Genomic DNA, 55,382 nt, shown 5'->3' on the forward strand with positions numbered 1-55,382 from the left:
CCAGGACGACCATCAATTGCATCCGGACTTGAATGGCACCGCGTGGAACCGGCTAGCCCCGGACGGTCTGCTCGATGCTTGCGCCAAAGGCTATGTGCCGGCGATTCCCGCCGACTTCGATGCGATTCCGGGCCTGCGGGCGGCGCTGGAGGAACTCGAGCCGCTGGACCATGCGCTGTACCGCCATGCCGCGCTGGCCATTGCGCGGCGCATGGAGGAATTGAAACGCAATGCGCGCCAGTTCGGCTTTGCCGACATGCTGGACCGCTTGCAGCAGGCGCTCCAAGGTGACAACGGCGCGGCGCTGCGCCAGCGCATCATCGACCAGTACCCGGTGGCGCTGGTCGATGAATTCCAGGATACCGCGCCGAACCAGTACGCGATCTTCGATTTGCTATACCGGGTCGAGGCCAATGATCCCGCGCTGGGCCTGTTCCTGATCGGCGATCCGAAGCAATCGATCTACGGCTTCCGCGGCGCCGACATCCACAGCTACCTGGCGGCGCGGCTGGCGACCACCGGCCGCCATTACCAGCTGGGCACCAACTTCCGTTCCACGCAAGCGCTGGTGGCGGCGGTCAACCAGGTGTTCATGCATGCGGAAGGCCACGCGCAGGGTTGTGGCCAACCCGGCGGTCATCCGAAGGGCGCGTTCCGCTTCCGGTCCGGGGAGGACAATCCGCTGCCGTTCGAGGCGGTCGGCGCCCATGGCCGCAAGGAACGGCTGGTGGGGGCGGACGGGCCGCTGGCGGCGCTGCTGGTGTCCTGTACTGAAGCCGACGCCATCAAAAAAGACGATTACCGCGCATTCTTTGCGCACCACTGCGCCGAGCACATCGCCGGGCTGCTCAATGATGAACGGGCCGGATTCGATGATGGCGGCAATTTCAGGCGCTTGCAGCCGGCCGACATCGCGGTGCTGGTGCGCGACCGCAAGGAAGCGGCGGCGATCCGCCACGCGCTGGCGCGGCGCCGCATCGCCAGCGTGTATTTGTCCGACAAGGATTCCGTCATCGACAGCGAGGAAGCCGCCGACGTGTTGCGCTGGCTGACGGCGATGGCCAATCCGCTCGACGGCGGCCTGGCGCGCGCCGCCTTTGCCACCCGCACGGCGGGCTTGCCGCTGGCGGAACTGGCGCGCCTGTCCGGCGATGAACTGGCGTGGGAACAGCGGGTCGAGCAATTGAAGACCTTGCACCTGGTGTGGCAGCGCCAGGGCGTGCTGGCCATGCTGCGCCGCTTTATCCATGAACTGGATTTGCCATCGTCGCTGCTGGCGCAGCCTGGCGGCGAACGGCGCCTGACCAACTTGCTGCACCTGGCGGAACTGCTTCAAACCGCCAGCCGCCAGCTCGATGGCGAGCAGGCGCTGATCCGCTGGCTGGCGGAGCAGATCGACATGGGCGGCGACAGCGGCGATGAACGGGTGCTGCGGCTGGAATCGGACGCGGAACTGGTAAAAGTCGTCACCGTCCATAAATCCAAGGGCCTCGAGTATCCGCTGGTGTACCTGCCGTTTGCCGTGACGGCGCGCAAGGCCGATAAACGCAACCGTACTTTCTTTGAATTCACCGATACGGCCGGCACGCGCCATATCGACATGGCCTTGTCCGACGATGCGCTGGCGGCGGTGGAAGAGGCGCGCCTGGCCGAGGACTTGCGCCTGCTGTACGTGGCGCTGACGCGGCCGCGCCATTTCCTATGGCTGGGCGTGGCGGCGTTGGCGGCGCGCAAGGAAGGCGCCAACACGTTGCACGACTCCGCGCTGGGTTATTTGCTGACAGGCGGCGAAGCGTTGCCCGCCGCTGCGCTGGCGCTGCGCTGGGAACAGGTGAAGGGCGATTGCGACGCGATCGCCATCCGGCGGCTGGACCAGGCCGGCGGTCCCGTCACCATGCTGCGGCGCGAAGACTTGCAGGCGCCGCTGGTGCCGGCGCGCCGCTTTGAAGGGGACTTCGAGCGCGACTGGTCGGTCGGCAGCTTTACCTCGCTGACGCGGCGCAATCCGCAAGACATGTCGCAGGGTTACGCGCAATTGCTGGCGGCGGATTTGCTGGCCGATGGCGGGGCGGCGGCAGGCTGGGATGAGCGCGTGCAGCGTCCGGCCGCGTCGGCAGGGGCCGCAGGGGCTGTGCGGCCGGCAGGGCCGGCGGGACTGGCTGGCGTGCCGGTGCCGGGAATGGGCAGCACCGCCAGCGCGGCCAACGTGGCCGGCATGGCGCCAGGCGAAGCGCGCGTGCCGCGCACGGCCTTGCAGGCCAAATTGCTGGAACAGCAGGCGCTGGCCGAGGCCTTGCAGCGCATCGCCGACGACCCGTGGCACCGTTTCCCGCGCGGTTCCGTCCCGGGCAACTTCCTGCACGAGCAGCTCGAGTGGATGGCCCATGAAGGCTTTGCCAGCGTGGACGATCCGCAATTCGATGCGCGCCTGCTGCGGCGCATCGAGCGGGCCGGCTGGGCCAATCGCCAGGACGATGCGCTGGCGTGGCTGCGCGCGGTGGCCGGCACGCCGCTGCCGCCACTGGGGGCGCCGTTGTCGGCGCTGGACGGCGCGTTGCCGGAGCTGGAATTCTGGTTCCCCAGCGAGCGCCTGTCGAGCGGCGCGCTGGACCGCCTGTGCCGCCGCCATATCTTGCCCGGCCTTGCCCGTCCCGCGTTGCCGGAGCGGCGCTTGCACGGCATGCTGAAAGGCTTCATGGACCTGGTGTTCGAGCATGAAGGCCGCTACTGGGTGCTCGACTATAAGTCCAATGCGCTGGGCGGCAACGACAGCGCGTATCACGCCAAGGCGCTGGCGCTGGGCGTGGCGGAACACCGCTATGACATCCAGGGCGCGCTGTACATGCTGGCGCTGCACCGGCTGCTGCGCTCGCGGCTGGGCGACGCCTATGATCCCGCCACCCAACTGGGCGGCGCGGTGTTCTTTTTCCTGCGCGGCATCGGCCATGCGCAAACGCGCGGCTGCTGCCTGCTGGCGCCGGATCCCGGGCTGCTCGATGGCCTCGATGCACTGTTCAATGAGGCCGGCTGATGGCTGTTAATACCATGGAAGTGACGGACAGCGGGCGGCAAAAACTACTGGCGCAAATCGATGCGATGACGGAAGCGGGCCAATTGCGCCGGCTGTCGGGCGCGTTCGCGCGCTTTGTCGCCACGTTAGGCCCCGCGAAACCGCCGCTGCTGCTGGCCTGTGTACTGTTGTCGGAACTGGAGGGGCGCGGCCACAGTTGCCTGATGCTGGCCGACCTGGCGGGCGCCAGTCCGGCGGTGCGTTCCATGCTGGGCTGGAGCGAGGACGATTGGCAGGCGTTGAGGGCAGTCGCCGCGCCGCTGCCGAAAAGCGCGTCGGCCTGGCGTGCGCATTTATACCAGTGCGAGCAGGTGTGGCCCGCCGCCGACCTGGATTTCGGCCAGCCGCTGGTGCTCGATGAGGAGCGGTTGTACTTGCGCCGCTACTGGCGCGACGAAACCAGCGTGGCGCAGTCGGTCCGCGCGCGCGCGCTGCGCCAGCGCGATATCGATGCGCGGCGCGTGCGGCAATGGCTCGATATCCTGTTCCCGCCCGCGGCCAATGGCGAAACCGACTGGCAAAAGGCCGCGTGCGCGGTGGCGGTGCGGGCCGACCTGGGCATCATCACCGGGGGGCCTGGCACCGGTAAAACCTATACCGTGGCGCGGTTGCTGGCGTTGCTGTTTGCCACGGCGGGGTTGGAGCGCATCCCGGCCGTCGCGCTGACGGCGCCTCCCGCGCTGCCGCCGGCCGGCGGCGGCATCCGCATCGCGCTGGCCGCGCCGACCGGCAAGGCCGCCGCGCGCCTGAAGCAATCGATCGACCAGGCGCTGGAAGCCTTATCCGCGCTGGTGCCGGATTTGCAGTTGCCGGAACTGGCGGCGCGCATGGGCGCCGCGCGCACCTTGCACAGCCTGCTGGGCGCGCGGCCCGATACCCGCACCTTCGTGCACCACAAGGGCAATCCGCTCGATGTCGATGTGCTGATTGTCGATGAAGCGTCGATGGTGCACCTGGAAATGATGGCGTCGCTGCTCGATGCGCTGCCGCCCCATGCGCGGCTGGTGCTGCTGGGCGACAAGGATCAATTGGCGTCGGTGGAGGCGGGCGCCGTGCTGGGCGACATGTGCCATGACGCGGAAAGCGGCGGCTACAGCGCGGCGACGGCCGACTACATGCGTGACGCGGCCGGCATTGCGTTGCCGGAATCGTTCGTGCAGGGCGGCGGTCCGCTGGCGCAGCAGACCGTCATGCTGCGCAAGAGCATGCGTTTCGGCGGCCCGATCGGGCAACTGGCGCTGGCGGTCAACGCGGGGGACGTGGCGCGCGTGCGCGCGGTCTTGCGCGAGGACGAGAGCGGCCAGCTGGCCTGGTTCGATCCGGCCCAGCATGCGCAAGTGCTGCAACTGGCGCTGGAGGGACGGCCGCAGGCGGAAGGCGGCTACCAGCGGTATTTGCGCCGCATGGTGCAAGGGCTGGAAGACGGCAGCGCGCTGTCGCAGGACACCGCGCGCCACGAAGCCTGGGTGCGCGACGTGTTGCTGGCGTTTGAATCGTTCCGCATCCTGTGCGCGGTGCGCGAAGGGGAGTGGGGCGTGTCCGGCCTGAACGACGCGATTGCCGCGAAGCTGGAAGCGGCGGGCTTGCTGCGGCGGCGCGGCGAATGGTATGTCGGACGGCCGGTAATGGTGACGCGCAATGATTACGCCACCGGCGTATTCAACGGCGACATCGGCTTGACCTTGCCGGACCCGCTGCGGCCCGGTTCCCTGCGCGTGTATTTCAGCGAAGGCCCGCATATCCGCAGCGTGCTGGCCACGCGCTTGCGCAACGTGGAAACCGCGTTTGCCATGACGGTGCATAAATCGCAGGGCTCGGAATTCGCGCACACGGTGATGGTGCTGCCTGCGTCTGCCAGCGCGGTGCTGGCGCGCGAACTGGTCTACACCGGCATCACGCGGGCCCGTACTCACTTCACGCTGGCCACCCCGGTGGCCGGGGTGCTCGATGAAGCGGTGGCGGTGCGTACGCAGCGCGCCAGCGGGTTGCGGGGGCTGGTGGGGTAAAGACGGGGCGCGCTGGTCCGGCAGCCGCTGATTTACGGTTCTTCGGCCATTTGACGGCACGTCGCATACATCACGTCCTCGTTGGGTGCCCAGATGTTGAGGATGGGCGCGTCACCAATTTTCTTTAACAGCACCCGTGTGGTGGCCTTGTCGTTGGCGATACACGCGTGGTACGCGTAGATATTGTAGTTCCACATGGTGGGGAAGCGTTCGGTCCATTGTTCCAGCCCCTGTTTCATGCGGAACCAGTCGACCCCGGAAGCGGTGTAAAGCTGGTGCTTGTACTGGCCTTGCGCGGCCCCACTGAATAGCCGGGCATAAATTTCCATCCCGTAGCGCCCGGACGACATGCGTGCGGCTTGATTGATAAAGGCTGTTAATTCCCGGTCATTGCCATGCCATTTTGGCTGGAAATAAACCGACGCGTATTGGTAGAGACGGAAATCGTCGGGATTGCGCCGGATGCCGTCTTCCACGACTTTCATGACCAACTCGCGCGGCAAGGCCAGCGCGCGCGCCGCATTGATGAAGGTGGCGTGCCAGCTGGTGCTGACGCCCGCTACGCCCTGGCTTTTATAGAGGGCATCGGCAGCCAGGCTTGCGTATTGCTCATACGATGCCCACGCGCGAGGCGGCACCGTGTTGGCGTAGCCGCCACCGCGGAAATGAAACGCATAACTGAGCAGTGCGCGTGCGTAGAGTACATGCGCCAGCGGAGCATCGGGGTAGGCGGACGTCCATGCCGTGGTTTTGGCGATCAGTTCCTTATATCGGACGTCACTGTCAGGGCCGTCGAAGCCCATCGCTTCACTAATCCCGTCATCGAATAACGTGATCTTGAAAGCACCGCTGGCGGTGCGGCGATCGTCGGTCAAGTAGGACTGGGATTGCCGCTCGAGTTCGCGGAAATTTCCTTCCATGAAGGCGGAAGCGGCCTTGTCGATGATGGCGCGCCGCTGGATTTGTTCAATATCCTGGGCAATGGCAGGAGCGGCGCTGAGAAACAATACCGCTGCGGCGAACAGCGGTTGGATGCGCAAGGCGGGAACAGGCATGCTGGCATGAGGTTATTAATAAAGCAATTACTTTAGCACAGTAACGCGCGTATTAACGGGGGGGGGGGGGGGGCTGGAGGACGGCGGTACGCCGTACCTGGAAACGGCGCGCCAGCGGGGCCTGACGGGCTACGCTTATTCAAGGTCTTCCAGCCGGATGCGGTATTTGCGACGCTCAGGTAAGTCCCAGCCTGGCTGCGGGGTGCGGCAGCGCGGCTCCACTGAGGTGGACTTCTCCGGCAATACTGCCAGCCGCTTGGTGGACGCGGGCGTTGTGGGGGCTGATGCGGTCTGTGATTGTTCCGCCAACAATTGCCGACGCAGGCGGCTGGCCAGTTGCCAGTTCTTGTCCTCCGGCCGTTTGATATACAAGTCACGCCATGCATTGCGCTCGGTGCGGGCAAATGAGCGGGCAAACTGGTTGGGCGTGACCGGACGGCCATCATGGATGATTTGATCGCCGACCACGCGCGCATAATTATGCTCGCCGTAACTCCAGGACTGGATGCAAGTGCCTTCGGGCAGGAATAGCATTTTCCATTGATAGCCACGGGTGCCTGGTTCCACCGGCGCCTTGCCGGTTTGCGCCAGCAGCCAGCTTCGCAACGCATCGGTGGTGGCGCGGTCGACACTGCATTGGTCTTTGCGGGTGTTCAGGTATCCCAGCAATTCGAGCAGCAGGGACTGGGGGACTTCCACGGTCAGTCTGGTAAACATTCTGGGCCTCCTGTCTTTTTTTGTCTGGTACTGTCTCTTTTGACCGTTGTTTTTAAAAAGGCTTCAAAAAGGGGAGAACCCAAACAAGACTGTATTGACAGACAATTTGCCAGAGAGCCGGCGGAGAGGGGCGATCCCTTTGGTATTGCAATGGTTATTTGTAGTCGGCCAAGCTTGATCTGACAATAGCTGCCTGGTGAGTTAGAGTTTCACGTGCGCGCATCCGGCCAGAAATTGCACATGCGCTGCTTAACCCGCCCTATCATTCCAAACATGAAAGTAAGAAAAATGAAACGACCCTCGCTTTCGGCGATTTTTGTAGCCTCGCTGGTGCTGTCGCAACATGCGCAAGGCGCCGATGCCGAAACTGTCAAGGGCCCGCTGACGGCGGATGAAAAAATGCAATGCCGCGCACAACTCGCCGAGTTTAACCAGAGTGTGCGATCCTACAATGCGGAATTGGACACGCTCAAGGCGTTGGAGGCCGAGGTAGATGCATTGAGCGCGGTACTTGAAAAAGAGCAGGTTGCGGTTGATCGCCGCGACAGCACCGCCATGCAGGCGCTCAATGCAAAGATCGGCAAGAACAACGAACTGGTCGCGCGGCATGAGCAGATAAGCGCGTCGCTCAAGGCGATGTTGAGCGAAAACAAGCAACGTGCCGAGCAGTTCAGCGAGGCATGCGAAAACCGCCCCCTTGCAACGTCGCCCTCCCCGAAAACCCAGCCGCCGGATTCAGCGTGTAGTTCGACCACCGGCGCCAAGGACGTGGAGCGCCAGATCGAAGCCACCTTCGCCGACATGCGCGCTCACGAAAAGCAGCGTCAGGCGGAGGTGGACCGCGTTGTCCAGGAGCGGGCTAAAGCGCAATCATGGAACAACGAGAAGCGCGGCAAGATCTGGCTGCAAATTCTTGGCTCACCCAAATTCATGGCCTTCGAGCGCGAGAAGCGGCCTTATATGCAGGAGCTGATGCGCATGTTCGGCAGCAAGCCCAAGAACGGTCAAGAGGAATGCCGGCTCGTGCAACGCATCGCCGCAATGCTGCCGGCCATCAAGGCTATCAACACACGGCAATACGCATTCATGGCGGATGAAATTCGGATGGCGAAGTAGTCGGAGCCAAAAAAGTTCGCAATCCACCCTTTATTTATTTGTACTAGTGCAAACTTGATCCGACACGGACTGTCAGGTGATTTAGAGTTCTCAATGGCCGCTACCGGCAGCCAATAGCGGACGAATAAGTTTCACGGCTGAATATGGAAATCTATTTTAGTGAGCAGATCGACGAATGCGATTTCGATCACATCGTTTATACAGAGGAAGGCGGAGCCGATCCGATGGTTGCTGCGCGGTTTGGAATTATTGATGATGAGGGCTTGAGAACACAGGTGAACGTGCTTGCGAGCGCTGGACCGTCATGCTTTCAAGATGCTCGATGTGTCGGCCACATCGCATATATCGGGTTTGGCCACAGCGTCTTCGTCTTTAATACGAAGACAAGAGAGCTAGCCAAGCATCAGGTCGATGGCTACTTCGGCCATATGTATGATCGTGGTGATTTCGAACACTTGCCGGCGCAGCTCTCAGTCCTTGTTACGTCAGCATCTGAAGCGCTTGCATTCTCTAGACAGGGTGAACTGGCTCACGTGTGGTCAAATCTTGGCGTTGACGGTGTGCTCCTGCATGCGGTGAATGGACTGCAAATCGAGGGCGCGGGCGAGTACGATCCGCCCGGCGGTTGGCGGAAATTTGCTATCGCCATGGATCGTGACACCTTCGCTTACTGCCAGTAGCTGTCACTGAATTTTTGAAGCAGAAAATGAGTATAGATAACACTGAGGCCCGGCTGATTGCTAATGCACTTTACGAGATACGTTTGCTGCTGAGCCCCTATCTAGGGAGTGAAAATGATGCGCCCCGTGATGTGCGTTTAGCGGCGCACCTAGCGCATGCTTTACATAATGAAGCCGGAGCATTAATCGATTCAGAAAAATTTGACGTAGAGGCTGCGCTCCGCAACGTGGCGGCAATCGATAACGCCGTACCGGGGAACGATGGCTGCCGACTGGCTTCAGCGTGGGCCACTCAAAAATGAGGACGGCCGTTCAGGCTGAAATCGGCCAATAGCCATCATTCGACCTCGCGCAACTAGTCCAAGGAACTGGCGGCTTCGGGGCGGATGCCGCAGGTTGTGATAGGGCGTAGTGTGTCAGATCAAGTCTGAACTACTACAATTCAAGCGCCATCGCCGATTCAAGTCGGTCGGTATTTCAGTCTGCTAGCCACCAACTTGCACCACTTGCACGTATTTGCCAATCAGATGGCTATTACATTTAATCCGACCCTATGCCGCAATATCAATGACACTGCAACTCCAGCTGAAATTGATCCCTGTGAGTAGGACATCGGAAAAAATACACCAATCCCACGTCACCCCACATCAGGTTCGCTTCCTCTTCTGAGTCCACCTGTGCGTAAAACTCCATTTCAGTGCCACATTCCCTGCATTTGGGACAAGCTTCTCCCTGAATGTAGCGCGGGTAGCCACCAAGCAACGTCGCGTAGTCATTCAGGCATCCAGCCCTCTCAACCGCCTCATCGTAGGCTTCCCATGGGGCATCAGGTGAGATTTCGCCGCATAAACTGCTGGCTTCACTCGATATCGAGTCCAGCGCTTCCCAGTCTGGCAATACGCGTACCGCGGACGACGTCACCTTGCATGGGACCAGCGCATGTGGATCATCATTGCGGCTGATGGCCACCATCTTTTCCGATGTGGGATTGTCGTAAAGTCTGGTGACCCAAAGACCTGCTTCCTCGTCACCCAAGCCCCAAGGGAAGCACTCGTTGCAGTAATAAAATGCAAAGAGCGCCTTTTCTTTCTCATCCACCGTTTGGTTGATAAAGGTGAGCGGATCTTTGCATTTGGGACATTCCGGCCAGCTTTCCCCCTTTTCGGCATAGGGCTGTCCGCCGAATTTGCTTTCACAGCATGGCTTGACCGCAGCGTCGTCCGCCTTCAGTTCCAGCTTCATTGCATTCTTGATGAGTGGTTTCAGTAGCGCATCCAGTTTTTCTTCACGCATGTTTGCTCCTCGAACGGGACAGCCGGATTAAAAAAGGCGCCTCAACAGGCGCCCCAGTTTCTCGTCATACCACTGCCTCATCGCGCAACAGCGCATACAAGTTCATATCGACATGCTTGCCCCGGACGAAATTGGCGCCGCGCGATACTCCTTCTTTTTGAAAACCGCATTTGATCGCCACCTTTTCCGACGCCAGGTTACGGCTGTCCATGCGGATTTCGATCCGGTTGATCAGGGTGGCGTTGAACAGGTGGCGCACCATCAGGTTGACCGCTTCGGTGACGATGCCGCGGCCCCGGTAGTCATGCGACAGGGTGTAGCCGATTTCGCGCGCATTGAAATACGGGACGCCTTTTGCATGCCAAATCGTCCCGATGATGGCGCTTCCAGGGTGTTCCACGATCACGTAGCGCACCAAGCCATCATTGGCCATGCCATCTTCACGGATCTTGCGCGCCAGGTCGACCGGGGAGTGGATCGCGCTCGGCAGGTACTCGCCACGGATGTCCGGGTCGTTTAACAGCGGCACCAGCGCGGGCAGGTCATCGGGCAGAACATGGCGGATGAGGAAATTGCTTCCTTTGATCATCAGGCAGCCCGGCGTCGCTTGTTGGCCGCCTTGGACGCCGGCGCCTTCTTGCGCAGACTTTGTTTTACCGGTTTCACCGGCTTATCGTCATCGCCGGAAATGTACTTGCGGATCTTCAGCGCATCCATCAGGCGCGCCGAGCTCGCGCCGGCGTTCAGCAGCACCATGGTGGAATACTTGCCGGCCGATTTGATGCGCATGATCAGGCAGCGGCCCGCTTCCTCGGTGTAGCCGGTCTTGGACATGCCGATGTCCCAGCCCTTGGCGCCGACCAGGCGGTTGGTGTTGCGGTATTCGACCTTGCGGCCGTTGATGCTGATGGTGTCCTTGCTGTCGGTCGACATGTCGCGGATGGTATCGTATTTCGACGCGGCGTTGGCCATTTTCACCAGGTCGGCCGCCGTGGAGCGGTTGTGCGGCGACAGGCCGGTCGGTTCTTCGATCACGGTGCTGGCCAGCCCGAGCGACTTGATTTTCACGTCGACGGCGCGTTTGAAACCGGCCTGGCCGCCGGGGAAGGTGCGGGCCAGCGCGGCGGCCGCGCGGTTGTCGGACGACATCAGCGCCAGTTGCAGCACGTCGGCGCGCGAAATCGCGGCGCCGACCGGCACGCGCGACTGGCTGTGCTTCAACATGTCGACATCGGAGCGGTCGATGTTGATGACTTCATTCATGTCCAGCTTGGCGTCAAGCACCACCATGGCCGTCATCAGCTTGGTCAGCGATGCGATCGGCACCTGGGCCGTGGCGTTTTTTTCAAGCAGGATTTTGCCGGTGTCATCTTCGACCACCAGCACATTTTGCGAGCCGAGCGGCAACGCCATAGCGGCGGCGCTCAAGGACATCAGCAGGGCGGCTACTGTTTTCTTGATCATTTGAATATGCAATTGGGAGGGACGGAAAATCGGCGGTGTATTGCATTGCACAATATCTATACGGCAATATTTCCTCAAGTACGAAGATACAGTAATTAGACAAACTCGTCTATGGCGCACACGCAAAAAAGCCCCACAGGCAGGCCTGTGGGGCTTTTTGGGGACGTTTCAGAGGGGAAAGCGCTTACTTGCCGTCGTAGATCTTGTCGAATTCACCGCCATCGTCAAAGTGCTTTTTTTGCAGTGCACGCCAGCCGCCAAACAAGTCATCCACGCTCAGCAGGGTGATCGGTTTGAAGGTGGCGGCGTATTTTTTCGCCACGGCGTCCGAACGGGGGCGCAGGTGGTGCTTGGCGAGGATTTCCTGGCCGGCCTCGCTGTACAGGTAATTCAGGTAGGCGGTGGCGGGCTTGCGCGCGTTGCGCTTGTCGACCACTTTATCGACCACGGCCACCGGCGATTCCGCCAGGATCGAAGTCGGCGGATAGACGATGTCGAACTGGTCGCCGAATTCGCCTTTGACCAGCAGCACTTCGTTTTCAAACGTGACCAGCACGTCGCCGATGTTGCGCTGGGTGAAGGTGGTGGTGGCCGCGCGGCCGCCGGTATCCATCACCGGGACGTTCTTGAAGATCTTGCCGACCAGGTCGCGCGCTTGTGCTTCGTTGCCGCCTTTTTTCAGCACGGAGCCCCAGGCCGCCAGGTACGAGTAGCGGCCGTTGCCCGAGGTTTTCGGGTTGGGGATGATGACCTTGACGTCCGGCTTGGCCAGGTCGGCCCAGTCCTTGATGCCCTTCGGGTTGCCCTTGCGGACCAGGTAAATCACGGTCGAATAAAACGGCGCCGCATTGTTCGGGAACTTGGCTTTCCAGTCCGCCGCCACCAGGCCTCGGTCGGCCAGCAAGTCCACGTCATTGGCCTGGTTCAGTGTCACCACCGACGCTTCCAGGCCATCGGCCACCGAGCGCGCCTGTTTCGACGAGCCGCCGTGCGCCTGGTTGACGGTCACGGTTTCCCCGGTCTTCTTTTTATAATCCGCGATAAAGGCCGGATTGATATCCTTGAACACTTCGCGCATCACGTCATACGACACGTTCAGGATCGCCGTGTCGGCCGCATAGGAAGGGGCGGCAAAGGGCAGGGCGGCGGCCAGCAGGGTGGTCGCGATCAGGGTGCGGCGCTTATTACTTTTCTGTGTCATGGGGACTTTGATCCTGTTGTGAAAGACATATAGGCATGGTCTATAATTCGCGCCGGAAAAGATACGAATTTTTCGTAATATATAAATCACGATTTCGAGTCTAGACAAAACGCACGGCATGCGACACGAGCTTTTTCTGGCTGGTGTATAGTCGCGCTGTGTGCCGGCGGCAAGCCGCTGGCGCCGGGTGATCGGCATTATTTTGTGAGTACACATGAGTCTTGAAATTCGTATTGCTGCATCTGGCGACGCTGCTGCGGCATGCAATGTTTTGCGGCGGTCCATTGCCGAATGCTGTGTCCTCGACCACAACAACGACCCCGCCATCCTGGGCGCGTGGCTCGGCAACAAAACGCCGCAAATGGTGGCCAGCTGGTTCCAGTCGCCCACCAATCATTCGCTGGTCGCGCTGCACGACGATACCGTGGTGGGCGTGGCGCTGCTGACGGGCGCCGGCAAGCTGGCGCTGTGCTACCTGGTGCCCGAAGCGCGCGGCCTGGGGCTGGGCAAGGCGCTGCTGGCGCGCATGGAAGAAATTGCCTGCGGCTGGGGCGTGAAAGCACTGCAATTACACAGTACCGCCACCGGCGCCGGTTTTTTTGAACGCCATGGCTATACCCGCGCCGGCCAGGTGCGCTCGCCGTACGGCGTCGATACCACGTTTTTCTGGAAGCAGCTCGATGGCAGCGAACCGCCTGCGGAGGGCGACGATGCGAAACCCCGCAAGCGCTTCTGTAACTGTAATTCCGCTTAATATTCCGCTTAAATTAACCCGCAATAACCTGAAAGGTCCGCATGCCTGAAATCGCCGTCAGCCGCCAGGATATCTTCCCGACCACGATCTGGTCGTTCGATCTCGGTTATTTGCAACCGTATTTTCCCTTGTGGCTGGACCTGATCCGGCAATTGCGCGCGGCGCAGCCGCAGCCGGCGGGACGCACCATCCGGCGCGGCTGGAACAGCGAAACCACGCTATTGCAGCAGCAAGCCTTTGAGCCGCTGCACGGCGCGGCGCAAACCGTGTTTGGCCAGGTATTGCAGGAAATGCAGTTGCCGGGCGCGATCCGGTTCCGGGTCGAAGGCTGGGTCAACCTGCATGAAGAAGGCGGTTTTAATATGCAGCATATGCATCCGAACCGCTTGTTGTCGGCCGCGTTTTACCTGCAAGTGCCGGAAGGCTCGAATCCCGTGCTGTTCCATGACCCGCGTCCGGCCGTCAAGCTGGGGCAAGTGGCGGGGCGCGGTTTCAATGGCGGCGGCCTCACTGCCGCCCAGCCATCGCTGGGACAAATGCTGGTCTTCCCGAACTGGCTGGAACACCATGTCGAACCCCATCCGGTGGCGGCGCCCCGGATTGCGATCGGCATGAACGCGGTGGCGGCGTAACGTCCGGCACTCAGGCGGCGCACGCGCACGCGGCGCTGTGCCAGCCCTGGGCATGCTGCCCCAGGCTGGCAACATCGATGGCGCGGCCATCGGCAAACATCTTTAATTCCCCCGGTACAAAGCCATGCCACGTTTCATCGCTGGTCAGCGGTTGCGTGGCGATCACCGCCATGCGGTCGTCCGGTCCGTTGTGGCGGCTGAGGTCGATGCTGTGTTCGCAATCGACCAGGCTGGCCTGGGCGAACGGATAGGCGCGCGACACGTAGTGCAAGTGCGTCGAGCAGTGGGCAAACAAGGTCTCGCCGTCCGACAGCAGGAAATTGAAGGTGCCGTGGACCGCGATTTCCGCCGCCAGTTCCGCCACCGCCGCATAGAGCGCGCGCCGGTTCGGCTGCACGCCGAAGCGGCCGGCCAGGCCTGACAGCAAATGGCAAAACGCCCGTTCGCTGTCGGTGTCGCCTTCCACGTCATACAGCCCGGTGTCCGGATAAAACCCTTTTAAATCGCCATTGTGGGCGAACGACCAGGTGCGGCCCCACAAGGTGCGGGTAAAGGGATGGCAGTTTTCCTGGGTGATCCTGCCCTGGGTGGCCTTGCGGATATGCGCGACGACATTGCTGGCCTTGATGCGGCGCTGTTTCATTTGTTCGGCCAGCGGCGACTCGACCGAGGCGCGCTCGTCGCGGAACAGGCGCACGCCGCGCCGGGTGTGGAAGGCGATGCCCCAGCCATCCTTGTGTTCCCCGGTACGGCCGCCCCGTTCGGCAAATCCCGCAAAGGAAAAGCGCAGGTCGGCTGGCTGGTTGCTGTTCATTCCGAGGAGCTGGCACATGGTGACACCGCAAGAAAAAAATAACGATGAGCCCACGATAACGGTGACACGCGGGCGGCGGAACGAATGTTTTGCTATATGCATAGTTGTAATGCGGAATATGCCTCCATATGCAGAAAACGAATACATATGGAATAAACCATTCGTTCGGCGCCCGTAACGGCTGGGATAAGGTGTCGTCATTGCAGCAACCTGGAGCCTAATGACATGAGTTTTCCCGTCCTGAACCAATACCTGTCCCGCCTGTCCCGCGACGGCGCATCCCATACCAGCATCCAGCTCGATGCGCAGGGCCGCGCCCAGGGCCGCTTCTTCAACTGCACCATGACCAGCGCATTCCAGCCGGTGCGTGAATTGCAGCACGGGGCGGCGGTGGCCTATGAAGGGCTGGCGCGCAGCGCGGCCGGTGGCAGCGACGGTTTGTCGCTATGGAAACTGCTGGACAGTGCGGCCAGTGACGATGAATCGGTGGAATTGGACCGGTTGTGCCGCATGCTGCATGCGATCAATTTCTTCCGGCAGGAAGATGCCGCCGGCGCGGCCAGCGCCGACCTGTACCTGAACGTGCACAGCCGCTTGCTGAGCGCCGTGTCCAGCAACCATGGCTATGCGTTCCGCCGCATCCTCGATGCGCTGGAATTGCCGCTGGCGCGCATCGTGCTGTTGCTGCCGCCGGTGACGGCGCAGCAGGGCTGGCTGATCAACTACGTGGCCGACAATTACCGCCGCAATGGCTTCCGCTTTGCCGTGCAGGCTTCCGGGGCGCGCGATGGCGCAGCGCTGCTGGAACGGGTGCGTCCGGATGTGCTGCGGCTCGATGCGCGCGCCGTGGGCGGTTCGATCGATGCCGATGCGGCCACGGTGGCGCTGCTGGAACAGGCAAGGCAAGCCGGGGTCCGCACGGAATTCCGCCGCCTCGATTCGGTCGGTGCGCTGCAGTCGCTGCACCGGATTGCCGAGGCGGCCGGCACGGCGCTGCTGGCCCAGGGCGCTTTGCTCGACGTGCCGCAGCCGGCGCTGGCGCCACCGGTCGTGAACAGCGACGTGCCGGCAAGGGGGGCGGCAACTTAATTTTCTCTTAAGCCAGCCACATCAACTTAATGCGGTTTCTCAACACCCTCCGCTAATCAGCTATAGTTGCAGGGTATTGTTTGATCGGATTGACTTATGGCATCGCGCAGAGACTTCTTACAGACTGGTTTGGGCCTGAGCGCCGCCAGTTTCATCGGTGCGCCGCTGCTGGGCTGCGCCGCGCGCGCGGAACCGGTGCGGCAGGCGAAGGCCGCACCGAAACCAGCACCCGCACTGAAAACCCCGGCCAGGGCGGCCGACAAACCGGCCCAGCTGGCGCAAATGACGCCGGCGCCGGATGACGACCTGGAACCGCCGCCGGACATCTTTGATGCGCAGTCGCTGGACCTGGAATTCTGGGTCAGGCCGCGCACCATCCAGCTGGTGCGGCCGGCCAGCGGTGAAAAAACCAAACTGCTGTATTGGCGGGACGGCGAATTGATTGATTCGGCTTACCAGGAACTGTGCCACCTGCTGCGCGATGTGAATGGCAAGGAAACCGCGCCGATCGACCCGGAATTGCTGAAAACCCTGTGGGGCGCGCAAGCGTTCGTGGCGCGCTACGGCATTGAGAGTCCGGTGGAAATCCTGTCGGGGTACCGGACCAGAAGTTCCAACAACAAATTGATCGAGCAAGGCATTCCCGCCGCGCGCCAGTCGCTGCACATGGAAGGCAAGGCGGCCGATATCCGCATTCCCAACCTGAATGAGGAAGTGCTGGGCGGACTGGTGCGCAGCTTCCGGCAGGGCGGCGTCGGCTTTTATTACCGCTCCGGGCCCCGGGGCGGCTGGATCCATGCGGACACCGGCTTGAAGCGCACCTGGAAAGGGTGATTCCCATCGGCGATTGGTTTACACTGCACTATTCACCGTTTTGATAAGAGTCTATGCAGCAAACTGATCGTCCCCGCTTCCGTCCCGTGCCATGGACGGCGCTGGAAACCCCGGCTGATGTTGAATTGTGGATTGCCGAACACAACCTCGCCCTGCAGGAATTGATTGCACCCCATGAAACCGGCTACGGCGTCTGTTTTACCCTGGCCGAAGGGGGCGACGTGTACCTGCAGACCACGCAGGAAGGCGCCATCCTGCTCGATGTGACGGACGATGCCGAATGGGTGTCGCCGCTGGTCGCGGCGGTGGGCCAGGTCGAGCCGCCGAAAGGATCGATCTGGATCTTGCCGGACGATAAGCTGGTGCAATTGATTATGGGTTTGTCCGGCCTGATCGCCACCTCGATCCTGGTGGTGGGCCACAATTTCGGCCGCGGGCAGCGCACCCGCTACTAACGATAAGGATCTCCATGGCACTGTCCCGCCGCACCACCGTCAAACTGGCCGCCGCGCTGCTGCTGGCCACCGTATCCCAGGTTCATGCCGCGGATTTGCTGGCCACCGTCAAGGCGCGCGGCACCCTGAAAATCGCCATGGAAGGCACCTATCCGCCCTTTAACTACAAGGATGCGAAGACCGGCGAGTTGCAGGGCTATGACGTCGATGTGGCGAAACTGGTGGCGGCCAAACTCGGCTTGAAGCCGGAATTTGTCACGACCGAGTGGGCCAGTATCCTGGCGGGACTGGTCAGCGGCAAATACGACGTGATCGTGTCGCAAGTGACGATCCAGCCGAAGCGGGAAATGGTGTTTGATTTTTCCACGCCGTATACCTATTCCTCGCCCCAACTGATCCAGCGCCGCGACGACAAGACCGCCTATGCCTCGCTGGCCGACTTGAAAGGCAAGAAACTCGGGGTGGGGCAGGGCAGCGTGTTTGAGCAGCAAGCCAAGGCGGCGGGCGGAATCGATGTGCGCAGTTATCCGGCGGCGCCGGAAAACCTGCGCGACCTGTCGGTGGGCCGGATCGATGCGGCGCTCAATGACAGCCTGATGACGGCCTACCTGTTGAAGACCTCGGATTTGCCGATCCGCGCCGGCGCCCGGGTGGGCGCGGGCGAACGCTGCGGCATCCCCTTTAAGAAGGGCAATCCGGCATTCAAGGCGGCGCTGAACCAGGCGCTGGCCGAGGCGGCGGCGGACGGCAGCCTGAAAGCGGTGGCTGTCAAATGGTTCGGTACGGATGTGAGCCGGGCCCCGTAAATGGAGTGGGTGACGCAGTGGGCCGGCCTGTTGCGGGACGCGGCGCCGGTCATGCTTGCCGGCGCCGGCAATACGCTGGTGTTTGCCGTGGCGGCCATGGTGGGCGGCCTGGCGATCGGTTTTCCCGTCGCGGTGTTGCGCATCTTGCCGTGGCGCGTCCTGTCCTGGCCCGCCGCCCTGTATGTCAGCCTGATGCGGGGCACGCCGCTGCTGGTGCAGCTGTTCGTGATTTATTACGGCCTGCCCGGCATCGGCATTGAATTCACCCCGGTCACGGCCGGGATCCTGGCGTTGAGCCTGAATGCGGGCGCGTACCTGTCCGAGAGTTTGCGCGGCGCGATAACCTCGGTGGCGCGCGGGCAGTGGTGGGCCAGTTATTCGCTGGGCCTCGGTTACCGCGACACGCTGGTGCACGTGGTGATGCCGCAGGCGCTGCGGGTGGCGGTACCGGCCATGAGCAACAGCTTGATCAGCCTGATCAAGGATACCTCGCTGGTGTCGGTCATCACGATGGCGGAATTGATGTTGACCACCAAGGAAGTCATTGCCACCACGTTCCAGCCGCTGCCGCTGTACCTGGCTGCCGCCGCGATTTATTGGGTCATGAGCCTGGCGTTCGAAGCCTTGCAGCGTTATGCCGAGCGCCGCCTGAACCAGCCACACACGCGCTGAGTCCGTTGGGGCGCTGTTGTGTTCGTACACTCGACACACCAGGAGGGGCATGCTAGTCTAGATTTAAAGATAGCGCGCGATCTACCGGCACTCCAGCGGCACTCCACAATAAGGGCGGTGGCATGGACAAGGAACTGCATGCATCGGTGTTACTGTCCCCCGACCTGCTGCGGCCGGTGCTGGGCGGTAGCACGTTATCGGTCAGCGATGCCGGCTCCTTCGAAGACCTGGCACTGACCCCGGAGCGCGCCCGCTACGAGCAGGACCAGGCCTATTTCAACGACATATACTTGCTGGCGCCGGTCGGCTATTTCGTGCTGGCGTTCGACTCCACCATCCTGCAAATGAATATCGTGGGTGCGGATCTGCTGGGCCTGAAGCGCAACAGCACGGCCCAGGTGCCGTTCCGCCAATTCATCGCCCCCCGCTTTCTGTCGGATTTTGACAACTTTATCCGCGACGCCGCCAACACCAGCGCGCCGCAGCGCTGTGATTTGCAATTGACCCACGGACGCCCCGGCGAACAGGGGTTTGCCGCCTCGCTGCGCGCCAGCGCCGACGGCAGCGGCCAGGCGATCCGGGTCGTGGTGGAGCTGGCCGAGGGCAAGCTGGCCGCGCTGGAAAAAAGCGAAGAACGCTTTCGCCGCATCGTACACAGCGCGGAAGAGGGCATCTGGGAAATCGATGCGCAAGCGCGCACTTCGTTCGTCAATCCGCGCATGGCGGCCATGCTGGGGTATAGCATCGAAGAAATCCTGGACCAGCCGCTGGTGGCGTTCATGGATGACGAGGGCCGCGCCATCCTCGAACGCAATATCGCGCGCCGCCAGCAAGGCATCGCGGAGCGCCACGAATTCAAGTTCGTGCGCAAGGATGGCCAGGAATTGTGGACCACCCTGGCCACCAACCCGATTTTCGACCATGCCGGCGCCTATATGGGGGCGCTGGCGCTCGTGACCGACATTACCGCGTCGCGCCAGTCGGCCGAACTGATCTGGCAGCAAGCGAATTTCGACCAGTTGACGGCACTGCCGAACCGCCACATGTTCCATGACCGGCTGGCGCAGGAAATGAAGAAAGCGCGCCGCGAAGGGCTATTGCTGGCGCTGCTGTTCATCGACCTTGATGGCTTCAAACTGGTCAACGACACCTTTGGCCATGAGCAGGGCGATGCGCTGCTGGTTGAATCGTCGGCCCGCATCACCGCGTGCATCCGCGCCTCCGATACGCTGGCGCGGCTGGGCGGCGATGAATTCGTCGCCATCGTGGCCGGGCTGGACCACGCGTCGTCCGTGGACCGCGTGGCGCACAACATCATCACGTCGCTGCGCCAGCCATTCCGGCTCGAGGGCGGCGATGGCTGCGTGTCGGCCTCGGTCGGAATTGCCCTGTTCCCGTCCGATGCCTCGGACGCATCCGAACTGTTGCGTCACGCCGACCAGGCCATGTATGCGGCCAAGAATGCCGGCCGCAACCGCTATCACTATTTCACGCCGGACTTGCAGCAAGCCGCGCAGCGCCGCCAGCGCCTGTCGGCGGATTTGCGCCATGCGTTGGCCGATGGCCAGTTCGAGCTGTATTACCAGCCGATCGTCAACTTAAACACCGGCATGATCGAGCGGGCCGAAGCGCTGCTGCGGTGGCGCCATCCGGAGCGCGGTTTGCTGCATCCGCATGACTTCATGCCCTATGCGGAATCGTCCGGCCTGATCGTCGACATCGGCGACTGGGTTTTCCGGCGCGCGGCGGAGCAGGTGCGGCAGTGGCAGCTGGAACTGGGGCGGCCATTCCAGGTCAGCATCAACCAGTCGCCGGCGCAATTCCGTGGCGCCGGTGCGGCGGACTGGCTCGACCACGTGGAAAAACTCGGACTGTTGCCGCGCTCGATCGTGATTGATGTGACGGAAAACGTGTTGCTCGACGATGCGGCGGAAGTGCTGGAACGCTTGCGCCACTACCGCGCCATGGGCTTGCAAGTGGCGCTCGATGATTTCGGCACCGGTTACGGCTCGATGGCGCACTTGCGCAAATTCGATATTGATTTCATCAAGATCGACCGCTCACTGGTGCAGGACATGGTGGGGGATTCCGGCGACCTGGCGCTGTGCGAAGCGCTGATCGTCATGGCGCACAAGCTGGGGCTGAAGGTCGTGGCGGAAGGGGTGGAAACCCCGGCGCAGCAGGCGCTGCTGGTGGCGGCCGGCTGCGACTATGCGCAGGGCTATGTGTTTGCCCATGCGGTACAGGCCAACAAGTTTGCCGGCATGGCGAGGAATGGCTTGCCGCGCTTGCCATGACCCGGCGTTGGCCTGGACAATAAAAAACGGGCCAGCGGCCCGTTTGTATTTCCATGCGGCAATAACCTGCGGTATAATCACATCCGCAAACCCAGCAGCGCCATCACGCGCTCCCGGTTAATGCCGGTCAGCGCCGACGTCAGGCTCAGCAGCGAAGAATAGCTGGGTTCGTTGGCCGTCGTGACAAAATTCTGCGCCGCCTGGTCCATCCCGGCCGCACTGACTTCCGGCATGGCCGACGTGGCGCGCTGCGAGGCATCGGCCAGGGCCAGGTTGACTTTGGACAGCGCGGCTTCCACGTGGGCCAGCGCCTGGATCACTTGGTGCAGTGTCTGGCGGATCATTTCCGCGTCATTGGTGTGCCACTGTTCCGGCATGATGACGGGGGCTTCCGGTTCGGTCCGTACCCGGTTCAATTGGCCGGTCGGGTAGCGGATACCGCCGCCCTGGATCGCCATGGTATCGCGGACGTTGGCCCAGTTCGATTCCGGGGTGATAAATTCCAGGTCGCCATTGTCCGCCAGCGACACACTGATGTTGACCGGCGCCAGCGCCTGGTTGAAGCGCGCGATGATTTCATCATCCGACAAGCCCGGTTCCAGCTGGACCGACCGCAAACCCTGTGCCCCGTTGCCCACTGCAATGGCCAGCGTTTCGCGGGCGCCGTGACGCAGGTTACCCATGGTCATGCCTCGCACTTTGAAGCGCTGCTGCGATTCATTGCTGCTGTAGCTGAGCTGGCTGTCCAGGGTGCCGCCGGACGCTTCCTGGCGGTTGCGCCAGGTATCGCTGAACTGGCGGACGCGGGCTTCCACCTGGCCGTCTCGGCCCTGGCGGCTGGCCAGCTTGGCGGACAGTTCCGCCTTCAGTGCTCGCAGCTGTGCGGCGCTTTGTTCCAGGAAATCGACGGCTTGCTGTGCACCTGAAATATCCCGCTGCAGCGGCTGGTCCCAATTGCTCAGGCCGCGCCGGGCCACCGGAGCGGGGGCGCTGGTGGCGCCGACCTGCTCTGGCGCAGCGGACTGCGCTGCCGAGCCGGTCGAATCGACCTTGCCGGCAGAGCTGGTCTTGCTGCCCGAAGGGGCGGCAATTCCGCTGGAACTGGTGCGCTGAGCGATTTGCATGCGAGTTACAGTACGTTAAAGAGAGACAGGTTGCTTACTTTGGCATAGGCCTTGTAAGTGGATTGCAAAGCAATATTGTAGCCATTTAAATCCGTTGCGGCGACACCGTAGTCGAGTTTACCGAGGTCGGTCAGCGCCATCTGGTTCGACAGGCTGACATTCGAGTGATTGTCCGCCAGGGTCGACATGATGTTTTGCGCACCGCCCAGGTCCGCGATTTTCGTGGACACCAGGTTCAGCGCATCGTCCGCGCCCACCAGGTTCGCCTGCAGGGTGGCGCGCATGGTCGGGTCGTTGGACGAGATGCCGGGCGTTGCCAAGCCTTCCAGGCTGGCGTCGATCTGGTTCAGGAACGTTTCCAGGCCCTTGACATTGACGTTGGCGGTTTGCGAAATCCCGTTGCCGACCACGACTTCCTGCTTGCCATCATTGCCAGTATAGGTGTAGCGCGACCCGGCCGCTGCATTTTCATCGAATGTGATCGCATCGGTTGAGGTCAGGGTGCCGGAAAACACGAAGCGGCCTTCGGCGTCGCGCACATTGGCGCTGTACAGCATCGAGTCGCGCAGCGAAATCATGGTTTGTTTCATCGACTGCAAGTCGTCCGGCGTGACGGAGCCGCCATCGAGCGCCCACACCAGCAAGTCGCGCACCTGGTTGATGTCGCCGACGGTACTGGTCAGGAACGTTTCATTCTTTTGCAGCCGGATTTTCACCGCGTCGATATTCGCGCGGTACTGGCCGACCTGCGCTTCTTCGCGGTTCAGGCGCGAAATCCGCACGTTGGTCAGCGGATCGTCGGACGGCACCATGACGGCGGCGCCGGACGCCATTTGTTCGGTCAGTTTGCTGATCTTGTCCTGGTTGACCGCCAGCGAGCGGTTCATCGAGGCCTGGAACTGTGAGGTGGCGATACGCATGCTGTGGCTCCTTAGAACATCGCCAGGGTCGAGTCAAACAGTTCATTGGCCACGGCGATTGCTTTCATGTTCGCCTGGTACATTTTCTGGAATTCCATCAGGTTGACCGCTTCCTCGTCCTGGTTCACGCCCGAGGTCGACTTCCAGTCGTCTTCCGCTTGCTGCCGGATGGTATCGGCGGTTTTCAGCAAGGCCTGGTTTTGCTGGCTGTCGATGCCCAGCTTGCCAACCATTTGCGTATCGGCGTCGCCCACCAGCACCGAGCCGATCGACGTCAGGGTGATGGTCTGGGTGCGGATGCCGATCAGGCTTTGCAGGTTGGCGCTGTCGCCCGGCGTGCCGTCGGCGGAAAACGCCAGCTGGCTGGCTTCGAAGGCCGGGTCGATTTGCAGCATGCCGGTGGTGCTGGCGGCATTGAAATTGAACAGCGCAATGCCGGGGTTGCCGTTGACATCGGTACCGGCCAGCAATTGCGTATTGACCTTGGCCGACAACTGGTCCGCCATGTCGACGATCGATTGCTGCAGCGGGGCCAGGAATTTATTGCGGTACGACGACAGGCCACCCATCTGGCCACCCATCGCGCTGTCGTCCAGGTCGAACGAATTATTGTTGAACGACAGGTTCAGGATCGAACCGCTGGCGGTCTGGCGGAACGACATGACGGAACCTTGCGGGCCGATCACCAGGGGCTGGCCGGTACGCAGCGACACGCTGCGCGAACCGTCCGGCTGGTCAATGACTTCGATCGACAGTTTCGACGCCAGGCGGTCAATCGCCTGGTCGCGCTCGTCGACCAGCGCCGACACGTTGGTGCCCAGCGCTTCGGCGCCGATCACGGTCTGGTTCAGGCGGGCAATCGCATCGATGTCGGCGTTGATGTTCGGAATCAGCGCCTGGCGCTGCTGGTCGATCGACAGCCGCTGGTTGGCCATCACGTTGTAAATACTGTTGAAGTGTTGCGACATGGCGTTGGCCGCTGTCACGACTTGCTGGCGCAGCGGTGTCGACGTCGGATCGACGCCGGCTGCATTCAATGCTTTGAAGAATTGATCGACGCCGGCGCTGATGCTGGACTGGTCATCGCCCATGACGCGCTCCAGCTGCGACAGATACGGCTGGTTCTGGCTGTACTGGCCCTGGTCGGACGCGGCGCGCCACAGTTGCTGGCTCTTGTACGAATCGGAAAAACGGGTCAGGCCGGTGACTTCCACACCCATGCCGGGCTGCTTGCTGGTGATGCCGGGAGCGACCGAAGCAAGGTTCACGCCCTGGCGCGTGTAACCCTTGGTTTGCAAGTTGGCAATATTCTGGCTGGTCGTCGTCAGCGCGGTTTGCGCGGCGAGGGCTCCAGACAATGCGTTGTTGATAATGCTCATGTAGCAAGTCTTTCCAGGTAGTGGCCGGGATTGCCTGCTATGTGCATGGAGTCCGGCCGGTTATCTGATATAGGCGACCACCGGCGGCCGGGCATTAAATCGATGGTGAAGATTTTATGTCCGGCAACACTTTACGTTGCCCTTCGGAAAGTGGCATGGGGGCGGCGGTAGGGTGGAGCGGCAGGGCGGCGCCCTCCGGCGTCGCGGGCGGCGCGGCGGCCGGCAGCAGTTGGCGCAAGATGGCGTCGGCAACGCCGAACGCGCGCCGGCCCGCCATCTGATCGGCCACCAGGTTGTCGGCCATGTCCAGCATGTCATCGTTGGTTTTATCGCGGTGGCCGCTGTCGTCTTCCTGCAGCGCCCGGCCGGAATTGCGCATCTGGTGCAGCATGTGCGAAATGAAAAACGATTCGAATTTGACGGCCGCTTCGGTGGCCTTGGCGCGATAAGTCGGATCGACGGTGTCGGTCGCCGCCAGCGTTTCCGCAGCCTGGCCAGCCGCGTCCCGGACGGGCGCCAATCCTTCCTGCTTGCCCATGTCCAGTTGCCGGGGCATGACGGGAGCGAGTCGGTTATCCATAATAGTTATCCTAAAATCCGCAGGGCGGTTTCGCGCCAGCGAAGCCGCCCTGCAGCGGCAATGTTTAAATCACCACCAGTTCGCCTTCAATGGCCCCGGCCTGGTCCAGCGCCTGCAGGATCGCCATGATGTCGTCGGGCGTGGCGCCCAGGCTGTTGATGGTGTCGATAATGGTTTGCAGGCGGGCGCCGCCCGGCCATTTGAAGGTTTGCGCGGCATTCTGGTCGACGCTGACTTGCGACTGCGCCGACGCTTGCGTGGTGCCGCCCTGCGACAGTGCATTGGGCTGGCTGACCTTGGTGCTTTCTTCGATCGTGACTTTCAGCGAGCCGTGCGTGACGGCCGCGGGGCGCACCCGCAAGCCTTCCGCGATGACCACCGTGCCGGTGCGGGAATTGAAGACGACTTTCGGCGTTTCATCGCCCACTTCGATTGGCAGGGCTTGCAGCTTGGCCATGAAGGCCACGCGCTGGGTTGGATTTTCCGGCGCCGCGACTTCGATGCTGCTGCCATCGGAGGTGGTGGCAATCTGGCCGAACTGGCGGTTGATGGATTCCACGATATTGGTCGCGGTCTGGAAGTGCGGGTGGCGCAGCGCCAGGCGCACCGACGGTTTGGTGGCGAAATCGGTGGCGATTTCCCGTTCAATCATGGCGCCATTCGGGATCCGGCCCGCGGTTGGCGTATTCACCGTCACCGACGAACCGCTCTTGCCGCCGGCGGCAAACCCGCCCACCACCACATTGCCCTGGGCCAGCGCATAGGTTTCATTGTCGGCGGCTTTCAGCGGCGTCAGCAGCAGGGTGCCGCCCCTTAAACTTTTCGCGTCGCCCAGCGACGACACCGTGATATCGATGGCCTGGCCACGGCGGTAGCCTGGCGGGAACACCGCCGAGACCATCACCGCCGCCACGTTCTTGCTTTTCGCATCGGTGCCGTCCGGCATTTTCACGCCGAATTGTTTCAGCATGTTGATCACGGACTGGCTGGCGAACTTGACTTGCGTGGTGTCGCCCGAACCGGCCAGGCCGACTACCATGCCATAGCCGACCAGCGGATTTTCCCGCACGCCTTCGACCGTGATGAGGTTGCGCAGGGTTTGCGCGGCCTGCACCGGCGCGGCGGCAGTGAACGCCGCCGTGGCGGCGAAGGCAAGGGCGGAGAGCAAACGATGTTTCATGGCATCACCTTAGAACGGCATCAGGGGGCCGGTAAAGAAGCGGACCAGCCAGCCGGGTGAGTTGGAATCGGCCAGGGTGCCCGATCCGGAATACGCAATGCGTGCATTGGCGATGCGCAGCGAAGACACCTTGTTGTCGGCGTCAATGTCGGCGGCGCGCACATAGCCGCGCAGACGGATGAATTCCTCGCCCTGGTTCAGGGTCAGCAATTTTTCGCCGGCCAGGCGCAGCAAGCCGTTCGGCATGACTTCCTGCACCACCACCGTGATGGCGCCGGACAGCGCATTTTGCTGGGTGCTGGTGGCGTCGCCTTCAAACGTACGGCCCGCGTTCAAATCAATCGCGGCTTTCGGGAAGGTTTTACCGAGCAGGCTGGGCGCGGCGATATTGACGCCGGAATCCTTGCTGAAGCTGGTGCCGGCCGATTTCGACGCGTTGGTGGTTTCTTCCAGTAACACGGTGACGACATCGCCGACGCGGAAGGCGCGGCTGTCGGAATACAGTGACACGCCGGAATCCGGCGAAAACACGCCGCCCGAAGTGCCACGGTGGACCGGTTGCGGCGAGCGCCCCATGGCGGGCGCCTCGTCGAACGGGCCAGGCCGCACGGGGGGCGGCTGTACTGCGGCGCAGCCGGTCAGCGCAATCGCGACCGCCGCGGACAACAAGGCTTTCATTATCGTGCTGCCTGGGCCAGGTATTGCAGCATATTTTCCGCTGCCGACAAGACTTTGGTATTCATTTCATACGCGCGCTGGGTGGCGATCATGTCGACCATTTCTTCCACCACCTGCACGTTCGAGCCTTCCAGTGCGCCTTGTTTCAGCTTGCCGTACTGGTCGGTACCCGGAGCGCCCTCGGTCGGCGTGCCGGACGAGGCGGTTTCCGCGAACAGGTTGTCGCCCAGCGCCTGCAAACCGGCCGGGTTGATGAACGAGGTCAGGGTCAGCTGGCCCACCACGGTCGGAGTTGGCGAGCCGGACGTGGTGGCCGACACCGTGCCGTTTTCCGCGATCGTCACGGCGATGGCGTTGGCGGGAATCGTGATCTGCGGCACCAGCGGCAAGCCGGAAGCGTTGACCAGGATGCCGTTGGCGTCGAGCTGCAACTGGCCGGAGCGCGTGTAAGCGGCTTCACCGTTCGGACGGCGCACTTGCAGGAAGCCCTGGCCGCTGATGGCCACGTCGAGCGCATTGGTGGTGTTCTGGATGGTGCCGTTGGTAAAGATTTTATGGGTGCCGGCGACTTGCGTGCCGTTACCCAGCTGCACGCCCGAGGGCGACAGCGTGTTGTTGTCCGCGCGCTGTGCGCCGGGCTGCTGTTCGATCGAATAGTGCAAGTCCTGGAACGAGACGCGGTCGCGCTTGAAGCCGACCGTGTTGGCGTTGGCCAGGTTGTTGGCGATCGCTTGCAGTTTGGCGTCCTGTGCCTGGATACCGGTCTTGCTGATCCACATTGCGGGATTCATGGTTTACTCCTGTCGTTTAACCGCCAACCAGGCGGTTGCCGGCCTCGGTCATCTTGTCGCTGGCCTGGAACATTTTCATTTGCACGTCGAACGTGCGGTTCAAACTCATCACGGCGACCATTTCCTCCACGGCCGACACGTTGCTGCCTTCCAGGAACCCGCCGCGCACCTGCACGTTGGGATCGACCTGCAAAGGCTGGCCATTGCGCGCCACCAGCAGGCCGGAAGCGTTCTTGGTCAGTTCCGACCCTTCCGCATTGACCAGCTTGAGCTTGTCGACCACGGTCATGTTGGCGCCGCCCGGCGGCTGGATGGAAATCGTGCCGTCGGTGCCGAATTCCACCCGCGAATGGGGCGGCAAACGGATCGGGCCGCCGCCACCGAGCAACTGCATGCCGTTGACCGTCATGGTCCCGTCGGCGTCGAGCGTGATGCTGCCGGCGCGGGTGTAGGCTTCGCCGCCATTCGCGGTCTGCACCGCAAAGTAGCCGCTGCCGCCGATCGCCACGTCCAGGTCGCGCCCGGTGCTTTTCAGGACGCCCGCCTTGGTGTTGATCGAGTCGGCCTGCATTTTCGCGCCATGCCGGTCGTCATAGCCATAACCAGGCATGGCCTGGGTGGTGGCCAGCGCCATGGTGGCGCGGAAACCGGCCGTGTCGATGTTCGCCAGGTTATTGGCGTGCACCTGTTGCCCGCGGAGCGCCAGTTCGGCGCCCGTCAGGGCGGTATAAATCAATGCGTCCATGATCTACCGGAGCTTACATGGCTTGCATCAGCGACTGCAGCACGGTGCTTTCCGTCTGCAACACTTTGGAGTTGGCCTGGTAGTTGCGCTGCGCCGTCATCAGGCCCACCAGTTCGGTGGTGACGTCGACGTTCGACTGTTCCAGTGCCGACGTGGTCAGCGAACCGGCCATGCCCACGCCCGGCGTGGTGTACAGCGGCGTGCCGGACGCCAGGTTGGCGGACCAGCTGGTATCGGAAATCGGCGTCAGCGACGTTTCGGAAGGGAAGGTCGCCAGGGCGATCTTGCCCACGGTCTGGCGCTGGCCATTCGAGTACTTGGCGATCAGCGAACCATCCTTGTCGATTTCCGTGCCGGTGAAATTGCCGGCGCCATAACCATCGGCCTTGTTGACGGAAGTCGCGGCTTCGCCGGCGAACAGCGTGCTGCCGGTGTAGTCGATGACCACGCTCAGCGGATCGGCGCCGTTGTCCGGGGTGATGGTGTAGGTCAGGGTGCGGGTTTCCGGCTGGCCGACGGTGGTCGGCACGATCACGCCCTTGGTGTCGAACATGATCGACTGCGCGCCCAGCGCGGAATCCTGGCCGTCGACCGCGTAATAGATGTCGACTTGGTTCGGGTTGGTTTCGTTGCGCACGAAGTACTGGGTCAGGCTGTGCTGGTTACCGCGCGAATCGTAGATCACCGACACGCGCGACATGTTGTACGTGGTCGGGTCGGGAATCACCGGGTTGTTCGGGTCGGTCAACACGTCCGGCGGCACGAACGCGTGGGCGCCGTCCGCGTTTGGCGCTTTCCAGTCGGCCGAGAAGTTGGAGGTGTACGACAGCTTGGTCGAAACCACGGCGGGGATCTGGCCGGCAGGGACGGTCAGGTCGCCCAGCGGGCCCAGGACGGTGGAGCCGGGTTCTTGCGCGAAGCCCTGCACGCGGCGGCCGCTCTGGTCGACCAGGAAACCGTTGGCGTCCGAATCAAAGATGCCGACGCGGGTATATTGCGGCGCGCCCAGGCCATCCTTGACCACGAAGAAACCGCGGCCGTTGATGGCGGCATCCATGCCGCGGCCGGTTTGCGTGGTGCTGCCGATGGTGGCGATACTTTGCGAAATGGAACCGATCTTGGTGCCCGATGCCTGGTCGCCCGCATATTGCGAGGCGAAGTTGGCGCGGCTGGACTTGAAGCCGATCGTGCCGGCGTTGGCGATGTTGTTGGAGATGGTACCCAGTTGTTCGTTAATAGCCTGGATGCCAGACATTGCGATATCGAAGCCCATGATGGATTCCTTTCAGTTCAGAACAGAAGTAGCGAGGTGATGTGCTAAGTTGGCTCAGTTAGTGCTGGCAACCGTGGATTTGCCATTAAAGGCGGAAATGGCGCTCGGCGAAACTTCACCGACTCCGGCGATGTTCAACACCACCGCGCCACCGGAACCGAGGCGGACGCTGTTGAGGCGTCCTGTCAGTTCCATCGGTGGACTTTCTTTGGTGCTGGTTTCAACGCGCATCTTGTAGTCGCCGTAGGGCAGACCGAGCGTGGCGGGGTCCAGCACGAATGGCACGTTACCCGCGGCTTGCATGCCCAGGCTGACTTTATGTTCCACACCATCGACGCCGGTCAGCACCAGGGTAGTGGAGGTGCTTGGCGAACCCAGCGTGAAGCTGCCGCGTGCCGGCGTGCCGCTCAGCTGGACGGTCTCGGCCGACACGGTCAGGTCGGAGCCCACTTGCGCGCCCAGCGACAGCGCCTGCATGCCTTGCAAGACGCTGGCATTGGTGCTGGTCAGGTTCGACAGTTTTTGCAGCGCTTCGGTTTGCGACAGTTGCGTCAGCTGCGATACGAACGCGGCCGGGTCGTTGGGCGACAGCGGATCCTGGTTTTGAATTTGCGCCACCAGCAGCTTGGTAAACATCAGCGATGTTTCAGTGCCGCTCGCCAGCGGATTGGTGCCAACCGAACTCTGGTTGGCCGCGCTGCTATTCGAATTCGTGAACAGATTGGTTTGCATAAGATTAGCCCTCGCCGAGTTTCAGCAGCGACTGTTGCATGCCGCGGATGCGGCCCAGCACTTCGACATTGGTTTCAAACGCACGCGCGGCCGACATCATGTCCGTCATTTCCGCCACCTGGTTGACGTTCGGATAGAACACCATGCCTTCCGCGTTGGCCAGCGGATTGCCGGGTTCATACACCTGGCGCAGCGGTTCATTGCTTTCCACCACATCGACCACTTGCACGCGGCCACCGGCGCCTTCGCCGGCGCCTTCCTGCATCATGGTGGCGAACACGGGTTTGCGCGCGCGGTAAGTCTGGCCTTCGCTGCCGGCAACCGACTCCGCGTTGGCCAGGTTACTGGCAACGGTATTGAGGCGCACGGTCTGTGCCGCCATGGCCGAACCGGCGATTTGGGAAATGTCTTTGAAGCTCATGATGCGGCCCTCTTCGGTGGGGTCTGCGGTTGTCTGGATTATTGACCGTTGATGGCCTTGGCCAGGCCCTTCAGCTTCATGTTAATGAAGGTGAGGCTGGTGCCAAATTCCGTGGAATTCTGTGAAAACGCCGCTTGCTCAACGCCAATCTCGACGGTGTTGCCGTCACGGGTCGGGTGGAACGGCACGCGGAACATGCGGCCCTGGTCGCCTTCAAATGTGGGTTCGCCTTTTTCGGTGGCCTGGTGGTTGGCCAGCATGGCGCCGAAATCCATGTCCTGGGCCTTGAAGCCCGGGGTGTTTTCATTCGCGATATTGGTGGCCAGGATGCGCGTGCGGTCGGCACGCAAGTGAAGTGCATCGGCATGCATGCCGATGGCGTCCTTGAAATTAATTCCCATAGCGCCTTCCCCCTGTTAACTCGCTGTCGCCCATGTACAATTGCTTCGCGGCGTGCTGCGCAACGCCCTCAAATAATAAAGGTATTATTGCTCATGTTCAACAAACCCATTGTACCCCGGTTCGCGCTCTTATTGTCGGTCAGCATGCCAAATCTTTGCATGGCAATATCGAGTTCAGACCAGATTGTGGCGCAGGTGGAACAGGTTGCCAAAGAACATTTATCAAGGAGTGCAGATTCGGCTGGATGGCGTGACGCAAAGTTCGAAGTGGCCGCCGTGGTGACCCGCGTGATCCCTTCGTGCAAGGGAAAAGTCACGGTGGAAGCGGCGGATGTGCGGCAGCCGACGCGCATGCGTTTGATCGCGGAATGCCCCGGTACGGATGGCTGGAAGTATGACTTCATCGTGCGCGCAAAAGTCAGCGCGACGGTCGCGGTGATGGCGGCCGATGTGTCGGCGGGCAAGCCGGTGCAGGGCGCCGATGTGGCGTTTGAACGGCGCGATATCACCTTGATCACGGACTCGGTGGGCGATGAAGCGGCCTTGCTGGGCATGTCGGCGCGGCGCTCGCTGCGCAATGGCGAATTGCTGCGGCAAAGCATGTTGGTTGAAGCGCAAGTGATCAAACGGGGCGATCCGGTGCGCATCGTGGCGCGGCGCGAACAGATCGAAGTCAGCATGGCGGGGGAGGCGCTCGACGCGGGCGCGCGCGGCGGTTTGATCCGCGTGCGCAACCTCAGTGGGACCGTGATACGGGCCCGGGTGACGGGCAGCGGAACAGTGGAACCTGCCGAGCTGCCCATGACGCGCTAATCCCCTGTGGCTTGCACCGGCTGGCGCCGTTGCAACTGGGTTGCCAGCTTCATCAGCTTGTCGGCATACGACGGGTCGGTCGCATACCCGCCGCGCGCCACGCCCTGCGCAAAGGCGCGCGCATCGGCCCCGGTGTTGAGGGCGTCGCGGTAGCGCGGATTATCCATCAGCACACTCGCATAATCACGGAACGCGCTGGCCGTATCCGCATAGCTGCGGAACTTTTCGACTTTCTTCATCGGCAAGCCCATTGCATATTCGGTGGTGGCGGCGGACGTCACCGCGCCTTGCCACTGGCCGCCGGCCTTGATGCCGAACAGGTTATTGCTGGCGCCCAGCGGATGCTGGCCCCAGCCCGATTCCAGCGCCGCATGGGCCGCCACCAGTTCCGGCGCCACGCCGAGTTTTTGCGCGGCTTCCGTGGCCCACGGCATGATCGATTGCAGGAATTCTTTTTGCGATTCCGTGTTGGCGTTGTTCAGGGTGGCGGTCAGGATCGCCCCGGAACTGTCGGCCATGCCGGCCGCGCGGGCGCGCATGGCGATCGATGCCGAACTTTGCGACGGCAACACGCCGGGTTCCGGCGTCACCGCATCCTGGATAAACGTGGCGACTTCGCGTTGCGCCTTGCTGAAGGTGGTCGTGCCGCCGCTGGCGAAGGGCGCATTGATGGCCGCCATGGAGGCCGCAAACGAACCGCCAACCCCGCCGGTCGGCGCGGTCGGCCGCACATTGCTGGCGGTTGCCGCCGTGGCCCGGGTGGGCAAGGTGGCGGCGGTGAACGCGGTGAAGTCAGGACGGCTCATGTTGCAACGGGATTAAACAGGTTCGTAAATCTGGTTATCGCCATGCAGCACGCGCTGCATGATGGAATATTGTTCAACCATCAAATCGGTATTGCGCTTGCCCAGGCGTTTACATTCTTTCGCCATGGTTTCCAGCGCCAGCCAGTCGGCCTCCAGCTTGACGCGCGCTTCCGGCTTCAACAGCGCATAGACATCGGCCATGCGGGCATCAGGGCCCGCCACGGCTTGAGCCAGCGCCACCCGTTCCGCGCGGCGCACTTCCATGGTATCGACCAAAACCGAGATTTCTTCAGCCAATTCGTTGAGCCGCTGGCTTTGCCTGCGCAGCGCCGCGGTAAATTGCTGCTCCAGCAACGCTTGCAGCGCCTGGTAAGCGTGGTGGTCCGCCGCCACGCCCTGCAGCAACAATTGCAATGCTTCCTGCCGCGTCGGCGCGACACCACTGGCTGCAGTCACTTGTCAGTCCCTAAATGGAAACGCTGCACCAGGCCGGCCAGACGGTCCGGATCAAACGGCAATTCGCCCTTGGCCAGCGCATCGCGCAGCATGGCGACCCGCTCGTGGTCGATTTCCGGCATGTCTTTCAGCGCGGCCATGGCCGGCTGCAACACGGCCGATTGCAGTTCGGCAGGTTTGCTGGAGGCGGCCGGCGCTTGCGGGCCGTCCGCTGGGGCACTGTCTGCTGTACGGTTGACGGCAAACGCGTCACCGATCCCGGAAGATATTCTCATACGCTGACCTCTTGTCTTCGAGATGCTCATCTTAACCCGCCTTACGCCGGCGAGCGTGGTTTCGTTCAATTTCCATTGTTGCGGCCCGTCCCGTATTTGCCTTCCGGTCCCAACTTGTTGCGTAGTTGCTGCAAAGCATTCGCATCCGGCACGGCGGTGCTGATTTCGCCCTCCAGTCCGTGGCTGTTGCCCGGCATGCCAAACATGTTCGAGACGGCCTTCGATTGTTCCGGCGTCAGGATCAGCAATTCAATGCGGCGGTTCACGCCGGCGTCGGCCTTGTGCGTATCGATCGGCGCGCGGTCGGCCATGCCCACCACTTGCAACACGCTGTCCTTGCGCATGCCGCCGGACAGCAGCACGGAGCGGGCCGCCATCGCGCGGTTGGACGACAGGGTCCAGTTGGAATACGCGAAATAGCCGGTGTCGGCATATTGCGTGGAATCGGTGTGGCCAACCACCAGCATCTGGTTTTGCATGCGCTCGAACAGCGGGCCCATTTGCTTGAGCAAGTTATTGAAACGGTCGGTCGGCACCGCGCTGCCGCGCACGAACATGCCCTGTTTGTCGGTATCGTGCAGCATCACGCGCAGCCCATATGGGGTGATCACGGATTCCAGGTTTTGCGCCAGGCCGGCATCGGTACTCATCTTGGCCAGCGCTTTGGACAATTTTTGCAAGTCGCCCGGAGTTTCATAGCTGACCCGGGCGTCCTGGACTTCGGACGAATCCGCGCCGCTGGCCAGCGCCGTGCCCGGCGCATCGGTTTTACCGGTGCGCGGCATCGGGAAGCGTTCGATCAGGCTGCCGCGCGGGCCACCCACCTGTTCCGGCATCACGCCTTTACCCTGGTCGGTCTTGTTGCCGTCGGCTTCCGTCAAAATATGTTGCAGGGATTCTGTATTCCTCGCCGCCATCAGCCACAGCACGAGGAACAAGCACATCAGTGCAAGGCAAAAATCGGCGAACGCCACTTTCCAGGCGCCGCCGTGGTCGTCATGCGCGTGCTTGCCGCCGCCGCGCTTGACGATGGTCTGTTCATGTTTCTCATGCGGCTTTTGCACGGCCACCTCCACGGCGCGAGCCTGAACCGGCGTCCGGTTCGCTGTCGCGGCCTTCCAGCTCGTTGATCCAGCGCTCCAGTTGGGCGAAGCTTGGTTTCACGTTCAGCGCCACCAGGCGGCGGCCCGAGTCGATCGCCAGCAGTGGCGGCTTGCCGGCCACGTGGGTCACCAGCACGACTTTCACGCACTCCTTGTTGGACGCTTCCTGGTTGACCAGCTGCTTCATCACGTTGGCGATCGGGTCCAGCACGCCATAGCACAGGAAAATACCAATGAAGGTACCGACCATGGCCGCGCCCACGTGTTCGGCGATTTCACCGGACGTCGCCCCCTCGGACACGGTGCTCATGGTAATCACGATACCCAGCACGGCGGCCAGAATACCGAAGCCCGGCATGGCTTCGCCGATCTTGCCGATCGACTTGGCCGGCTGGTTCATTTCTTCGTGGATGGCTTCCAGCTCCTGCTCCAGCACGCCTTCGAGTTCGTGTGCATTGATCTTGCCCATCGCCATCAGGCGGAAGTTGTCGACGATGAAGGCCAGCAATTTCGGCTCTTCCAGCACCAGCGGATAGCGCTGGAACAGCGGGGAGTCCTTGGGCGCTTCGACGTGCGCATCGAGGGCTTTCAGGCCGCCGGCCGCCAGTTGCAGCAGTTCATACATCAGCAACAGCAACTGGCGCTGGAATTCCGAGTCGTATTTCTTGCGCACCACCACTTTTTTCAGCTGGACACCCATTTCGACCAGGACGTGCTTCGGGTTGCCGATGATGATGGCGCCAATGCCGGCGCCCGCAATCACGATCAGTTCAATCGGTTGCCAGATCTGGTGGAATGAGCCGCCCATCATGAAGAAGCCGCCAAACACACTGCCCAGCACGATCATGATGCCTAAAAAGACTTGCATAGTAGAACGCCTTTCTGCTTATTAACTTAACTTTCCAGCATCCGCCAGCGCAGCGGATCAGGCACTCTGCAGCACCGCTTTCATCTTGTTCAATGCCGCTTTATTCAGCTGGCACACGCGTGCATCCGTCAAATCCAGCACGGCGGCGATTTCCTTGTAGCTCAGTTCAAACTCGTAATACATTTGCACCACGCGCTGTTCCCGTTCGTCCAGGCTGGTCAGGGCTTGCGCCAGGCTGCGCCGCACAATCAATTGTTCTTCCGGGCTCGGTGTGCTTTCCCCGCTGCCCAGCGTGTCTTGCAATATTTCATCGAAACTGGCCAGCAATTCCGCACTTTCATCGAGCTGGTATGCCTGGTATGCCTCGGGCGTGAGCTTTAAATGCGAAATAATCTCCCGCTCATCGGGTTCGTGGCCCAGCTTGCGCGTCAGTTCGCGCACGGCGTCGCGCAATTTATGGCTGTGCTGGCGCACCGCGCGCGGACGCCAGTCCTGGCGGCGCAACTCATCGAGAATCGCGCCCCGGATGCGCAGGCTGGCATAGCTGCCAAAGGCCGCGTCCGGCTCACCATAGCGGCGCAGCGCTTCCAGCAAGCCCATCAGCCCGATCTGCTCCATGTCGTCGCGGTCGATCGCGCCGGCAATCTGCGAATTGAGCTGGCGTACGATGCGCTTGACCAGCGGCGCATAGGACAGCAGGTGCTTTTGCTCGTCCGCCACGCTGTGCGTGACCTGCGCGCTGCCCGCGTCGCCATAGCTTTCGGCATATGCGTCAGGGTATTGCTCTATATAGCCCATGCCTGTCCCACCCATGTTTTGGCTTTATTCCACAATCAGTTTGCCGATCATCACTTCGCTGAACGGCTTTTCCCGCTTATCCCTGGCGTAGGTTTCTTCAAATGCCTTGTTTAATTCTTCCGAGAACTGGTCGATCGACATCGTGGACGCTTTCGCCATCGGCAACGAGGACAGGGCCTTGACCGCCACGCTGCGCAACAACGGCAAATGTTCCTTGCATTCCTTTTCCTGCTTGGCGGTGGTGGCAATCACCAGGTCCGCCGACAGGTAGTGCGTCACGCTTTCGCCCTCGCTGCGCCTCAGCATGACGATCACCTTTTCCACGGTGATGTACTTGGGTGGCTCGGTATTGGCGGGCTTCGCTTCTTCATGCTTGGCCTCGGCCTTACCGTTTTCCGCGGCGGGCGCCTTCTTGCTCAGGTACCACCACGTGCCGCCGGCGACACCTCCGCCCAACAGCAGCACAGCCACCACTGCAATCACCAGTTTTTTATTCATCTATACATCACTCCCGATTCATGGCAAAAGTAGAGGACGCGGTGTCGCCTTCCGACAGGGCGCGGCCCGGGTTGCGTTGTTCCTGTTCACGGCCCTGCTGCTGGCGGGCATTGCCGCCGCCATCGGCCAGGTTCTGGCCGGCGCCGCCGCGCGCCGCCGACGCCACCGTCACGGTCACATCGGTGAAGTTGCGTTGCGCCAGGTCCTGGCGCACGCTGTCGCTGATGGTGTTCAGCTGGCGCAGCACTTCGGAATTGTTGGCGGTAATGGCAATTTGCAGCGAACCCTGCGTGTGGCGGATGGCGATTTCCACGCGGCCCATGTTGGGCGGGTCGAGCGTGATGACGGCTTGTTCGCTGCCGCGCTGCATTTGCAGTTGCAGGCGGTCGCCCAGTGCGGCGCGCAGCGGTTGCTGCCATTGTTCCGGCTCGCCGGACAGTTTCAGTACATTCGCAGGCTGGCCCTGCTGCTGGGCCGCGCCGATGGCGCCGCCCAGGTTCAGCTGGTGCAGCGACGTGAAGGACGACGGGGTGGCGTTGCTGTCGCCGCTGGCGGCCAGCACGGCCGTGCCAGCGCCCGGCGCGGCGGCGGCCGCCAGGGCGGCGCTGCTGAAGGTGGTTTCCGCACGCGGCGTGGCCATGTCCCGGCGCGCCAGCATCTGGTCGGCGGCCTGCTGCACCGGCTCCGGTACGGCAGGGGAGGCGGCCAGCCAGGTTTCCGTCTCGGCCGATGGCGCCGGGACCGGCGTATCGTCCGCGCCGGTGAGGCCAACCGTGGCGCCAGCCTGGGCGGCGGCGGTGGGCGCGGCCGTGGCAGCGGCATTCAGGGCCGAATTTGTGGCTGAGGTTGCGGTTGTATTCGCGGTTGCATTTGCAGCGGTCTGGGCCACGGACGCGGCGCCGGCAGCGGAGCGGGACGGCTGTGCGGCCGGCGCCGTCGTGCCACCCGTGGCAGTGCGCTGCGGTGTTGCCATGCCAGGGACGAACGCGGGGGCGGCAACCGGTGCGGCGGTGGCGTTGGCGTACATGGACGGTGCGGCGCTTGGCGCGGTGCTCGGAGCGCTGTTGGCGGCGGTTGGCGTTGCGCCTGCCGCCGGGGCGGCGCTGGCGGCAGCCGATGGCGCGGCGGTGCCAGGCGCCGAGGCCTGGACCGCTGCCGCCGTAGGCGCCGCCGTGCTGGCTTGGGTGCCGGCCAGGGTGGCAAAGGTGGTGACGGGAGCAGCCGATGGCGCCGCCGTCATCGCGCTGGCAGCGCCGGCAATGTTGGCCGGGGCGGCGGTGGCGCGTACGCCGTTGACGGGCGCGGCCGTGCCTGGCGCCTGGCTGTTCCATGCCATTGTGGTCGGCGCCGCTGTGGCGGGCGCCGCCAGATTGCCGGCAGCGGCCGGCGCCGCCGACGGTGCGGCGGATGGCGCGCCCGACGGCGCGCTGGACGACGACATCGCCATGGCTGGACGTGCGGACGGGGCGGCGGTGGCGGCCTGTTGTGGCGCAGTCGGCGTAGTCGGCGCAGAGGCGCCGGGTGCGGTGGCCGGCGTCAGGGCGGCCGGCGCGGCGGTGCCGGGTGCTGCGGCTGCGCTGCGCTGGGCAGCCATGGCCACAGTGGCGGCGGTTGCCGCGGCGGTCGGCGCGAACGTGCCTGCGGCCAACGCGGCGGCCGTCGGTGCCGCTGTCGCAGGCGCGGCGGCGCCGGAGGCAACAGCACTGCTGGTATCGGCATGGGATGCGGCGGCGGCCGGCGCAGCCGTGCCGGCTGTGGCGGCGCCAGGCGCTGCGGTGCCCGGTGCGGACGTGCCCGGTGCGGACGTGCCCGGTGCGGAAGTGGCCGGGCCACCGGCGCGGGCCACGGTCGCGGCGGTGGGCTCGGCAACGCTTGCGGCGGCGCCCTGTGGCATGGCCGACGGCGCCACGCTGCCTGGCACGACCGTGCCCGCGGCGGCGGATGGCATGGACGACGGCGCCTGGGTCTGGAATTGGGCGGCGGGCAGCGGGGCGCCGGACGGCGCGGCCGATGTCGGCTGGCCTGCGGCCGTTGCTGCCGGCATGGCGGCAGCCGGTTGGGCGGGGCGCGCGGGTTCCGCGGCTGGCGCAGACCAGCCATAGCCTGCCGGCGATGCGCCGGCGGTGTCGAGTCCGGCTGCGCGCACGCCGCCAGCCGGGGCGGCGTTGCCAACGGCGCCAACGGCGCCGACCGCATCGGCGGCCTGTGGCGCGGCCGTGCCCGGCGTGCCGGCAGGGGCGGCCGGTGCGGGCGCGGACGTGGCCGGTGCAATGAAGGCGGCCAGTCCGGCCGGCAACAGGTTCATGGCGGCCAGCGATGCAAGGCCCGACGCGGCGTCGGACGCGAGATCGGGCGCCGTATCGGGCGCCGTATCGGGCGCCGCGTCAGGCGCGGCGGATGCGCCGTCCGGCCCGGACGCGGCGCCCGGTGCGCCAGTGGGCAGCGCGGCCGTGGCAATATCGAGTAATTGTGCAAAGGCCAGCGGCGCACCGGTGGGCGCGCCTGCGGCATGGGCTGCGGCATCAGGAACAGCGGCGGCACTGGCCGGCGCCACCACGGCGGCGCCTGGCAGCAGGTCCAGCAAGGGCTGGCCGGGCAGGGCGGAGATTGCCGGGTTGACGGGCACAGATGTCGAAATCATAGTCATGCGGTGGTTCCGGTAGCAGCGGGTTCGCTGTTGAGGGCATAGGCCAGCCAGCCCTCCTTGTTAGCCTGCATTTCCGCCAGGTGCTTGGCCAGTTCATTACTGGCGCTGCGGGCGCGCAGAATGGCCTGGTTGTGCAAGTCACGCAGCGACGCCAGCGCGGCGCGCTCGGCGGGGGTCCATGGGCCCAGTTCCGCCATCGCGGGCAGCGACGACGCCATTAATGTATTGATCGCCGCAAGCGCTTTCCAGTCGGAAGCGTTGGTTGCGGCGCTCATTTTTTGGCCCAGTTGCAGCAAAGTCGATTGCCTATCCATTCTTCGCCTGCACTCCCAGCCAGCCTTGCTTGATGGTGGTGAGCAGACCGCTTACTTCATCGATAATGGCCGGCTCCATGTCGACACCGGCCCGATACAGCCGGGCTGCGCAATAGTCATACAGGCGGCCCAGGTTTGCCACGATTTCACCGCCCTGGTCATAATCGAGCGAACTCGACAGGCCATTGATGATTTCCGTGCACTTGTTCAGGCTGGTGGCTTTCAGCTCGTAGCGCTTGCCGATGATGTGGCCGCGTGCCCGCGCCAGCTCTTCCAGCAGGCCGTCGGTCAGGACCAGCACCAGCTCCACCGGCGACGCGCGGGCAGTCTGCGCATCGAGGTTGGTGGAGTGGTAACTGCTATAGGCTTCCAGGCTCATGTGAATCTCTCTTTAGGACTAACTAACTAAGCTAACTGACTTCAGCTGTCGGATTGGCTGAACATGGCGTCAAACAGGCCGGTGTTCTGCGCCATTTGCGACTGCAGGGCTTGCAATTGCGAAAATTGGGTCAGGTAGCGCTTGTACGCGGTGTTGTACTGGTTGTCCAGCTGCGTCTGGCGGTCGCCCAGCGACGCCTGCTGTTTTTGCACGCTGCTCTTGCGCTGGTTCAACTGGCCGTCGACCGAGTTGGTCCACTGGCTGGTCAGCGCATCGAGGTCGCCCAGCACACCCGATTCATTGTTCATGGTGGCGCTGCCAAACAGCGAATCGAGCGCGGCCGGATTGGCGGTAATGGCCTTGTCCAGGCGCGCGCTGTCGAGGGCAATCGTGCCGTCGCGCTGGCCGGTGATGCCGAACGTCGGCAAGCTCTGGCCGCCGGCCAGCTGGCGCAGGGTGGCCGTCATGCGGCTGCGCAGCGCCATCAGGCCGGAATCCTGGGCAAAGATCGCCGGGTCCTTGCCGGACGACGGGTCGCCCGGCGCGGTCAGGTTGGCCAGCGTGGTCGACAGCTTGTTGTACGCATCGACAAAGGCTTGCACATTGCTGTGGGTGGTCGACTTGTCCAGTCCCACGGTCAAGGTGGCCGGGCTTTCGCCGACGGCCTGGGCGCGGGTGAAGGTCATTTTGACTTCATCGACCAGGGTGAAGGTGTTCGATGCCTGCTGCACGCGGGTGCCGGTATTTTGCGGACCGATCCAGACCACCGCATCCTGGGCCGCCACCAGCGTTTGCTGTTTGGCCGGATCGTCCAGCATGGCTTTCAGATCGACGTTGGTGATGTTGGACGTGTCCAGCGAGACGGCATTGTCGGCGCCGGTATTGCCTGCGGTCAAAACCAGCGAAGGCTCGCCATTGACGGTCAGGGTGGACGCCGTGACGCGCGCATTGTTGTCGGCCGCCAGGTTGATGGCGGAGGCGATTTCCTGCGCCGTCAGCATGCCGTCATGGTTGTTGTCGGAATTGGTGAGATTGACGTTGAAATTGCTGCCGTCGGCCAACACCACGTTCAGGCTGCCGCTGCCGGCCGCCGCGGTATCCGTCACACCACCATAGGAAACCTGCCCGGCTGTGGCCAGGCGTTCGACATAAAAGTTATAAGTACCGGCAATTGCCGTGGAGCCAGCCGTTGCGGTGCCGACATTGGCATCGAACTTGGCGGAATTCGCCACCATGCTCTTCTGTGAGCTGAACGAAGACAGGGCGGACGAAAATTCACTCATTGCCGAGCTCAGCGTGGTCAGCGCCTTGGCTTGCGCCGCCGCGCGGTTGGACTGGGCAGTGATCATGGCCTGGCGACCAGCCGTGTAGGCGGTGGCCAGTTTGGTTGCGGTCGATGTCGGATCGTAGGTGGTGCTGCTGGTCGTAGCCATTTTCGTACTCCGAGGGTATGTGTTGGAAGTGTACCTAAGTAATAGGCGACCGAACCCATCCTCTTATGAAATTGTGATGCGAGGAAACTTAATTTCCCCTACTTTTGGCCCCGCAGCCACAATTGTGTTGCCAGTTCGTCTTGCCGCTTGCGTTCCTTGGCCTGTTCCTGGTGCGCCAGCGCCTTTTGTTCTTTCTGCAATACCTGTCCCAGGATTTCCCGTTTGACAAATGCGGCGTTCAGGGCGCGCTGCGACACCGCCATATCCGCCTCATGCATGGTCAAGTCCAGTTTATGGCTGTCGACCATTTGCATCACGGCTTGCTTGTAGTCGCCACAGTTGCTGGCCAACGCCAGCGGCAATTTGCCGCTGGCGCCGCTGTTCTGGTAAAGGCCGGTCAGGCGGTCCAGGTTTTTCTGGTAGCGTTCACGCAAGCTTTCCTTGGTGGCCATCTCGGTCTGCAAGCGTTCGACTTCCGTGGTGCGCAAATTCACCAGGGTCGACAGGCTGCGTATTTTGGTCGGGGGGCTCATGCCATCAGCCTTTCAAGGTGTTCGACGCTGTGGCCATACGGCGCCGGTTCTTTCGAACCCTGGCACAGGAAATCTTCGATATGCGGATGCAAGTTCACCGCCTTGTCGGTGACCGGATCGGCGCCCGGCACATAGGCGCCCAGCGGAATCAGGTCGCGCACCCGTTCGTGGCGCGCCACGGCGGCTTTCAGCGCGCGCGCCGCGTTCATGTGGGTGGGGGAAATCACGTGCGCCATGCAGCGCGAGACCGACGCGCCCACATTGATGGCGGGATAATGCCCGCGTTCCGCCAGTTCGCGCGTCAGCACGATGTGGCCGTCCAAAATCGCGCGGGCCGTGTCGACCACCGGATCTTGCTGGTCGTCGCCCTCGGCCAGCACGGTGTAGATCGCACTCATGCTGCCGACCGGATTTTCGCCATTGCCGGCCGATTCCACCAGTTGCGGCAGGTTGGAAAACACGGAGGGCGGATAACCCTTGGTGGCCGGTGGTTCGCCCAGCGCCAGCGCCTGCTCGCGCAAGGCCATCGCATAGCGGGTCAGTGAATCGACCAGCAACAGGACATTTTTCCCCTGGTCACGGTAATGCGCGGCAATCGAATGGCACAGTTCAGTCGCCATGATCCGCATCAGCGGCGATTCATCGGCCGGGGCGATCACCAGCACCGCCTTGCGCAGGCCTTCCGCGCCCAGCGACATGTCGACGAATTCCCGCACTTCGCGCGAGCGTTCGCCGATCAGGCCGACCACCACCACATCGGCCACGGTCTGGCGCGTCATCATGCCCAGCAACACGGATTTGCCGACGCCGGAACCGGCCATCAGGCCGACACGCTGGCCACGACCGATGGTCAGCATGGAATTGATGGCGCGGATGCCGACATCGAGCGGGTCGGTCACGGGTTTCTTGCGCAGCGGGTGGACCCGCGGCGGCGTGTAGTCGAGCGGGAATTCACCGCCCAGCTTGCCCAGGCCGTCGATCGGTTCACCGAGGCCGTTGACCATGCGGCCCAGCCACGACGGGCCGATCATCAGGGTGGCCTTGTCCGGGGAGGGCAGCACGCGGGCGCCGGTCTGCAAGCCGATGGCTTTTTTAAATGGCATCAGGAACGACAGCTTGTCGCGGAAGCCCACCACCTGCGCATCGAGCCATTCGCCGGTGACCATTTCGATCTGGCAACGCTGGCCGGTGTGCAAGGGGCAGCCGACGGCTTCCAGCAGCAAGCCGGAGGCGCCGACCAGCCGCCCCGTGGGCGTCGCCATCGGGACCGCATCGAATTCCAGCTTGCGTAGTGCATCGGCAATCATTCTTCGCTTTCAGGCTGGTCGCCGATGTCGGCGGCCGTCAATTGATTATCGACCTGTTCCATGATGGCGGCAAGGCGCTGGTGACAGCCGGCATCGACTTCATTGTCGCCGGCGCGGATGCGGCATTCGCCCACGTCGAGGCGGGAATCGGGGATCAGGTTCCAGCGCTTGGTGCGCTTCGGATCCAGGTCCTGGATCCGTTTCAATTCTTCCGGGTTCAGGTACACGTCGATATCGTCGCGGGTCGGCGGCATCGAGGCCAGCGTTTCATCGACCAGCGCCATGATTTGCACCGGCTGCAACGCCAGTTCCGCGCGGATCACCGAGCGCGCGACTTTCGCCACCAGGTCCACCACTTCCTTGCGCTGCGCCGCGCGGTAATCGGCGCGCAGTTTTTTCAAGCCTTTCAGCATGGAATCGACGGGGCGGGCGAAATTGTCGAACGCCACCAGGGTTTCATTGCGGCCTTCTTCGCGGCCCTGTTCGAAGCCGGCGTTGCGGCCCGCTTCGAAACCGTCTTCCTGGCCGCGCTGCAAGCCGATTTCATAGCCGTCGCGCTGGCCCTGCTCGAACCCTTCCTGGACCGACGCTTGCCATTGCACGGAATCCGTGGTCAGGCCGCTGGCCGCCGCGCGCACCGGCGCCGGCGCGAATTGCGACAGGGGAGGGAAGCGGTAAGGGCGGAATTGCTTCATCATTCAACCACTTTCTCGGCAAACAGTTGGACTTCGACTTCGCCGGCGTCGGCCAGCGCTTTCACGGTCGTCATAATTTCCTGGCGGGCGGCCTCGATGCGCGACATCGGCACCGGACCGGCGCGGCGCATCATGTCTTCGAAGGCCTGCGCCTGGCGTTTTGGCATGGTTTTCAGCACGGCGTCGCGGATCGACAGTTCCGCGCCCTTGAGGGCAATGGCCCACTGTTCCAGCGGCACTTCTTCGATCAGGCGCGAAATCGTCGCCTCGGTCTGGGTCGACAGGATCAGGAAGTCGTACATCGACAGTTCGATTTGCTCGACCACTTGCGGGTCGTGGGCGCGCAGCAATTCCACCATTTGCGCGCGGTTCGATGGCAGGCGGTTGAGAATCTCGGCCACCTGGCGCACCCCTTCCACGCTGGTGCTTTGCGAATCGAAGCTGCCCAGGCAGCGGTTCACCAGTTCATCGAGTTCTTCCAGCAAGTCGCGGTCGATCTCGTCCAGGCGGGCCAGGCTCAGCAGCACCAGGTCGCGGCCGTCGGCCGGCAGCGCATCGATGATCTGGCCGGCCAGCGCCGGTGGCAGGAACGCCAGGAACACCGCCTGCATCTGCACGTGTTCGTTGGCGATGTATTCGGCCAGCCACTTGGGCGAGGCCCACTGCAGGCGCGCCATTTTCGGCCGCAATTCATCGCCGTAAATGTTGTTCAGCACGGTGTTGGCGATATCGCCGCCCAGCGCCAGGTCCAGCGACCGTTTCAGGTAGCTGCGCGACGCGCCATGCACGCCGGACTGTTCGCGGTAATCGTCGAAGAACGCTTGCATGGCGGTTTTCACCGCTTCGACCTTGATGCCGCTCATGCGCGACATCACTTGCGTCACTTCCAGCAATTCTTCGCGCGACAGGCAGCGCAGCACGGCGGCGGCCGGCTCTTCGCCGATCGACAGCAGCACGATGGCGGCCTGTTCCACCGGCGTCAGGAAGGCGCCCGAAGGATCGCCCATGTCGGGATTATTGAGGTCGGCCATTTTTCTGCATCCACTGTTTAACGACTTCGGCTACGCGCTCCGGCTCTTTCTCAGCCAGGATCTTCAAGTGATCGACCATCACGTCAACCGAGGAACCGGTTGGCGGCAAATCATAGTTTTCCAGCAGCGGCACCACCGGCATGCCAGGCTTCACGCCGCCAGGCAACGCCGAGGCGGCTTCCGCGCCACCACCCAGTGCCGGTGCGGCGTGCGCCGGGCCACCGGCCTGGCCCGCCAGTTGCGGCTGGGCGCCAGGCTGGGCGCCGGCCGCGTCGCCCGCCGCGCCAGTGCCACGGCGGTCGCTCGGGGCGCGCAGGGTAACCTGGTCCGGCCCCGTTGCCGTGGCTGGCACGGCGGCTTTCGGCAACACCGCCTGCACCGCGGTGATCAGCAGTTTCAGCATCGGACGCACGAACAGGAAGAACGCCAGCAGGGCGCCCACCGCGTAGGTCAGCCACAGCGAATAGTCGACCACGGTTTCACGTTCCTGCCACCATGGAGCCGGGGCGGGTTTCGCCGGGAAGTTCATAGCGGTGACGACCAGCGAGTCGCCCCGTTTTTCATCGATGCCCAGGCCGTTGCGCAGCACCTTGTCGATATTGGCCAGTTCCGGCCCGGACCAGCCGGTTTTCGGGAACGGCGCGGCGGCGTGCGCCAGCACCACGGCGATACTTTGTTTTTCCAGCTGGCCACGGGCATGCTTGGTCTGCGTGATGCTGCGGTCATATGCATATTGGCGGGTGGTGGCGTTCTTGCGGCTCTGGTCGCCGCCGCCTTCGGTGTCCTTGCCGTCGGCGGTCTTGCTGCCATCGGTGCCGGCTTTCGCGTCGGCCGGCGGCGGACGGTTCGACAGGGTGCCCGGCACGCCCATCACGAGGCGGTTGCGGTCCTGTTCGTCGCGCATGGCTTCGCTGGTGACTTTCGGCGCTTCGCCGAATTTCTCCACGGTTTGCTCAATGCGGTCATTGTTGACCACGGCGGTGACGCTGAGACGGAAGTTGTCGTCGCCCACGATCGGGCCCAGCAAGCCCTTGATGTTGGCGCGGATATCGTCTTGCGCACGCTTGCCGTGCTCATTGCCGGATGCGCCGGCGTCGAAGCCTTCATCGAGGTCGACCCGGGACGACAGCAGATTGCCGGTCTGGTCCACCAGGCTGACGCGCGCCGGGCTCAGGCTGGCCACGCTGCCGGACACCATGTTGACCACGGCGGCAATGGTTTCGTTGGACAGCTTGCGGCCCGGCTTGGTGGAGATCACCACCGACGCCGACGACTTGTCGCCATCGCTGGACACGAACGAGGTGGATTTGGCGATCGACAGGTGCACGCGCGCGGTGGCGATCGAATCGAGCGTCATGATCGATTGCGCCAGCTCCCCCTCCAGGCCGCGGCGGAAGCGCACATCCTGGACAAATTGCGAGACGCCCAATGGATCGTTCTTGTCCATCAATTCCAGACCGGCCGGCAACTGCGCCGTGACGCCCTTGGCCGCCAGCAGCATGCGCACCTTGCCCAGCATGGACGACGGCACCATCACCTGGCCGCTGTCCGGATGCACGCGGTAGGGAATATTTTCAGTTTCCAGCACATTCATCATGTCGGCGGCGACGACTTTCTCGCGCGCGCCAAACACCGGCTTGTAGCTCGACTGGTCTTGCCACATCACCATCATGATCAGCGCGGTGATACCGATCGCCAGGGTCAGGATGGGCGCCAGGTTTTTGGTCAGCGCCGGCGATAGCATGGGGGCACTGCCGTCGCCCGGACGCAAGCGCGCAAGCGCGGACTTGAGGGGATTGGTCACTATAGTCTTCCGCAGGAGAAGGAGGGTTGGGAGCTGGAGTCGGGTTGCTGCATTACAGCGGCAGCTTGATCAGTTCATCCACGGCGCCCATGACTTTGTTGCGCACTTGCATCAGCATGGAAAAGGATAAATTGGCTTCCTGGCTGGCCAGCATGGCGCCCACCAGGTCGTCGCTGCGGCCGGAATCCACGTCGGCCATCTTTTGCGCCGCGAAGGCGTCGTCCGCATTGACTTTGTTCAGGGCTTCACGCATCGATTGCGCAAAGTTGCCACCGTGCGGGCCGCCCTGGCCGGTCTGGCCGGGCATGGCGCCGAACTGGGCGGCGGGGGCAATCGCGGCACTGGATAAATCGGCGGCCGCATTGGTCAGGGATGCCAGATCCGACTGGATCAGGCTGGCGAATTCGTTAGCCATATTGCACCTCCATTAGTTGCTTATAGCAATTGCAACGGTCTTCACACATGGCTAACATAGCCCCATGTCGGCTGGTTTTCCGACAAACGCCTTCATCAATTCCGATGTGAGGCGGACTCGAAGAATCATACATGCTGGAAATTAGTCTGGTGTAGTCCATTGTGCGGAAACAACAGAAAAGGTGAATCCGTGTCCCCTCGATGAGACAGAATTTCCTTTTTAATCATGCACTAAGCGCATTTTTGAGCTTTTTTATTGCCTCGCAGCAATTGCGCTGTCATGCTATGAATAAGCTTACCTGCTAGCAATATTTCTGTAAAGACTAAGTGCTCCACGGATCGAAAATTGATCCATGGCAATGGGCAAGAATTTCATGTAAGCTTCGCTCGCCCTGCCTTTTTTAAGCTAGGATATGGCATATGGCGTTCCGCCGTGAGTGTACCTACCGCGTACCGATTCCATCGACTAAATGAACCTCGTGAAAAAAAACGCGCAGCATCAGGTACTGGATCCATGCCTGCTGGGACGCCCAGTGCACCGCTTGCCGGTGTTTGCGGCCCAGCTCAAGGAAGACCTGGCGCAGGCCATGCGCCTGAATTTGAACCGCCGCTATTGGGGCTCGTTCCAGGTCGACAGCGTGGACTTTGCCCGCCTCGACGGCAGCGAACCGCGCGCCCGCTGGCTCAATTTTGCCGCCCCCGCCGGGGACATCGCGTTCTCGCTGGAACGCAAGGTGTTGCTGGCTGTACTCAATTTCCGTTATGGCCGCAGCAAGAGCGACGGCTCGCTCGACGATGCGTCGGTCAAGGTCACGGCGACCGAAGACCGGCTCGCCGTGGTGCTGGGGCAACAGCTGGCGGGCACTCTGGCGGGCCGCATCGAAGCGAACTTGCCCCAGCCGGAAAAGACCGAGGACACGCCGGCTGAAAAAGAACATGATTTCCACGCCGAGCCTGGCGCCCAGCCGGCTGCCGGCACCTGGGTCATCAACGTGACGGTGTCGGACCACGATACCGGCGGCAAACCGGCGCTGGTGGGCCGCTTTTCGTTTGCGCTGGACAAGCAGTTGATGACTTCTGTGCTGCACGGACTGTCGCCGGAGCGCGACAACGCGCGCCGTGCCGGGCAGGCCCAGGGGGCGCTGGCGACGCGCCTGCAAGTCCACCTGAAAGGCATCCTGGTGACCAAGGAAGTGATGCTGGGCAACCTGTTTGATTTGCAGCTTGGCGACGTGATACCGATCAGCATGCACCGGGCCGACGTCCTGCTCGACGATTCGCGCTTGTTTACCGCCGCGGTGTCCGAGCACAAAGGCAAAATCTGTTTAACCTCTTTTGAAGACGTCGAATAAACATGATGAACGTAAATCCAAACAGCGGCAGTGATGCGTTGCTGGAAGATATTTCCGAAGAAATGATCATTGACCAGGGCGGCAATGACATCGGCGACGGCATGGTGCCGGCCCGCTCCGGTGGTCCGCGCCGGGACTTGCCGCAAATGATGCGCAAGATCCCCGTCACGCTGACATTGGAAGTGGGGTCGGCCCGCATCTCGCTGCAGGAATTAATGTCAATCGGCCCTGAAAGCGTGGTCGAGCTGGATATGCTGGCGGGTGAACCGTTGACCATCAAGGTCAACGGCACCGCCATCGGCCGTGCCGAAGTCGTGGTGGCGGGCGAAAACTATGGCCTGAAGGTCATCGACCTGGATGGTCTGAACCTCGACTTGATGACGCCTTGAAGATGCCGGAATTGCTGAGGCTGCCGTTCCTGCAAGGCCGGGGGCGGCTGCTGGGCGCGGTGGCGGTGCTGGCCGGCATCGGCCTCGCCCTGCCTGCGCAGGCGGTGGACTTGCTGGCCAATGTGGTACCGGGAGCGAAGACCGAACTGACGGTCAAGACCCAGATTCTCATCATTATGACCCTGCTGGGCTTGCTGCCCATGCTGGTCATGATGATGACCAGTTTTACCCGTTTCGTGATCGTGCTGGCGCTGCTGCGCCAGGCGCTGGGCCTGCAGCAGGGCTTGCCCAACCGCGTGGTGACGGGCGTGGCCCTGATCCTGACCCTGCTGGTGATGCGTCCGATCGGCGACGATATCTGGCGCAATGCCTTCGTGCCATACGACCAGGAAAAAATCGGCCTGGAGCAGGCGCTGCTGATCGCGGAAAAACCGATTTCCCGCTTCATGCTGGCCCAGACCAGCAAGGCGGCCCTGAAACAGATCGCCCACCTGGCCGGCGACACCAAGGTTGAAAAGCCGTCCGACCATGCGTTTACCGTGAAACTGGCCGCCTTTGTGCTGTCGGAACTGAAAACGGCCTTCCAGATCGGTTGTTTGTTGTTTATTCCCTTCCTCATCATCGACCTGGTGGTGTCGTCGGTGCTGATGGCGATGGGGATGATGATGCTGTCGCCACTGGTGATATCGCTGCCGTTCAAGCTGCTGCTGTTCGTGCTGGTGGATGGCTGGACCCTGACGGTGAATACGCTGGTGACCAGCATACAAGCTTATTAGAAACGGGAAAGCCATGCTGACGCCCGATCTCGCAGTCGATCTCATTGCCGAATCGCTGCACATCGTCATGATCCTGGTGCTGGTGCTGGTGGTGCCGGGCCTCGTCACGGGCCTGGTGGTATCGCTGATCCAGGCTGCCACCCAGATCAATGAACAGACGCTGAGCTTCCTGCCGCGCCTGATCGTGACCTTGCTGGCGCTGATTTTTGCCGGGCGCTGGATGGCGAACTACCTGATGGACTATTGCGTGTCCATCTTCACCCGCGCCGCCACCCTGGTCGGCTAGCGCAGCGATGGAAACCGTCCTGGCCCAGCTGCTGCCCATGCTCAGTGCATGGTGGTGGCCCTTCGTGCGCGTGATGGCCATGATGGCGTCCGTGCCGGTGCTGGGTGAATCGATGGTGCCGGTCACCATCCGCGTGCTGGCCAGCCTGGTGCTGTCGGTGCTGATGCTGCCGCTGACCAGCAGTGCGGTAGCGGTGGATCCGTTTTCGCTGAACGGCGTGGTGGCCACCATCGAGCAGGCGGTGATTGGCGGCGTGCTGGGATTGGCGTTCCATTTCACCACCTCGGTCATCATGGTGCTGGGTTTTATGGTGTCGAGCCAGATCGGTTTTTCCATGGCGGTCATGAATGACCCGATCAATGGCCAGTCGTCGGACGTGGTGTCGGCCCTGCTGACGATGTTGACCATCATTATTTTCTTCGCCATCGATGGCCACCTGGTGATTGCCGGGGTGATCGGCGCCAGCTTCAAGGCGTGGCCGCTGGGCGCCGGCTACCATCCGCTGCTGCTGCAAACCGTGGCGTGGAATGTGGCGTGGGTGTTTGCCGCCGCCATGCTGCTGGCGGTGCCGATCGTGTTCGCCACCATCGTGGTGCAGATCGGTTTTGGTTTCCTGAACCGGGTGGCGCCGACCCTGAACCTGTTTTCGCTGGGCTTTTCCGTGATCACGGTGTTCGGCCTGCTCATGCTGGCCCAGGTGGTGCGCTTCATCCCCACCCACTACGTGCGGATTTCCGGGCAGGTGCTCGACATGATACAGACGCAAATGCGGGTGGCGCATGGCTGACAGCAGCACAGGCGACAAGTCAGAAAAGGCTTCAGCGCAGAAGCTGAAAAAGGCGCGCGAAGAGGGCCAGGTGGTGCGTTCGCGCGACCTGGCGACGGCGCTTGGCATCCTGGTGACCTTGAAACTGTTCATCTTCCTGATGCCCACCTACATGATCGAGCTGCGGGAATTGTTCCACCAGTCGTTCGGCAATTACGAGTCGGAAGGCGCGATGCTGAACACCTTGTCGATCATCTTTTCGTCGGCCGCCTGGCTGTTGATCAAGATGCTGCTGCCGCTGTTCGTGGTGCCGATGGCGATTGTTCTCGGCAGCATGATCCCGGGCGGCTGGGTGTTTTCCAGCAAGCACTGGGAACCGAAACTCGAGCGTTTTTCGCCCGTCAGCAACCTCGGCCGGCTATTTTCCGGCAAGCATGCATTTGAATTCGCGCTGTCGCTGGCCAAGTCCACGGTGCTGATCTGGGTATTGGTGCATATCGCCATGTCGACCATGAAGGATTACACCCGCCTGCAGGCGCTGCCATTCAATGAAGCCTTGCTGAGCGGGTCGTCGCTGATGCTCGATGGCCTGATGTCGATGATTTCCGTGTTCGTGATTTTCGCCATCATCGACGTCCCGGCCCAGGCCTTTTTCTATGCGCAAAACCAGCGCATGTCGAAGCAGGACATGAAGGAAGAATACAAAAGCAATGAAGGCCGCCCTGAAGTCCGGCAGCGGATCCGCCAGCTGCAGCGCGCCATGGCGCAGCGTTCCGCGCGCAAGACCGTGCCGCAGGCCGACGTGGTGGTCACCAACCCGGAACACTACGCGGTGGCGTTGCGCTACGATGAAACCCGCGCCGAGGCGCCATACGTGCTGGCCAAGGGCGTCGATGAAATGGCGCTGTATATCCGTCAGATCGCCATCGAACACAACATTGAAGTGTTGCCCCTGCCGCCGCTGGCGCGCGCCATCTACAATACCAGCCAGGTGAACCAGCAAATTCCCGTGCAGCTGTATGCGGCCGTGTCGCAAGTGCTGAACTATGTGCTGGCCCTGAAATCCTTCCGGGACGGGCAGCGCGGCAATGAGCCGCAATTCCCGTCCGATGTACCAGTACCTGCAAGTATGAGTGAGGCAAGAACTTGATGAATCTCTTGAACAGAATCGAGTCTCGGGAGTGCCCGCGCGACGACGCGCTGGTATCCGTATGTGTGAGTGAGGCAAGAACCTGATGAATCTCTTGAACAAAATTGCGTCTCGGGATTGGCCGCGCGACGACGCGCTGGTATCCGTATGTGTAAGTGAGGCAAGAACCTGATGAATCTCTTGAACAAAATTGTCGCGGAATTGCGGCGTCATAAGTTCGCGACCCCGTTGTTCGTGCTGGCCATCCTCGGCATGATCATCCTGCCGTTGCCGCCGGCATTGCTGGACATCTTGTTCACCTTCAACATCGTGCTGGCGCTGATCGTGATCCTGGTCAGCGTGAGCGCCAAGCGCCCGCTGGACTTCTCGGTATTCCCGACCGTGATCCTGGCCACCACCCTGCTGCGGCTGACCCTGAACGTGGCGTCAACCCGGGTGGTGCTGCTGCGCGGCCATGAAGGCACCGCCGCCGCCGGCCACGTGATCGAAGCGTTCGGTAACGTCGTCATCGGCGGCAATTACGTGGTGGGCCTGGTGGTGTTCGTGATCCTGATGATCATCAACTTCATCGTGGTGACCAAGGGCGCCGAACGGATTGCTGAAGTGTCGGCGCGCTTCACCCTGGATGCCTTGCCGGGCAAGCAGATGGCGATCGACGCCGACCTCAACGCCGGCCTGATCAACCAGGAAAAAGCGCAGGAGCGCCGCCGCGACGTGGCGATGGAAGCGGACTTCTATGGCGCGATGGATGGCGCCTCGAAATTCGTGCGCGGTGACGCGGTGGCGTCGATCCTGATCCTGATCATCAACATGGTGGGCGGCGTCGCGATTGGTTCGCTGATGCACAACATGTCGTTTGGCGATGCCTTCCGCCAGTACGCGCTGCTGACCATCGGTGACGGCCTGGTGGCGCAAATCCCCGCGCTGCTGCTGTCGGCGGCGTCCGCGATCCTGGTGACGCGGATTTCCGATGCCGGCGACTTCGAAGACACCGTGGCCAACCAGCTGCTGTCGTCGCCAAGCGTGATCGGCGGCGCCGCCGGCCTGATGGTGATTATGGCCGTGGTGCCGGGCATGCCATGGTTCGTGTTCCTGACCTTTGCTGGTGTCCTGGGCTTTGTTTCCTGGAAGCTGAGCCAGCGGGTGGATGCGCCGGACAATACGGCGATGAAGGCGGTGGAAGCGGCGCTGAAGGAGGAAAAGACGCCGGAGCTGGAATGGCAGTCGCTGCCGGCGGTGCAGCCGCTGCAAGTGACGGTCGGCTATAAATTGGTCGGCCTGATCGATAAAAACCATGGCGAACCGCTGACCAAGCGGATCCGTGGCGTGCGCCAGTCGATATCCGAACAGATGGGCATGGTGCTGCCGCAAGTGGTGGTGCGCGATGACCTGGGATTAAAACCGTCGCAGTATGCGGTGATGCTGTCGGGCGCCGTGGTGGCGCAGGCAGAAGTGTTCCCCGACCGGCTGATGGCGATCCCGTCGCCCACCGTGTACGGCAAGATCGATGGCATTCCCGGGGTCGAGCCGGCCTATGGCATGCCGGTGACATGGATCGAACATGGCGAGAAGGCCAATGCGCTGGGCCTGGGCTACCAGGTGGTGGAGGCGCCGTCGGCGATCGCCACGCACTTGTCGAAACTGACCCGTGAATACCTGCCGGAATTGTTCCGCCATGAAGACGTGCCGGCCATCATCGAACGGCTGACGGCACTGTCGCCCAAGCTGGCCAGCCAGCTGGAAAAATCGCTCACGCATACCCAGCTGTTGCGCGTGTTCCGTGTGCTGTTGACGGAAAACGTCTCGCTCAAGGATATCGTGCCGATCGCCACCACCTTGCTTGATTCCTCGGAAACCACCAAGGACCCGATCTTGCTGGCGGCCGAGGTGCGCTGCGCGCTGCGGCGCCAGATTGTGTCTGGCCTGTTTGGCCAAAAGCCGGAAATGCTGGCCTTTAACCTGGGCGGCGAACTGGAAAACATGTTGCTCGGTTCCCTGAACCAGGCGCGCCAGGGCGGTAAAGTCGTGCTCGATAACTACCCGATCGATCCGCATTTGCTGGCGCAGTTGCAGGTCAACATGCCGGTGGCGCGGGAACAGATGAAACAGCAGGCCACGCCGCCATTGCTGCTGGTGCTGCCGCAAATCCGGCCGCTGCTGGCGCGCTATGCGCGTTTGTTTGCGCCGGGCTTGCACGTGCTGTCGTACAACGAAGTGCCGGAAAACCGGGAAGTGTCGATTATCGGGACGGTCGGTTGAGGCGGTGATCGGTATAAGCGGCTGCGTATAGGTGGTGCGCGGCCCATCATCGAAAAGCAATATTCTTTATAGTGTGCACCCTGCGGCCAGCGGGGAACCCGGCTCATAGAATGTAACGGTTGCCATAACAATCATTACAGAGCACACCATGAGCCTGCCTACATTTTTCTCCCGCCTGACTGTCTGCGCGATCGCCGTGGCCGCCATCCTGGCCGGTTGCGGCGGCGGCGAACCCGACCGCACCGTGGGCGGCCTGCGCCTGTTGGGCGAACAGCGCATCCCGCTGAAAATGGCTTTTAAAGGTTCGGTGGTGGGCGGGCTGTCCGGCATTGATTACGATGCCGCCACAGGCACCTGGATCCTGATCAGCGACGATCGTTCCGACCAGAATCCGTCGCGTTTTTATACCGCGCGCCTGACCTATGGCCTCGATGGTTTTGGCGGCGTGGCGTGGCGCGACGTGGTTTATTTGCGCCAGGGCGACGGCAGCCAGTTCCCGTCGCGCGCCCAGTATGCGCAGCGGGGCGGCGAAGTGGCCGACCCGGAGTCGGTCCGGTTCGACCCGCGTGACGGCTCCGTCTGGTGGAGCAGCGAAGGCGACCGCAGCCTCGGGTTGCAGCCGTTCGTGCGCCATGCGGCGGCCGATGGCGGCACGCTGGAAAGCTTGCCGACCCCATTCATGTTCAGCGTCTCGGCCGCGCAAACCCAGGGTGCGCGCATGAACCTCAGCTATGAAGCCATGAGCTTTGCCGCCGATGGCAAATCGCTGTGGGTCGCGATGGAAGGTCCGGTCTACGCCGACGGCGCGCCGGCCACGGCCACCAGCGGTGCGGTATCCCGTATCAGCCGGCATGACGTGAGCGGCGGCATGAAGGTCCAGTATGCCTATGCGATCGACGCCGTGCCCGGCGCCACGCCGGCGTCCGGCGCGGCGGAAAATGGCGTCAGTGAAATCCTCGCCATCGACAGCCGCCGCTTGCTGGTGCTGGAGCGCGCCGTGGTGCAAGCCGCGCCGGGGCAGCCGCTGCAGTTCCATGTCCGCGTCTATGAA

At 62.5% G+C, this 55,382-nt stretch carries 58 protein-coding genes (2 of these 58 running past the window's edge); 22 read left to right on the top strand and 36 right to left on the bottom strand.

The genetic code is table 11. The features are described 5' to 3' along the window. Both recB and recD read left to right on the top strand, forming a co-directional pair. Positions 1-3,031: the 3' portion of an exodeoxyribonuclease V subunit beta gene (recB, locus tag AC1RRC_RS05985; RefSeq protein WP_493054350.1), read on the top strand. 872 nt of this gene lie to the left of the window's left edge; 3,031 of the gene's 3,903 nt are visible here — the last part of the coding sequence; its start codon lies off the left edge, out of view; it ends in the stop codon at positions 3,029-3,031. After that, positions 3,031-5,076: an exodeoxyribonuclease V subunit alpha gene (gene recD, locus AC1RRC_RS05990; RefSeq protein WP_493054351.1), complete on the top strand. Its 2,046-nt coding sequence runs from the start codon at positions 3,031-3,033 to the stop codon at positions 5,074-5,076. The genes recB and recD overlap by 1 nt, the downstream gene beginning before the upstream one ends. Positions 5,077-5,108: 32 nt before the next feature. Here the strand turns inward: recD and AC1RRC_RS05995 are convergent, their stop codons facing one another. Both AC1RRC_RS05995 and AC1RRC_RS06000 read right to left on the bottom strand, forming a co-directional pair. After that, positions 5,109-6,131: a hypothetical protein gene (locus AC1RRC_RS05995; RefSeq protein WP_493054352.1), complete on the bottom strand. Its 1,023-nt coding sequence runs from the start codon at positions 6,129-6,131 to the stop codon at positions 5,109-5,111. 135 nt (positions 6,132-6,266) lie between these two features. Next, positions 6,267-6,848 (bottom strand): hypothetical protein, encoded by a 582-nt coding sequence (locus AC1RRC_RS06000; RefSeq protein ID WP_493054353.1) that lies wholly within the window; start codon positions 6,846-6,848, stop codon positions 6,267-6,269. Positions 6,849-7,136: 288 nt separating this feature from the next. Here AC1RRC_RS06000 and AC1RRC_RS06005 point away from each other — a divergent pair, with 288 nt between their 5' ends. The 3 genes from AC1RRC_RS06005 (at position 7,137) to AC1RRC_RS06015 (ending at position 8,946) form a co-directional block, all read left to right on the top strand. Next, positions 7,137-7,964, top strand: coding sequence for a hypothetical protein (locus AC1RRC_RS06005; protein WP_493054354.1), 828 nt, complete (start codon positions 7,137-7,139; stop codon positions 7,962-7,964). 143 nt (positions 7,965-8,107) lie between these two features. Continuing rightward, on the top strand, positions 8,108-8,644 hold the full coding sequence (locus AC1RRC_RS06010) for a hypothetical protein (RefSeq protein ID WP_493054355.1): 537 nt from the start codon (positions 8,108-8,110) through the stop codon (positions 8,642-8,644). 26 nt (positions 8,645-8,670) lie between these two features. After that, complete coding sequence (locus AC1RRC_RS06015) at positions 8,671-8,946, top strand: hypothetical protein (RefSeq protein WP_493054356.1); 276 nt, start codon at positions 8,671-8,673, stop codon at positions 8,944-8,946. 262 nt (positions 8,947-9,208) lie between these two features. On the opposite strand, the gene AC1RRC_RS06020 is transcribed toward AC1RRC_RS06015, so the two are convergent. From AC1RRC_RS06020 to AC1RRC_RS06035, 4 genes are all read right to left on the bottom strand, one after another. Continuing rightward, positions 9,209-9,937: a DUF1963 domain-containing protein gene (locus AC1RRC_RS06020; RefSeq protein ID WP_493054357.1), complete on the bottom strand. Its 729-nt coding sequence runs from the start codon at positions 9,935-9,937 to the stop codon at positions 9,209-9,211. A 64-nt stretch (positions 9,938-10,001) separates the two neighbouring features. After that, positions 10,002-10,526: a GNAT family N-acetyltransferase gene (locus tag AC1RRC_RS06025; protein WP_493054358.1), complete on the bottom strand. Its 525-nt coding sequence runs from the start codon at positions 10,524-10,526 to the stop codon at positions 10,002-10,004. Continuing rightward, positions 10,526-11,401, bottom strand: a complete 876-nt coding sequence (locus AC1RRC_RS06030) for a serine hydrolase (protein ID WP_493054359.1) — start codon at positions 11,399-11,401, stop codon at positions 10,526-10,528. Before AC1RRC_RS06030 ends, AC1RRC_RS06025 begins: the two co-directional genes overlap by 1 nt. Positions 11,402-11,585: 184 nt before the next feature. Next, the gene (locus tag AC1RRC_RS06035; protein WP_493054360.1) at positions 11,586-12,602 is read right to left on the bottom strand and encodes a sulfate ABC transporter substrate-binding protein; all 1,017 of its coding nucleotides are present in this window, start codon (positions 12,600-12,602) and stop codon (positions 11,586-11,588) included. 271 nt (positions 12,603-12,873) lie between these two features. On the opposite strand from AC1RRC_RS06035, the gene AC1RRC_RS06040 reads away from it, so the two are divergent. Both AC1RRC_RS06040 and AC1RRC_RS06045 read left to right on the top strand, forming a co-directional pair. Then, positions 12,874-13,356: a GNAT family N-acetyltransferase gene (locus AC1RRC_RS06040; protein WP_493054361.1), complete on the top strand. Its 483-nt coding sequence runs from the start codon at positions 12,874-12,876 to the stop codon at positions 13,354-13,356. Between the two features lie 41 nt (positions 13,357-13,397). Then, the gene (locus AC1RRC_RS06045) at positions 13,398-13,988 is read left to right on the top strand and encodes a TIGR02466 family protein (RefSeq protein WP_493054362.1); all 591 of its coding nucleotides are present in this window, start codon (positions 13,398-13,400) and stop codon (positions 13,986-13,988) included. A gap of 10 nt (positions 13,989-13,998) precedes the next feature. Here AC1RRC_RS06045 and AC1RRC_RS06050 read toward each other — a convergent pair whose 3' ends face one another. Beyond that, positions 13,999-14,820, bottom strand: coding sequence for a class II glutamine amidotransferase (locus AC1RRC_RS06050; protein WP_493054363.1), 822 nt, complete (start codon positions 14,818-14,820; stop codon positions 13,999-14,001). Between the two features lie 207 nt (positions 14,821-15,027). On the opposite strand from AC1RRC_RS06050, the gene AC1RRC_RS06055 reads away from it, so the two are divergent. From AC1RRC_RS06055 to AC1RRC_RS06080, 6 genes are all read left to right on the top strand, one after another. Next, complete coding sequence (locus tag AC1RRC_RS06055; protein ID WP_493054364.1) at positions 15,028-15,891, top strand: EAL domain-containing protein; 864 nt, start codon at positions 15,028-15,030, stop codon at positions 15,889-15,891. A gap of 96 nt (positions 15,892-15,987) precedes the next feature. Beyond that, a complete protein-coding gene (locus tag AC1RRC_RS06060; RefSeq protein ID WP_493054365.1) occupies positions 15,988-16,725 on the top strand; it encodes a YcbK family protein in 738 nt (245 codons plus the stop codon). A 53-nt stretch (positions 16,726-16,778) separates the two neighbouring features. Then, complete coding sequence (locus tag AC1RRC_RS06065) at positions 16,779-17,180, top strand: hypothetical protein (protein ID WP_493054366.1); 402 nt, start codon at positions 16,779-16,781, stop codon at positions 17,178-17,180. 14 nt (positions 17,181-17,194) lie between these two features. Next, complete coding sequence (locus tag AC1RRC_RS06070; protein ID WP_493054367.1) at positions 17,195-17,986, top strand: transporter substrate-binding domain-containing protein; 792 nt, start codon at positions 17,195-17,197, stop codon at positions 17,984-17,986. Positions 17,987-18,037: 51 nt separating this feature from the next. Further along, entirely contained in the window at positions 18,038-18,658 is a 621-nt protein-coding gene (locus tag AC1RRC_RS06075; RefSeq protein ID WP_493054703.1) for an amino acid ABC transporter permease, read from the top strand. 122 nt (positions 18,659-18,780) lie between these two features. Next, a complete protein-coding gene (locus AC1RRC_RS06080; RefSeq protein WP_493054368.1) occupies positions 18,781-20,955 on the top strand; it encodes a putative bifunctional diguanylate cyclase/phosphodiesterase in 2,175 nt (724 codons plus the stop codon). 77 nt (positions 20,956-21,032) lie between these two features. Here AC1RRC_RS06080 and AC1RRC_RS06085 read toward each other — a convergent pair whose 3' ends face one another. From AC1RRC_RS06085 to flgB, 12 genes are all read right to left on the bottom strand, one after another. Beyond that, entirely contained in the window at positions 21,033-22,079 is a 1,047-nt protein-coding gene (locus AC1RRC_RS06085; RefSeq protein WP_493054369.1) for a hypothetical protein, read from the bottom strand. Between the two features lie 5 nt (positions 22,080-22,084). Continuing rightward, on the bottom strand, positions 22,085-22,999 hold the full coding sequence (gene flgL / locus AC1RRC_RS06090; RefSeq protein WP_493054370.1) for a flagellar hook-associated protein FlgL: 915 nt from the start codon (positions 22,997-22,999) through the stop codon (positions 22,085-22,087). Between the two features lie 11 nt (positions 23,000-23,010). Continuing rightward, positions 23,011-24,378: a flagellar hook-associated protein FlgK gene (gene flgK / locus AC1RRC_RS06095; protein ID WP_493054371.1), complete on the bottom strand. Its 1,368-nt coding sequence runs from the start codon at positions 24,376-24,378 to the stop codon at positions 23,011-23,013. A 94-nt stretch (positions 24,379-24,472) separates the two neighbouring features. Further along, positions 24,473-24,958 carry a rod-binding protein gene (locus AC1RRC_RS06100; protein ID WP_493054372.1) on the bottom strand — a complete coding sequence of 162 codons (486 nt, stop codon included), beginning with the start codon at positions 24,956-24,958 and terminating at the stop codon, positions 24,473-24,475. A gap of 64 nt (positions 24,959-25,022) precedes the next feature. After that, positions 25,023-26,138 carry a flagellar basal body P-ring protein FlgI gene (locus AC1RRC_RS06105; RefSeq protein ID WP_493054373.1) on the bottom strand — a complete coding sequence of 372 codons (1,116 nt, stop codon included), beginning with the start codon at positions 26,136-26,138 and terminating at the stop codon, positions 25,023-25,025. A gap of 9 nt (positions 26,139-26,147) precedes the next feature. After that, positions 26,148-26,816: a flagellar basal body L-ring protein FlgH gene (gene flgH, locus AC1RRC_RS06110; protein ID WP_493054374.1), complete on the bottom strand. Its 669-nt coding sequence runs from the start codon at positions 26,814-26,816 to the stop codon at positions 26,148-26,150. Next, the gene (flgG, locus tag AC1RRC_RS06115; protein ID WP_493054375.1) at positions 26,816-27,607 is read right to left on the bottom strand and encodes a flagellar basal-body rod protein FlgG; all 792 of its coding nucleotides are present in this window, start codon (positions 27,605-27,607) and stop codon (positions 26,816-26,818) included. The genes flgH and flgG overlap by 1 nt, the downstream gene beginning before the upstream one ends. Before the next feature lie 16 nt (positions 27,608-27,623). Continuing rightward, the gene (locus tag AC1RRC_RS06120; RefSeq protein ID WP_493054376.1) at positions 27,624-28,352 is read right to left on the bottom strand and encodes a flagellar basal body rod protein FlgF; all 729 of its coding nucleotides are present in this window, start codon (positions 28,350-28,352) and stop codon (positions 27,624-27,626) included. A gap of 13 nt (positions 28,353-28,365) precedes the next feature. Then, complete coding sequence (locus AC1RRC_RS06125) at positions 28,366-29,625, bottom strand: flagellar hook protein FlgE (RefSeq protein WP_493054377.1); 1,260 nt, start codon at positions 29,623-29,625, stop codon at positions 28,366-28,368. A 54-nt stretch (positions 29,626-29,679) separates the two neighbouring features. After that, a complete protein-coding gene (locus AC1RRC_RS06130) occupies positions 29,680-30,357 on the bottom strand; it encodes a flagellar hook capping FlgD N-terminal domain-containing protein (RefSeq protein ID WP_493054378.1) in 678 nt (225 codons plus the stop codon). A 4-nt stretch (positions 30,358-30,361) separates the two neighbouring features. Next, entirely contained in the window at positions 30,362-30,778 is a 417-nt protein-coding gene (gene flgC, locus AC1RRC_RS06135; protein WP_493054379.1) for a flagellar basal body rod protein FlgC, read from the bottom strand. Positions 30,779-30,816: 38 nt separating this feature from the next. After that, positions 30,817-31,179 carry a flagellar basal body rod protein FlgB gene (gene flgB, locus AC1RRC_RS06140; protein WP_493054380.1) on the bottom strand — a complete coding sequence of 121 codons (363 nt, stop codon included), beginning with the start codon at positions 31,177-31,179 and terminating at the stop codon, positions 30,817-30,819. 159 nt (positions 31,180-31,338) lie between these two features. Here flgB and flgA point away from each other — a divergent pair, with 159 nt between their 5' ends. Beyond that, complete coding sequence (flgA, locus tag AC1RRC_RS06145; protein WP_493054381.1) at positions 31,339-31,992, top strand: flagellar basal body P-ring formation chaperone FlgA; 654 nt, start codon at positions 31,339-31,341, stop codon at positions 31,990-31,992. Here the strand turns inward: flgA and AC1RRC_RS06150 are convergent. The 17 genes from AC1RRC_RS06150 to fliE all read right to left on the bottom strand — a co-directional run bounded on the left by AC1RRC_RS06150 (position 31,989) and on the right by fliE (position 47,354). Beyond that, positions 31,989-32,798 carry a glycoside hydrolase family 73 protein gene (locus AC1RRC_RS06150; RefSeq protein WP_493054382.1) on the bottom strand — a complete coding sequence of 270 codons (810 nt, stop codon included), beginning with the start codon at positions 32,796-32,798 and terminating at the stop codon, positions 31,989-31,991. The genes flgA and AC1RRC_RS06150 overlap by 4 nt on opposite strands. Before the next feature lie 12 nt (positions 32,799-32,810). Next, positions 32,811-33,254, bottom strand: a complete 444-nt coding sequence (flgN, locus tag AC1RRC_RS06155; RefSeq protein WP_493054383.1) for a flagellar export chaperone FlgN — start codon at positions 33,252-33,254, stop codon at positions 32,811-32,813. After that, complete coding sequence (locus AC1RRC_RS06160; protein ID WP_493054384.1) at positions 33,251-33,529, bottom strand: flagellar biosynthesis anti-sigma factor FlgM; 279 nt, start codon at positions 33,527-33,529, stop codon at positions 33,251-33,253. Before AC1RRC_RS06160 ends, flgN begins: the two co-directional genes overlap by 4 nt. Before the next feature lie 65 nt (positions 33,530-33,594). After that, entirely contained in the window at positions 33,595-34,593 is a 999-nt protein-coding gene (locus tag AC1RRC_RS06165) for a flagellar motor protein MotB (RefSeq protein ID WP_493054385.1), read from the bottom strand. Next, positions 34,577-35,500 (bottom strand): flagellar motor stator protein MotA, encoded by a 924-nt coding sequence (gene motA / locus AC1RRC_RS06170; RefSeq protein ID WP_493054386.1) that lies wholly within the window; start codon positions 35,498-35,500, stop codon positions 34,577-34,579. Before motA ends, AC1RRC_RS06165 begins: the two co-directional genes overlap by 17 nt. A 57-nt stretch (positions 35,501-35,557) precedes the next feature. After that, entirely contained in the window at positions 35,558-36,298 is a 741-nt protein-coding gene (locus AC1RRC_RS06175) for a FliA/WhiG family RNA polymerase sigma factor (protein ID WP_493054704.1), read from the bottom strand. A gap of 24 nt (positions 36,299-36,322) precedes the next feature. Continuing rightward, positions 36,323-36,796, bottom strand: a complete 474-nt coding sequence (locus tag AC1RRC_RS06180; RefSeq protein WP_493054387.1) for a flagellar basal body-associated FliL family protein — start codon at positions 36,794-36,796, stop codon at positions 36,323-36,325. Between the two features lie 7 nt (positions 36,797-36,803). Beyond that, complete coding sequence (locus tag AC1RRC_RS06185; protein WP_493054388.1) at positions 36,804-39,443, bottom strand: flagellar hook-length control protein FliK; 2,640 nt, start codon at positions 39,441-39,443, stop codon at positions 36,804-36,806. Further along, the gene (locus AC1RRC_RS06190) at positions 39,440-39,757 is read right to left on the bottom strand and encodes a hypothetical protein (RefSeq protein WP_493054389.1); all 318 of its coding nucleotides are present in this window, start codon (positions 39,755-39,757) and stop codon (positions 39,440-39,442) included. Before AC1RRC_RS06190 ends, AC1RRC_RS06185 begins: the two co-directional genes overlap by 4 nt. Next, positions 39,750-40,136, bottom strand: a complete 387-nt coding sequence (gene fliS / locus AC1RRC_RS06195; protein ID WP_493054390.1) for a flagellar export chaperone FliS — start codon at positions 40,134-40,136, stop codon at positions 39,750-39,752. Before fliS ends, AC1RRC_RS06190 begins: the two co-directional genes overlap by 8 nt. Positions 40,137-40,177: 41 nt before the next feature. Beyond that, complete coding sequence (gene fliD / locus AC1RRC_RS06200; protein ID WP_493054391.1) at positions 40,178-41,569, bottom strand: flagellar filament capping protein FliD; 1,392 nt, start codon at positions 41,567-41,569, stop codon at positions 40,178-40,180. 98 nt (positions 41,570-41,667) lie between these two features. Then, complete coding sequence (fliJ, locus tag AC1RRC_RS06205; protein ID WP_493054392.1) at positions 41,668-42,102, bottom strand: flagellar export protein FliJ; 435 nt, start codon at positions 42,100-42,102, stop codon at positions 41,668-41,670. Next, positions 42,099-43,409 carry a flagellar protein export ATPase FliI gene (gene fliI, locus AC1RRC_RS06210; RefSeq protein ID WP_493054393.1) on the bottom strand — a complete coding sequence of 437 codons (1,311 nt, stop codon included), beginning with the start codon at positions 43,407-43,409 and terminating at the stop codon, positions 42,099-42,101. Before fliI ends, fliJ begins: the two co-directional genes overlap by 4 nt. Continuing rightward, positions 43,406-44,104: a flagellar assembly protein FliH gene (gene fliH, locus AC1RRC_RS06215; protein ID WP_493054705.1), complete on the bottom strand. Its 699-nt coding sequence runs from the start codon at positions 44,102-44,104 to the stop codon at positions 43,406-43,408. Before fliH ends, fliI begins: the two co-directional genes overlap by 4 nt. Then, the gene (locus AC1RRC_RS06220) at positions 44,104-45,135 is read right to left on the bottom strand and encodes a flagellar motor switch protein FliG (protein WP_493054394.1); all 1,032 of its coding nucleotides are present in this window, start codon (positions 45,133-45,135) and stop codon (positions 44,104-44,106) included. The genes fliH and AC1RRC_RS06220 overlap by 1 nt, the downstream gene beginning before the upstream one ends. Next, a complete protein-coding gene (gene fliF / locus AC1RRC_RS06225) occupies positions 45,119-46,879 on the bottom strand; it encodes a flagellar basal-body MS-ring/collar protein FliF (RefSeq protein WP_493054706.1) in 1,761 nt (586 codons plus the stop codon). Before fliF ends, AC1RRC_RS06220 begins: the two co-directional genes overlap by 17 nt. A 112-nt stretch (positions 46,880-46,991) precedes the next feature. Beyond that, positions 46,992-47,354 (bottom strand): flagellar hook-basal body complex protein FliE, encoded by a 363-nt coding sequence (gene fliE, locus AC1RRC_RS06230; RefSeq protein ID WP_493054395.1) that lies wholly within the window; start codon positions 47,352-47,354, stop codon positions 46,992-46,994. Between the two features lie 469 nt (positions 47,355-47,823). On the opposite strand from fliE, the gene AC1RRC_RS06235 reads away from it, so the two are divergent. From AC1RRC_RS06235 to AC1RRC_RS06270, 8 genes are all read left to right on the top strand, one after another. Beyond that, positions 47,824-48,705 carry a hypothetical protein gene (locus AC1RRC_RS06235; protein WP_493054396.1) on the top strand — a complete coding sequence of 294 codons (882 nt, stop codon included), beginning with the start codon at positions 47,824-47,826 and terminating at the stop codon, positions 48,703-48,705. Between the two features lie 62 nt (positions 48,706-48,767). After that, positions 48,768-49,094 carry a flagellar motor switch protein FliN gene (gene fliN, locus AC1RRC_RS06240; protein WP_493054707.1) on the top strand — a complete coding sequence of 109 codons (327 nt, stop codon included), beginning with the start codon at positions 48,768-48,770 and terminating at the stop codon, positions 49,092-49,094. Between the two features lie 2 nt (positions 49,095-49,096). Next, on the top strand, positions 49,097-49,870 hold the full coding sequence (gene fliP / locus AC1RRC_RS06245; protein ID WP_493054708.1) for a flagellar type III secretion system pore protein FliP: 774 nt from the start codon (positions 49,097-49,099) through the stop codon (positions 49,868-49,870). A 13-nt stretch (positions 49,871-49,883) separates the two neighbouring features. Further along, the gene (gene fliQ, locus AC1RRC_RS06250; protein ID WP_493054397.1) at positions 49,884-50,156 is read left to right on the top strand and encodes a flagellar biosynthesis protein FliQ; all 273 of its coding nucleotides are present in this window, start codon (positions 49,884-49,886) and stop codon (positions 50,154-50,156) included. A 7-nt stretch (positions 50,157-50,163) separates the two neighbouring features. Beyond that, the gene (locus tag AC1RRC_RS06255) at positions 50,164-50,943 is read left to right on the top strand and encodes a flagellar biosynthetic protein FliR (RefSeq protein ID WP_493054398.1); all 780 of its coding nucleotides are present in this window, start codon (positions 50,164-50,166) and stop codon (positions 50,941-50,943) included. After that, entirely contained in the window at positions 50,936-52,072 is a 1,137-nt protein-coding gene (gene flhB / locus AC1RRC_RS06260) for a flagellar type III secretion system protein FlhB (protein WP_493054399.1), read from the top strand. Before AC1RRC_RS06255 ends, flhB begins: the two co-directional genes overlap by 8 nt. 171 nt (positions 52,073-52,243) lie before the next feature. Then, on the top strand, positions 52,244-54,331 hold the full coding sequence (locus tag AC1RRC_RS06265) for a flagellar biosynthesis protein FlhA (RefSeq protein WP_493054400.1): 2,088 nt from the start codon (positions 52,244-52,246) through the stop codon (positions 54,329-54,331). 148 nt (positions 54,332-54,479) lie between these two features. Continuing rightward, positions 54,480-55,382, top strand: partial view of an esterase-like activity of phytase family protein gene (locus AC1RRC_RS06270; protein WP_493054401.1) — the 5' portion only. Its footprint extends 255 nt past the window's final position; only the first 903 of its 1,158 coding nucleotides appear in the window; its start codon is at positions 54,480-54,482; its stop codon lies beyond the right edge, outside the window.

Source organism: Pseudoduganella sp. GW821-FHT12E03, from assembly GCF_058807115.1.

Excerpts from the sequence above, each read along its gene's own strand:
- recD (WP_493054351.1), top strand. The coding sequence starts at position 3,031 with ATGGCTGTTAATACCATGGAAGTGACGGACAGCGGGCGGCAAAAACTA.
- AC1RRC_RS05995 (WP_493054352.1), bottom strand. The coding sequence starts at position 6,131 with ATGCCTGTTCCCGCCTTGCGCATCCAACCGCTGTTCGCCGCAGCGGTA.
- AC1RRC_RS06000 (WP_493054353.1), bottom strand. The coding sequence starts at position 6,848 with ATGTTTACCAGACTGACCGTGGAAGTCCCCCAGTCCCTGCTGCTCGAA.
- AC1RRC_RS06005 (WP_493054354.1), top strand. The coding sequence starts at position 7,137 with ATGAAACGACCCTCGCTTTCGGCGATTTTTGTAGCCTCGCTGGTGCTG.
- AC1RRC_RS06010 (WP_493054355.1), top strand. The coding sequence starts at position 8,108 with ATGGAAATCTATTTTAGTGAGCAGATCGACGAATGCGATTTCGATCAC.
- AC1RRC_RS06015 (WP_493054356.1), top strand. The coding sequence starts at position 8,671 with ATGAGTATAGATAACACTGAGGCCCGGCTGATTGCTAATGCACTTTAC.
- AC1RRC_RS06020 (WP_493054357.1), bottom strand. The coding sequence starts at position 9,937 with ATGCGTGAAGAAAAACTGGATGCGCTACTGAAACCACTCATCAAGAAT.
- AC1RRC_RS06025 (WP_493054358.1), bottom strand. The coding sequence starts at position 10,526 with ATGATCAAAGGAAGCAATTTCCTCATCCGCCATGTTCTGCCCGATGAC.
- AC1RRC_RS06030 (WP_493054359.1), bottom strand. The coding sequence starts at position 11,401 with ATGATCAAGAAAACAGTAGCCGCCCTGCTGATGTCCTTGAGCGCCGCC.
- AC1RRC_RS06035 (WP_493054360.1), bottom strand. The coding sequence starts at position 12,602 with ATGACACAGAAAAGTAATAAGCGCCGCACCCTGATCGCGACCACCCTG.
- AC1RRC_RS06045 (WP_493054362.1), top strand. The coding sequence starts at position 13,398 with ATGCCTGAAATCGCCGTCAGCCGCCAGGATATCTTCCCGACCACGATC.
- AC1RRC_RS06050 (WP_493054363.1), bottom strand. The coding sequence starts at position 14,820 with ATGTGCCAGCTCCTCGGAATGAACAGCAACCAGCCAGCCGACCTGCGC.
- AC1RRC_RS06055 (WP_493054364.1), top strand. The coding sequence starts at position 15,028 with ATGAGTTTTCCCGTCCTGAACCAATACCTGTCCCGCCTGTCCCGCGAC.
- AC1RRC_RS06060 (WP_493054365.1), top strand. The coding sequence starts at position 15,988 with ATGGCATCGCGCAGAGACTTCTTACAGACTGGTTTGGGCCTGAGCGCC.
- AC1RRC_RS06065 (WP_493054366.1), top strand. The coding sequence starts at position 16,779 with ATGCAGCAAACTGATCGTCCCCGCTTCCGTCCCGTGCCATGGACGGCG.
- AC1RRC_RS06070 (WP_493054367.1), top strand. The coding sequence starts at position 17,195 with ATGGCACTGTCCCGCCGCACCACCGTCAAACTGGCCGCCGCGCTGCTG.
- AC1RRC_RS06075 (WP_493054703.1), top strand. The coding sequence starts at position 18,038 with ATGCTTGCCGGCGCCGGCAATACGCTGGTGTTTGCCGTGGCGGCCATG.
- AC1RRC_RS06080 (WP_493054368.1), top strand. The coding sequence starts at position 18,781 with ATGGACAAGGAACTGCATGCATCGGTGTTACTGTCCCCCGACCTGCTG.
- AC1RRC_RS06085 (WP_493054369.1), bottom strand. The coding sequence starts at position 22,079 with ATGCAAATCGCTCAGCGCACCAGTTCCAGCGGAATTGCCGCCCCTTCG.
- flgL (WP_493054370.1), bottom strand. The coding sequence starts at position 22,999 with ATGCGTATCGCCACCTCACAGTTCCAGGCCTCGATGAACCGCTCGCTG.
- flgK (WP_493054371.1), bottom strand. The coding sequence starts at position 24,378 with ATGAGCATTATCAACAACGCATTGTCTGGAGCCCTCGCCGCGCAAACC.
- AC1RRC_RS06100 (WP_493054372.1), bottom strand. The coding sequence starts at position 24,958 with ATGGATAACCGACTCGCTCCCGTCATGCCCCGGCAACTGGACATGGGC.
- AC1RRC_RS06105 (WP_493054373.1), bottom strand. The coding sequence starts at position 26,138 with ATGAAACATCGTTTGCTCTCCGCCCTTGCCTTCGCCGCCACGGCGGCG.
- flgH (WP_493054374.1), bottom strand. The coding sequence starts at position 26,816 with ATGAAAGCCTTGTTGTCCGCGGCGGTCGCGATTGCGCTGACCGGCTGC.
- flgG (WP_493054375.1), bottom strand. The coding sequence starts at position 27,607 with ATGAATCCCGCAATGTGGATCAGCAAGACCGGTATCCAGGCACAGGAC.
- AC1RRC_RS06120 (WP_493054376.1), bottom strand. The coding sequence starts at position 28,352 with ATGGACGCATTGATTTATACCGCCCTGACGGGCGCCGAACTGGCGCTC.
- AC1RRC_RS06125 (WP_493054377.1), bottom strand. The coding sequence starts at position 29,625 with ATGGGCTTCGATATCGCAATGTCTGGCATCCAGGCTATTAACGAACAA.
- AC1RRC_RS06130 (WP_493054378.1), bottom strand. The coding sequence starts at position 30,357 with ATGCAAACCAATCTGTTCACGAATTCGAATAGCAGCGCGGCCAACCAG.
- flgC (WP_493054379.1), bottom strand. The coding sequence starts at position 30,778 with ATGAGCTTCAAAGACATTTCCCAAATCGCCGGTTCGGCCATGGCGGCA.
- flgB (WP_493054380.1), bottom strand. The coding sequence starts at position 31,179 with ATGGGAATTAATTTCAAGGACGCCATCGGCATGCATGCCGATGCACTT.
- flgA (WP_493054381.1), top strand. The coding sequence starts at position 31,339 with ATGGCAATATCGAGTTCAGACCAGATTGTGGCGCAGGTGGAACAGGTT.
- AC1RRC_RS06150 (WP_493054382.1), bottom strand. The coding sequence starts at position 32,798 with ATGAGCCGTCCTGACTTCACCGCGTTCACCGCCGCCACCTTGCCCACC.
- AC1RRC_RS06160 (WP_493054384.1), bottom strand. The coding sequence starts at position 33,529 with ATGAGAATATCTTCCGGGATCGGTGACGCGTTTGCCGTCAACCGTACA.
- motA (WP_493054386.1), bottom strand. The coding sequence starts at position 35,500 with ATGCAAGTCTTTTTAGGCATCATGATCGTGCTGGGCAGTGTGTTTGGC.
- AC1RRC_RS06175 (WP_493054704.1), bottom strand. The coding sequence starts at position 36,298 with ATGGGCTATATAGAGCAATACCCTGACGCATATGCCGAAAGCTATGGC.
- AC1RRC_RS06180 (WP_493054387.1), bottom strand. The coding sequence starts at position 36,796 with ATGAATAAAAAACTGGTGATTGCAGTGGTGGCTGTGCTGCTGTTGGGC.
- AC1RRC_RS06185 (WP_493054388.1), bottom strand. The coding sequence starts at position 39,443 with ATGACTATGATTTCGACATCTGTGCCCGTCAACCCGGCAATCTCCGCC.
- AC1RRC_RS06190 (WP_493054389.1), bottom strand. The coding sequence starts at position 39,757 with ATGGATAGGCAATCGACTTTGCTGCAACTGGGCCAAAAAATGAGCGCC.
- fliS (WP_493054390.1), bottom strand. The coding sequence starts at position 40,136 with ATGAGCCTGGAAGCCTATAGCAGTTACCACTCCACCAACCTCGATGCG.
- fliD (WP_493054391.1), bottom strand. The coding sequence starts at position 41,569 with ATGGCTACGACCAGCAGCACCACCTACGATCCGACATCGACCGCAACC.
- fliJ (WP_493054392.1), bottom strand. The coding sequence starts at position 42,102 with ATGAGCCCCCCGACCAAAATACGCAGCCTGTCGACCCTGGTGAATTTG.
- fliI (WP_493054393.1), bottom strand. The coding sequence starts at position 43,409 with ATGATTGCCGATGCACTACGCAAGCTGGAATTCGATGCGGTCCCGATG.
- fliH (WP_493054705.1), bottom strand. The coding sequence starts at position 44,104 with ATGAAGCAATTCCGCCCTTACCGCTTCCCTCCCCTGTCGCAATTCGCG.
- AC1RRC_RS06220 (WP_493054394.1), bottom strand. The coding sequence starts at position 45,135 with ATGGCCGACCTCAATAATCCCGACATGGGCGATCCTTCGGGCGCCTTC.
- fliF (WP_493054706.1), bottom strand. The coding sequence starts at position 46,879 with ATGCTATCGCCGGCGCTGACCAAAAACCTGGCGCCCATCCTGACCCTG.
- fliE (WP_493054395.1), bottom strand. The coding sequence starts at position 47,354 with ATGGCTAACGAATTCGCCAGCCTGATCCAGTCGGATCTGGCATCCCTG.
- AC1RRC_RS06235 (WP_493054396.1), top strand. The coding sequence starts at position 47,824 with ATGAACCTCGTGAAAAAAAACGCGCAGCATCAGGTACTGGATCCATGC.
- fliN (WP_493054707.1), top strand. The coding sequence starts at position 48,768 with ATGATCATTGACCAGGGCGGCAATGACATCGGCGACGGCATGGTGCCG.
- fliP (WP_493054708.1), top strand. The coding sequence starts at position 49,097 with ATGCCGGAATTGCTGAGGCTGCCGTTCCTGCAAGGCCGGGGGCGGCTG.
- fliQ (WP_493054397.1), top strand. The coding sequence starts at position 49,884 with ATGCTGACGCCCGATCTCGCAGTCGATCTCATTGCCGAATCGCTGCAC.
- AC1RRC_RS06255 (WP_493054398.1), top strand. The coding sequence starts at position 50,164 with ATGGAAACCGTCCTGGCCCAGCTGCTGCCCATGCTCAGTGCATGGTGG.
- flhB (WP_493054399.1), top strand. The coding sequence starts at position 50,936 with ATGGCTGACAGCAGCACAGGCGACAAGTCAGAAAAGGCTTCAGCGCAG.
- AC1RRC_RS06265 (WP_493054400.1), top strand. The coding sequence starts at position 52,244 with ATGAATCTCTTGAACAAAATTGTCGCGGAATTGCGGCGTCATAAGTTC.